This is a genomic window from Streptomyces toxytricini (genome assembly GCF_014649915.1).
Classification (GTDB): Bacteria; Actinomycetota; Actinomycetes; order Streptomycetales; family Streptomycetaceae; genus Streptomyces; species Streptomyces toxytricini.
Map to the genome: position 1 here is coordinate 319 of NZ_BMTY01000031.1, position 57671 is coordinate 57989.

At 74.4% G+C, this 57671-nt stretch carries 44 protein-coding genes, 1 tRNA gene and 1 other RNA gene; 14 read left to right on the top strand and 32 right to left on the bottom strand.

All coding sequences use genetic code 11. The features are described 5' to 3' along the window. Positions 1-1043: 1043 nt before the first annotated feature. Genes IE170_RS29920 through IE170_RS29930 form a run of 3 tightly spaced genes read right to left on the bottom strand, consistent with a single transcriptional unit; the run spans position 1044 to position 3197 of the window. Positions 1044-1475, bottom strand: a complete 432-nt coding sequence (locus tag IE170_RS29920; protein ID WP_229885285.1) for a type II toxin-antitoxin system death-on-curing family toxin — start codon at positions 1473-1475, stop codon at positions 1044-1046. Next, positions 1472-1672 (bottom strand): hypothetical protein, encoded by a 201-nt coding sequence (locus IE170_RS29925; RefSeq protein ID WP_189812615.1) that lies wholly within the window; start codon positions 1670-1672, stop codon positions 1472-1474. Before IE170_RS29925 ends, IE170_RS29920 begins: the two co-directional genes overlap by 4 nt. Before the next feature lie 31 nt (positions 1673-1703). After that, positions 1704-3197: an MFS transporter gene (locus IE170_RS29930; RefSeq protein ID WP_189812616.1), complete on the bottom strand. Its 1494-nt coding sequence runs from the start codon at positions 3195-3197 to the stop codon at positions 1704-1706. A 201-nt stretch (positions 3198-3398) separates the two neighbouring features. On the opposite strand from IE170_RS29930, the gene IE170_RS29935 reads away from it, so the two are divergent. After that, a tRNA-Cys gene (locus IE170_RS29935) sits at positions 3399-3470 on the top strand. 72 nt (positions 3471-3542) lie between these two features. On the opposite strand, the gene mycP is transcribed toward IE170_RS29935, so the two are convergent. The 9 genes from mycP to IE170_RS29980 form a co-directional block, all read right to left on the bottom strand. Then, positions 3543-4709, bottom strand: a complete 1167-nt coding sequence (gene mycP / locus IE170_RS29940) for a type VII secretion-associated serine protease mycosin (protein ID WP_223857056.1) — start codon at positions 4707-4709, stop codon at positions 3543-3545. A gap of 20 nt (positions 4710-4729) precedes the next feature. Beyond that, on the bottom strand, positions 4730-6193 hold the full coding sequence (locus IE170_RS29945) for a WXG100 family type VII secretion target (protein WP_189812618.1): 1464 nt from the start codon (positions 6191-6193) through the stop codon (positions 4730-4732). Next, positions 6193-6711 (bottom strand): DUF2563 family protein, encoded by a 519-nt coding sequence (locus tag IE170_RS29950; protein WP_229885286.1) that lies wholly within the window; start codon positions 6709-6711, stop codon positions 6193-6195. The genes IE170_RS29945 and IE170_RS29950 overlap by 1 nt, the downstream gene beginning before the upstream one ends. Positions 6712-6890: 179 nt before the next feature. Further along, complete coding sequence (locus tag IE170_RS29955) at positions 6891-9275, bottom strand: xanthine dehydrogenase family protein molybdopterin-binding subunit (protein ID WP_189812619.1); 2385 nt, start codon at positions 9273-9275, stop codon at positions 6891-6893. Continuing rightward, positions 9272-11707, bottom strand: coding sequence for a (2Fe-2S)-binding protein (locus IE170_RS33025; RefSeq protein ID WP_229885288.1), 2436 nt, complete (start codon positions 11705-11707; stop codon positions 9272-9274). Before IE170_RS33025 ends, IE170_RS29955 begins: the two co-directional genes overlap by 4 nt. A 14-nt stretch (positions 11708-11721) precedes the next feature. After that, positions 11722-12606, bottom strand: a complete 885-nt coding sequence (locus tag IE170_RS29965; RefSeq protein ID WP_189812620.1) for an FAD binding domain-containing protein — start codon at positions 12604-12606, stop codon at positions 11722-11724. Between the two features lie 418 nt (positions 12607-13024). After that, positions 13025-14671 carry a beta-N-acetylhexosaminidase gene (locus IE170_RS29970; RefSeq protein WP_189812621.1) on the bottom strand — a complete coding sequence of 549 codons (1647 nt, stop codon included), beginning with the start codon at positions 14669-14671 and terminating at the stop codon, positions 13025-13027. A 734-nt stretch (positions 14672-15405) separates the two neighbouring features. After that, positions 15406-15690, bottom strand: a complete 285-nt coding sequence (locus IE170_RS29975) for a DUF3039 domain-containing protein (RefSeq protein WP_189812622.1) — start codon at positions 15688-15690, stop codon at positions 15406-15408. 28 nt (positions 15691-15718) lie between these two features. After that, the gene (locus IE170_RS29980) at positions 15719-16279 is read right to left on the bottom strand and encodes a YqgE/AlgH family protein (protein ID WP_189812623.1); all 561 of its coding nucleotides are present in this window, start codon (positions 16277-16279) and stop codon (positions 15719-15721) included. A gap of 318 nt (positions 16280-16597) precedes the next feature. On the opposite strand from IE170_RS29980, the gene murA reads away from it, so the two are divergent. Then, positions 16598-17938, top strand: a complete 1341-nt coding sequence (murA, locus tag IE170_RS29985) for a UDP-N-acetylglucosamine 1-carboxyvinyltransferase (protein WP_114057733.1) — start codon at positions 16598-16600, stop codon at positions 17936-17938. Between the two features lie 168 nt (positions 17939-18106). Here murA and IE170_RS29990 read toward each other — a convergent pair whose 3' ends face one another. The 8 genes from IE170_RS29990 to IE170_RS30025 form a co-directional block, all read right to left on the bottom strand. Continuing rightward, positions 18107-18388, bottom strand: a complete 282-nt coding sequence (locus IE170_RS29990; protein WP_007264399.1) for an HU family DNA-binding protein — start codon at positions 18386-18388, stop codon at positions 18107-18109. A gap of 307 nt (positions 18389-18695) precedes the next feature. Beyond that, positions 18696-20129, bottom strand: a complete 1434-nt coding sequence (locus tag IE170_RS29995; protein WP_189812624.1) for an NAD-dependent malic enzyme — start codon at positions 20127-20129, stop codon at positions 18696-18698. A gap of 437 nt (positions 20130-20566) precedes the next feature. Further along, positions 20567-22903 carry a HelD family protein gene (locus IE170_RS30000; protein ID WP_189812625.1) on the bottom strand — a complete coding sequence of 779 codons (2337 nt, stop codon included), beginning with the start codon at positions 22901-22903 and terminating at the stop codon, positions 20567-20569. 90 nt (positions 22904-22993) lie between these two features. Then, positions 22994-23566, bottom strand: a complete 573-nt coding sequence (locus IE170_RS30005) for a CGNR zinc finger domain-containing protein (protein WP_189812626.1) — start codon at positions 23564-23566, stop codon at positions 22994-22996. Between the two features lie 95 nt (positions 23567-23661). Continuing rightward, positions 23662-24207: a GNAT family N-acetyltransferase gene (locus IE170_RS30010; RefSeq protein WP_189812627.1), complete on the bottom strand. Its 546-nt coding sequence runs from the start codon at positions 24205-24207 to the stop codon at positions 23662-23664. 59 nt (positions 24208-24266) lie between these two features. Next, complete coding sequence (locus IE170_RS30015) at positions 24267-25499, bottom strand: uroporphyrinogen-III synthase (RefSeq protein WP_189812628.1); 1233 nt, start codon at positions 25497-25499, stop codon at positions 24267-24269. Positions 25500-25623: 124 nt separating this feature from the next. Beyond that, on the bottom strand, positions 25624-26994 hold the full coding sequence (locus IE170_RS30020; RefSeq protein ID WP_189812629.1) for a nitrate/nitrite transporter: 1371 nt from the start codon (positions 26992-26994) through the stop codon (positions 25624-25626). Between the two features lie 94 nt (positions 26995-27088). Further along, positions 27089-28063, bottom strand: a complete 975-nt coding sequence (locus IE170_RS30025) for a LysR family transcriptional regulator (RefSeq protein ID WP_189812630.1) — start codon at positions 28061-28063, stop codon at positions 27089-27091. Positions 28064-28147: 84 nt separating this feature from the next. Here IE170_RS30025 and IE170_RS30030 point away from each other — a divergent pair, with 84 nt between their 5' ends. The 4 genes from IE170_RS30030 to IE170_RS30045 all read left to right on the top strand — a co-directional run bounded on the left by IE170_RS30030 (position 28148) and on the right by IE170_RS30045 (position 30628). Further along, positions 28148-29500 (top strand): MFS transporter, encoded by a 1353-nt coding sequence (locus tag IE170_RS30030; RefSeq protein WP_373299075.1) that lies wholly within the window; start codon positions 28148-28150, stop codon positions 29498-29500. Positions 29501-29563: 63 nt separating this feature from the next. After that, on the top strand, positions 29564-29812 hold the full coding sequence (locus IE170_RS30035) for a type II toxin-antitoxin system Phd/YefM family antitoxin (protein ID WP_189812631.1): 249 nt from the start codon (positions 29564-29566) through the stop codon (positions 29810-29812). A 157-nt stretch (positions 29813-29969) separates the two neighbouring features. After that, on the top strand, positions 29970-30200 hold the full coding sequence (locus IE170_RS30040) for a FitA-like ribbon-helix-helix domain-containing protein (protein WP_189812632.1): 231 nt from the start codon (positions 29970-29972) through the stop codon (positions 30198-30200). A gap of 5 nt (positions 30201-30205) precedes the next feature. Continuing rightward, entirely contained in the window at positions 30206-30628 is a 423-nt protein-coding gene (locus tag IE170_RS30045) for a type II toxin-antitoxin system VapC family toxin (protein WP_229885289.1), read from the top strand. A 121-nt stretch (positions 30629-30749) separates the two neighbouring features. On the opposite strand, the gene ssrA is transcribed toward IE170_RS30045, so the two are convergent. The 5 genes from ssrA to ftsE all read right to left on the bottom strand — a co-directional run bounded on the left by ssrA (position 30750) and on the right by ftsE (position 34649). Next, positions 30750-31139: a transfer-messenger RNA gene (gene ssrA, locus IE170_RS30050) on the bottom strand. 84 nt (positions 31140-31223) lie between these two features. Next, the gene (gene smpB, locus IE170_RS30055; RefSeq protein WP_189812634.1) at positions 31224-31709 is read right to left on the bottom strand and encodes an SsrA-binding protein SmpB; all 486 of its coding nucleotides are present in this window, start codon (positions 31707-31709) and stop codon (positions 31224-31226) included. Positions 31710-31728: 19 nt separating this feature from the next. After that, entirely contained in the window at positions 31729-32940 is a 1212-nt protein-coding gene (locus IE170_RS30060; RefSeq protein WP_189812635.1) for a S41 family peptidase, read from the bottom strand. Between the two features lie 67 nt (positions 32941-33007). Further along, positions 33008-33940 carry a permease-like cell division protein FtsX gene (ftsX, locus tag IE170_RS30065; RefSeq protein WP_189812636.1) on the bottom strand — a complete coding sequence of 311 codons (933 nt, stop codon included), beginning with the start codon at positions 33938-33940 and terminating at the stop codon, positions 33008-33010. Between the two features lie 19 nt (positions 33941-33959). Continuing rightward, on the bottom strand, positions 33960-34649 hold the full coding sequence (gene ftsE, locus IE170_RS30070) for a cell division ATP-binding protein FtsE (RefSeq protein WP_114057746.1): 690 nt from the start codon (positions 34647-34649) through the stop codon (positions 33960-33962). A gap of 224 nt (positions 34650-34873) precedes the next feature. Here ftsE and IE170_RS30075 point away from each other — a divergent pair, with 224 nt between their 5' ends. Continuing rightward, the gene (locus IE170_RS30075) at positions 34874-35065 is read left to right on the top strand and encodes a hypothetical protein (RefSeq protein WP_114057747.1); all 192 of its coding nucleotides are present in this window, start codon (positions 34874-34876) and stop codon (positions 35063-35065) included. Between the two features lie 173 nt (positions 35066-35238). Here IE170_RS30075 and prfB read toward each other — a convergent pair whose 3' ends face one another. After that, a complete protein-coding gene (prfB, locus tag IE170_RS30080; protein WP_114057748.1) occupies positions 35239-36354 on the bottom strand; it encodes a peptide chain release factor 2 in 1116 nt (371 codons plus the stop codon). A 313-nt stretch (positions 36355-36667) separates the two neighbouring features. Between prfB and IE170_RS30085 the strand changes: the two genes are divergently transcribed. Further along, the gene (locus IE170_RS30085) at positions 36668-37669 is read left to right on the top strand and encodes an isopenicillin N synthase family dioxygenase (RefSeq protein WP_189812637.1); all 1002 of its coding nucleotides are present in this window, start codon (positions 36668-36670) and stop codon (positions 37667-37669) included. Between the two features lie 83 nt (positions 37670-37752). Here the strand turns inward: IE170_RS30085 and IE170_RS30090 are convergent, their stop codons facing one another. Both IE170_RS30090 and IE170_RS30095 read right to left on the bottom strand, forming a co-directional pair. Continuing rightward, positions 37753-39018 carry a serine/threonine-protein kinase gene (locus IE170_RS30090; protein WP_189812638.1) on the bottom strand — a complete coding sequence of 422 codons (1266 nt, stop codon included), beginning with the start codon at positions 39016-39018 and terminating at the stop codon, positions 37753-37755. A 150-nt stretch (positions 39019-39168) separates the two neighbouring features. Further along, entirely contained in the window at positions 39169-40977 is a 1809-nt protein-coding gene (locus IE170_RS30095; protein ID WP_189812639.1) for a serine/threonine-protein kinase, read from the bottom strand. 447 nt (positions 40978-41424) lie between these two features. On the opposite strand from IE170_RS30095, the gene IE170_RS30100 reads away from it, so the two are divergent. From IE170_RS30100 to IE170_RS30115, 4 genes are all read left to right on the top strand, one after another. After that, positions 41425-44325 carry an FHA domain-containing protein gene (locus IE170_RS30100; RefSeq protein WP_189812640.1) on the top strand — a complete coding sequence of 967 codons (2901 nt, stop codon included), beginning with the start codon at positions 41425-41427 and terminating at the stop codon, positions 44323-44325. Between the two features lie 167 nt (positions 44326-44492). After that, positions 44493-45842, top strand: coding sequence for an ABC transporter substrate-binding protein (locus IE170_RS30105; protein WP_189812641.1), 1350 nt, complete (start codon positions 44493-44495; stop codon positions 45840-45842). 4 nt (positions 45843-45846) lie between these two features. After that, the gene (locus IE170_RS30110; RefSeq protein WP_373299076.1) at positions 45847-47262 is read left to right on the top strand and encodes a carbohydrate ABC transporter permease; all 1416 of its coding nucleotides are present in this window, start codon (positions 45847-45849) and stop codon (positions 47260-47262) included. Beyond that, the gene (locus IE170_RS30115; protein ID WP_189812642.1) at positions 47259-48107 is read left to right on the top strand and encodes a carbohydrate ABC transporter permease; all 849 of its coding nucleotides are present in this window, start codon (positions 47259-47261) and stop codon (positions 48105-48107) included. Before IE170_RS30110 ends, IE170_RS30115 begins: the two co-directional genes overlap by 4 nt. A 211-nt stretch (positions 48108-48318) precedes the next feature. Here the strand turns inward: IE170_RS30115 and IE170_RS30120 are convergent, their stop codons facing one another. Then, a complete protein-coding gene (locus IE170_RS30120) occupies positions 48319-48948 on the bottom strand; it encodes a TetR/AcrR family transcriptional regulator (protein WP_189812643.1) in 630 nt (209 codons plus the stop codon). Positions 48949-49132: 184 nt separating this feature from the next. Here IE170_RS30120 and IE170_RS30125 point away from each other — a divergent pair, with 184 nt between their 5' ends. After that, positions 49133-50032 (top strand): ABC transporter permease, encoded by a 900-nt coding sequence (locus IE170_RS30125; RefSeq protein WP_189812644.1) that lies wholly within the window; start codon positions 49133-49135, stop codon positions 50030-50032. Next, on the top strand, positions 50025-50819 hold the full coding sequence (locus IE170_RS30130) for an ABC transporter ATP-binding protein (protein ID WP_229885291.1): 795 nt from the start codon (positions 50025-50027) through the stop codon (positions 50817-50819). The genes IE170_RS30125 and IE170_RS30130 overlap by 8 nt, the downstream gene beginning before the upstream one ends. 81 nt (positions 50820-50900) lie before the next feature. Here the strand turns inward: IE170_RS30130 and IE170_RS30135 are convergent, their stop codons facing one another. The 3 genes from IE170_RS30135 to IE170_RS30145 form a co-directional block, all read right to left on the bottom strand. Next, positions 50901-55865, bottom strand: coding sequence for an NAD-glutamate dehydrogenase (locus IE170_RS30135; protein ID WP_189812645.1), 4965 nt, complete (start codon positions 55863-55865; stop codon positions 50901-50903). 356 nt (positions 55866-56221) lie between these two features. Beyond that, positions 56222-56902, bottom strand: a complete 681-nt coding sequence (locus tag IE170_RS30140) for an HAD family hydrolase (RefSeq protein WP_189812646.1) — start codon at positions 56900-56902, stop codon at positions 56222-56224. Beyond that, positions 56899-57399, bottom strand: a complete 501-nt coding sequence (locus tag IE170_RS30145) for a DUF6912 family protein (protein WP_189812647.1) — start codon at positions 57397-57399, stop codon at positions 56899-56901. The genes IE170_RS30140 and IE170_RS30145 overlap by 4 nt, the downstream gene beginning before the upstream one ends. Positions 57400-57671: the final 272 nt, after the last annotated feature.

The following is a 57671-nucleotide window of genomic DNA, read 5'->3' on the forward strand; positions in this document are numbered from 1 at the left end:
AGGCGGGCTGGGGACGCCCCCGATCGCTACGTGCACACCCGACGACGGCGACTGCGGGTGCAGGCGGGCTGGGGACGCCATCGATCGCCACGAACGCACCCGACGACGGCGAGTGCGGTGTGGATGGGCTGGGAAGGGGGCGCCCTCGATCGCCACGTACGCACCCAACGACGGTGCGGGTGCAGGCCGGCTGGGGCACACGCGCGATCCTTACCCGCGCACCCCATGACGGCGACTGCGGGCAGACAGGTGGCAAGCAAGCAGGAAATGATGCGTAGCCCGTCTTTTCGTGCGCACTCGACGACGGCGAGCGGCGGCCGGTCGACCACCGCGCCTGACACGCCCACATGGTGAGCAACTGCCTCCCCGCAAAAACGGGCGGCCGCCAGCCTCCGGAAGCACGCAGCGAACCGCGGCGCCCCGGCGCCCGGACGGCGGGGAACCGCCACGCAGCGGAAGCACGCAGCGAACGCGGCGCCCCGGGGCCCAGACGACGGGGAGCCGCCACGTAGCGGAAGCACGCAGCGAACGCGGCGCCCCGGGGCCCGGACAGCGGGCGGACGCCACATGGCCGGGACCACGTAGCGATCGACTGCGGCACCCAGCCGCCCAGACGGCAGGCGGACGCCACCCACCCGAAACCACGTAGCGATCGGCTGCGGCACCCAGCCGCCCAGACGGCGGGCGGACGCCACCCGCCGGGACCACGTGGCGATCCGCGGCGGCCGGGCGGCGGGCTTGCGGTCCTTGATGCGGGTGGGTGGTGGAGGTCCCTCCAGGCCGCTCCCCCTCCTGGGGGCTTCCCGGCAGCTCTTTGGCATCCCGGGGCGGGTCGGCCGGTCAAGGGTGGCCGTAGGCCATCGCGAAGCGACGCGACCGCAGGGAGCGCCCTTGAGGGGACGGCCCGACCCGGGAGGACAATGGGCAGCCGGGAAGCCCCCACCCCGCCTCCGATCCCGCCCCGGGAAACCTCCGCCCCGCCTCGGCGGGATACCGCGTCACCGTCCGCGTACCGCGTCGCCGTCGACGTACCGCCCGGAAGGTCACGCCGGCGGGACCGGGCGCAGCTTCCGGAGCCGTGCCGCGATCGCCGCGACGTCGCCGACCGTCCCGCTCGCCGTGTCCACGACGAGTTCGTACGCGGCGTCCTGGTCGGCGTCGGCGAGGTCGATCCCGTTCACGGCGAGGAAGACGGCCGCCGCGAGCCAGGCCGTCCGCTTGTTCCCGTCGACCAGCGGGTGGTTCTTCGCGAGGCCGTGCAGCAGCGCGGCGGCCTGCTCGAACGGGTCCTCGTACGCCGGCGTCGCGAACATCCGGGCCCGCGGCCGGTGCACCGCCGACTCCAGCAACCGGGGGCTGCGCAGCGCGACGGGCTGGTCGTGGGCCAGGCAGGCGTGCCGGGCCAGGTCGAGCACCTCGGCGACGGTGAGGTGGCGGGTGCCGCGCACGCCCTCCCCCGCGCGGGGCGCGCTCACTCGCCGAGCCGTACCAGCAGCGGCGCGTGCCGCTCGGCGAGCCGGGCCGCCGCTTCGCCGACCCGCTGCCGCTCCCGGTGCAGGTGCTCCCGTACGGCGGTGAGGGCGTGCTCCTCGGGCGTGGAGCCGGTGGCGTCGGCGAGGTCGGCGAGCTGCGCGTACTCGGCGGCGGAGAGCCGGATGGTCAGGTCGTCCATGCGGCGAGGCTAGCGACCTGAGGCCTGCCGGTCAGGCGGTTTTCAGGTCGCGGTCGGTACGGTCGTGCAGGCGGGTGGCGACCCAGGCGCCGACCAGGGCGACGGCCGCCATCGGCAGGAAGACGACCACGAACGCGGCGGGATGCGAGGCCCCGGCGGCCCCCGCGGCCGCCGCACCGCCGGCCGCGTGTGCGCCCGCACCGACCGAGCCGCCGCCCAGCGCGGCGAACGCCGCACCGCCCGCGGCCAGCAGCACCACGTTCGCGAGGGCGTCCGAAATCTGCAGGGCGGCCGAGTTCGCCCCGGCCTCCTCCGGCGCCGACAGCTTCAGCAGCAGCACGCTCGTCGAGCCGAGGACCAGACCCATCCCCAGGCAGCCCACGCCCCACGCCACGGCCAGGGACCACACCGGCACCCACGGCACCAGCACGGCCGGCACGGCCGCGATCGCCGACGCCACCAGCAGCATGCCGAGCACCATCAGCCGCTCCCGGTGCGGCTCGGCCCAGCTGCGGGCCTGCAGCCACGATCCGCCCGCCCAGGTGAGACCGCCCAGCGCCAGCGAGAACCCGGCCAGCGTCGGGCTCAGCCCCCGCTGCGTGACCAGCATCAGCGGAACGAAGCTCTCCGCCGCGATGAACGAGCCTGCCGCGAGCCCGCGCAGCAGCACCACCGACGGCAGTCCGCGCCGCGCCCGGTACGTACCTCGCGGCAGCAGCCCCAGCACGGCCGGCACCAGCAGCGCAGCCCCCGCCACACCCGGCAGCAGCGACAGCCACCGCAGGTCCTGGGCGGCGTACTGGAGCAGCCCCGCCCCGACCGAGATCGCGAGCGCCAGCCGGATCCGCCGCCGGTCGAACGCCGCGGGCGGCGCCTGCGGATCGACGGGCCCCGAGGCGCTCCGCCGGATCGCCGGCAGCGCCACGGCGAGCGGGACGACCACCAGCACGGGGATCCCGAGGAACACCCACCGCCAGCCGAGGTGCTCCGTCACCGTCCCTGCGGCGAGCGGGCCCACGATCGACGGGACGACCCAGCTCGCGGCGAACGCCGCCATGATCGCGGGCCGGAGCCGCTCCTCGTAGGCCCGGCTCACCACCACGTACAGGGCGACGATGACGAGCCCGCCGCCGAAGCCCTGCACGGCCCGGCCCAGCACGAACACCCACATCGCGCCCGCCGTCCCGGCCAGCACCAGCCCGGCCGCGAACGCCCCGATGCCGAGGCCGAGCGGGCGCAGCGGACCCTGCCGGTCGGACCACTGGCCGGCGAGGACCATTCCGAACAGGCTGGTGGTGAAGTAGGCGGAGAACGCGAACGCGTAGAGCCCGATCCCGTCGAGGTCGCGGGCGGCGACCGGCATGGCGGTACCGACGGCGGTCGCCTCGAAGGCGATGAGGAAGATGACGGACACCATGCCGATGCTGAGCGTCCGGTACGCCGACGAGAGGATCCCGCCCTCGGGCGGGGGCGGGATCACGGCGGTGGGCTGCGGCTGCGACAGGCCGGGTTCGAGGGCGCTCATCGCCCCAGCGTAAGCCGCGAAGCGGGGTTTCGCCCCTGTCCGGAGGACGGATCCCTGCTCGTCCGGTGGACCTACGCCGGGGGGGGCGGGGCGGGCGCGTGCGAACGGCGCGTGACAGTCGTATGGCAGCCCCCGCCGGGGCCTTCCGGGAGCGCCGGGCCCGCCCGTACGGTCGCCGGTGTCAGCACATCCCGACATCACGGCCGTGTGCCCGAGTGGTTCAGGGACCCGCCTGCAAAGCGGGTTACACCGGTTCGAATCCGGTCACGGCTTCTCCCGGGTCCCCGGGGCCAGGCGCAACCCCGCCGGCCCCGGGCCCCGCACTACCGCCGCACGCGGACCCGATCAGCCGTTCCGACGGCGAACGACCACCGCAGTGACCGCACCGCCGACCAGCACACACGCACCGAGCCCCAGCGCGATCCACGTCGTACCGCTGACGCTGTCGGACTTCGCCTCGGCCTGCGGTGCGGCGGACTCGGGCGCCTTCGCCGTGGTCGACGGTGCAGGCGAGTTCTTCGCGTCGGCCGCGGCCAGGTCGGGCAGCGGGAACACGTCGGCGGGCCCGGGGTCCCCGGGCGCTGGCAGAGCCACCTTGGGCCGCACGACGCCGTAACCGATGTAGTCGTTGCGCTGCACACCATCGGTCGGCTTACCGGCCGTGTTCAGCAGCACCCGCAGTACCTGGTTGTTCGTCCATTCGGGATGCGCGGACCACAGCAGCGCGGCCGAGGCGGAGGAGAGGGCCGTTGCGTCGCTCGTGCCGTGGCTATTGCACAGTCCCGACTTCCCGGTGCATGCGCTGATGATGTCCACGCCGGGAGCCGACATGTCGACGGATGCGTTGCGCACCGACTCCTTGGTTGCCACGCCATCGGGTCCCACCGCGCCCACACCGACAACACCGGGAATTCCGGCGGGATACTGCACAGCAGTGTCGCCGTCGTTTCCGACACCGGCGAAGATGAGCTTGTTCTTCGACACGGCGTACTTCACCGCTTCCCGCAAGCTCTCGCTATCCCGCCATCCGATGATTGAAAGATTCAGAACCTTCGCTTCTGAATCAGCGGCGTGTCGGATCGCTTCAACCAGTGACGTGTCGTTAGAAAACCCATTACCCTTCAGGTTGACCCTGAGCGGCATGATTTTGGCGTCCGGCGCCAAGCCGAACGCACTCTCTACGCCACCTGGGCCCTTGCCGTTGCCGGCAATGATGGAAGCCATGGAAGTTCCATGGCTGTCGTAGTCAGTGTGCTCGTCTCCAGCAATGCTGTCCGGCGCGAAGTCCCGACCCGGAACGAGTCTCCCATCGAGCTCCGGGATCTTCGCGACGCCACTGTCGATGACGGCAACCGTGACTCCCTTGCCGGTGCTGACCTTCCAGATGTCGTCCGCCTTCATGGCGTCGAGATGCCACTGCTGCTCGCGGATGGTTTTCGCGTGAGCCGGGGTCGCGGCGACCCCGGCCAGCAGGAGGCCCACCAGGACCGAGGTCGCCTTGCGCATGCGCATCTCGTGCAACGTCCGTTCTGTCAGTCGATCACTCGCGGAACGACACGGTCGTTGCTCCGCCAGGTCTCTTCGTCCTCGGCCAGGTAGTCGGGGCGCTCGCCACCCTGGCGCTCGTTCCGATTGCCCGGCGCGTGGGCACCCGCACCGGCGTGTCCCATCGCACCGCGGCCCGACTCACCCGCGGGCGTGTTCCGCACGAGGCCGGAGCCTCCGTGCGTGAACGGCTGCCCGGTCGTCGGGACGGCGCGGCCGACAACGCCGGGCGGCATGGCGCCCGGCTGGCGGGCGCCGCCGATCACGCCGCCCGGCTCCATGGCGAGTCGGCGGCCGACAGGAGTGCCGCCAGGACCGCTCGGGTGCGCTCCACCCATGCCGGGGTGCATCCCCGGGCCGACGGGCGGACGGGCGCCGGGGTGCGCCCCCTCGGAGCCGACCACGAGGCCACGGGGGAGCCCCGCGGTGGGACCCGTCGTGCTGGGCACCTGGCGGCCGCCGATGATGCCTGTGTCACGCGGCATCACGGGCGGTATACCGAGCTTGCCGCCGCCGGGCGGGCCCGCCACGGGCGGGACCTTGTTGAACGTACCGCCGCCGAGCGTCGGACCGGTGCCTGGCGGAAGGGGCGCCACCGGCGGCATTGGCACGACGGGCCCCGGCGCGACCGGCCCGGGACCCGGGGCCGGCGGCATGCTGGTGACCGGCGGCAGCGTCTTGTCCGGCAGCACGGCGACGCTGTCCAGGTCGGTGCCGACATCCCGGTCGGGGAGGACAGGGGAAGGTCCGGTCACGGGAGGCAGCGTGGCATCCGGCAGCCGACCAGACACCGGCCCCGAATCGCCGTACGATCCGCCGCCTCGCGACGATGCGGAGGGAGCGTAACCGCCGCTGTAACCACCATCGCCCGTTCCCCCACTGGGACGCTCGATGTATGTCGATCCGTGAGTGCCTTCAGCTGGCTGGAACGGACCAGGCGGCGGCGGGAAGGTGGGGATCTCGACCTTACCGATCTGGGTCTTCGATTGTTCGTACGATCCGGCCAGTTTCGCTAGGGCATCGATTGCCTTCTGGTGCTCACCGGTGAGCTTGGCGTGGGCTTCCCGGCCCAGCTGCTGCGCGTCCGGGTCGTTGCGGAACTTTCTGGAAACCTCGAGATTCTTGGCCGCCTCAGCCGGGTAGTCCGGAATGTTGTCCCGGACCTCGATCATGGTCTGAGCGGCGTGTTGCATCCACTCTCCGGCTACCGCGCTGAACTTGCTCAGGCGGAGCGTCGCACTGCCAGCCTGGCTGGCCCAGTCGTCGAAGGCGCGGGCAGCCTCGCCCTCCCACCCCTGCACCCGATACTTCTTGAGCGCTTCACCGATCTGCTCAATCGTCTTTGCAGCATTGGTCAGTTGGGTGCTACGCGTCTTGACGATGTCAGGGTTCAGAGACTTGACCATCGCGAGCAACTGCTGATGCGTGAAGCCTTCGAAGTTCGTGGCCATCAGATGTTACCTCCAGCCGTGCTGCCGTTGTCTTCCGCACCCTGCGGCCTGGCTGCATCCTGGGCCTGCTTCTCCTCGCGAGCCCGCGGGTCACGGTCGCGCACGTAGTTTTCCTTCGTCTGCTTGACGATGGCTTGCATTCGCGCCCGCGTGTCTTCGTCGACCTCTTCGAATCCCTTACCCCCGGTCTGGATAGCAATGCCCATTCCTTCGATCTGGTTGGCCAGACCCTTCGAGAGGTTGCGCAGCTCGGTCTGCACCTTCTCGTACGCCTTGAACAGATCCGTCGCCTCAGCGAACCCCGTCCCCAAGGTGCCCTCGGGGAGGGTCGTGTGGGCCAGTTTCTTGTCGGACGCTTCCGAGTTGCCGAGCTTCGTCAGGAGGTCGTCGACGACCTTCTTGTAGCCGCTGATCGTCTCGTAGTCGACCGCAAGGGCCTTGGCCTGCGCCCGGATGGCCGCCGCTTGGCTCTTCGCCATCTCGGGCCCAAAGACGCTGAACACCGATTCCTCTGCCACGAAGGCCTCCCCGTTTAACCCGTTCCCCGTGGGAGGGCGGCGTTGCCGCCGCTTCTCCAACCCCGTTCGCTCCTGTGAGCTGCCGTTCGCGCAGGCGTGTCACAGGGCTTGCCGATCACTCTAGCGACCGGCGGCGACAGCCCCAACCTCGGGTTGCACGTGCAATGCGGGTCACACGGTCAGGAGTTGGCCGCCGCGACCGCCGCCGACGGGCGGATCGGCAGGCGGTTGACCGGTCGGCCCGTGGCTGCGCGGACCGCCGACGCCACGGCTGCCGGGGTCGTCACCACCGGTACCGCGCTCGCCGCCTTCGCGCCGAACGGGGCGACCACGTCCCGCTCCTCCACCAGCTTGACGATCCGCACCGTCGGCGCGTCCAGCGACGTCGGCAGGGCATAGCCCGTCAGGTCGGGGTGGCGGACCAGGCCGCCGACCGAGCGGAGGTTCTCCGTCAGGGCCGCGCCCACGCCCTGCGTGACGCCCGCCTCGATACGGGCCTCCAGCTGGCGGGGGTTGAGGACGCAGCCGACGTCCTGCGCGACCGCCAGCTCCACCACCCGCACCGTGCCCAGCTCGATGTCGACGTCCACGACCGCGCGGATCGCGCAGAAGGCGAGGCCGACGAACGCGTCGCCCTGCCCGTCGCCGTCCAGCGGCTCCGTGGGGTGGGGGCGGCACTGGGCCGTCGCCCACAGTTCCTTGCCGGCCATCGCCTCCGCGACCGTCGTCGAGAACGCGCCGTCGTACGACGTGATCCGGCCGTCCTTGACCTGGAGGAGCTCTGTGGACATGCCGAGCTTGTGGGCCATCGGCTGGAGCAGCTGGGTGCGGACCATCTTCGCGGCCCGCTCCACCGCGCCGCCCGACACCCACGTGTGGCGGCCGTGCGCGGCGGGGCCGGCCGGCGGCTGGTCGGTGTCGACGGGGGCCGTCGCCACCTCCTCCACGCCGAGGACCTCCTGGACGATCTGCCGGGCCAGGGTCGCGAAGCCCTGGCCGGTGTCGACGGCCGCGCAGATCACGGTGGCCGCGCCGTCGACGACCTTCACCGTCGCCGTCGAGACCTCGTCGGTTCCTTCCGCGCCGAGCATGTGCACCATGCCGACGCCGTACCCGACGCCGCGCCGCACCGCGCCCGGCTCGCCCGCGCCCTCCGGCCCGCCGGGCAGCAGCCACTCCTCCTCCGGCGTGTCCTTCGGCAGGGGCGGCAGCTCGGAGTCCCGTACGGCGCGCAGCAGTTCGGCGACCGGCGCCGGGCAGGTGACGGTCTGCCCGGTGGGCAGCAGGTCGCCGGTGGCGAGGACGTTGCGCAGCCGCAGCTCGGCGCCGTCCATGCCGAGGGCGGCGGCGAGCTTGTCCATCTGGCCCTCGTACGCGGCGCACACCTGCATGGCGCCTTCGCCGCGGACGTGGCCCGACGGCGGGTTGTTGGTGCGTACGGCCCAGCCTTCGACGAAGGCGTGCGGGACGACGTACGGGCCGCAGGCGAACGCCACGGCTGCGGCGAGCGATTCGGCGGAGGAGTCGGCGTAGGCGCCGGCGTCCATGAGGATCTGCGCCTCGACCTTGACGAGGCGGCCCTCCGCGTCGGCGTGGTGGCGGTAGCGCAGCAGCGTGGGGTGGCGGTGGGTGTGGCCGAGGAAGGACTCCTCGCGGGTGGCGGCGAGTTTGACGGGGCAACCGGTCCGCAGGGCGAGCAGGCCGAGCGGGAGCTGGAAGGCGGCGTCCTCGCGGTCGGCGGTCGCGCCGGGCACGCCGGTGACGACGATGCGGACGCGGTCGGGTTCGAGGCCGAAGCAGGCGGCGGCGAGGTCGCGGTCGAGGTGGGGGTCGGTGGAGGCGGTGTAGATCTCGACGCCGCCGTCGGGGCGCGGCACGGCAAGCCCGGCCTCGGCGCCGATGGGCGCGGGGTCCTGGCGGCCGATGCGGTAGAGGCCTTCGACGACGACCTCGCCGGTGGCCTCCGGGTCGCCGTAGCGGAGCGGGATGTGCCGGATCAGGTTGCCGTCGGGGTGGAGCGGCGGCGCGGCGAACGCCTGCTCGGGGTCGGTGACCGCTTCGAGGAGCTCGTACTCGACGGTGATCGCGGCGGCAGCGAGGCGGGCCGTGTCGGGGTGGTCGGCGGCGACGGCGGCGATGGGCTCGCCGTGGTGGCGTACGACGTCGTGGGCGAAGACGGGCCGGTCGGCGATGCGCCGCCCGTGGGTGGTGGCGCCGGGGACGTCGGCGTGGGTGACGACGGCGCGGACTCCGGGCATCCGCTCGGCGGCGGAGGTGTCGACGGACAGGATGCGGGCGTGGGCGTGCGGGGAGCGCAGCACGGCCGCCCACAGGAGGCCCTCGGCCCACAGGTCGGCGGCGTAGGGGAAGGTGCCCTCGGTCTTGGCGCGCGCGTCGGCGGCGGGCACGGACGCGCCGATGCCGCGCGGCACCGCCGGGGCGGCCTGCTCGGCGCCCGGGCCGGGTGCGGCTCCGGGGGTGCCGGCGGCGCCGCCCGCCGCGGTGGTCGTGGTGAACGTCACGGTCGTCGTCGACGTCGCCGTGGCCGCGTCCTGCCCGCTCACGCCATGCCTCCGTTGTGGATGCCGCCCTCGCCCGGCTGGGCCTGGTGCGGGATGTACGGATCCCCGGGCCCGGCGGCGTACGCCTGCCCCTGCACCTGTCCCTGTGCCTGCGCGGCGGCCGCCTCGGCCTCCGCCGCCGCCCCCCGCTCGGCGACGACCTCGCGGACCGCCTCCAGGACGCCCTTGTAGCCGGAGCAGCGGCACAGGTTCCCGCACAGCGCCTGGCGGGTCTCCAGGTCGCTGGGGGCGTGGTTGCCCTCCAGCAGGTCATGGATGGTCATGGCCATGCCGGGCACGCAGAATCCGCACTGCACCGCACCCGAACGGCACAACGCCTGCTGTACGTCGGAGAGTTCCCCGCCCGCGGCGAGCCCCTCGACGGTGCGGACCTCGCTCCCGGCGGCCGTCGCGGCCGGGACCAGGCAGGACGCGACGAGCCGGCCGTCGACCTGCACGGCGCAGGCCCCGCACTCGCCCTGGGAGCAGCCGTCCTTGGCGCCGGCGAGGCCGAGGCGCTCGCGCAGGACGTACAGCAGGGACTCGCCGATCCAGGCGCCGGTGACGGGCCGGTCGGCGCCGTTGACCCGCAGCACGTACGAGGACAGCGGGTGCTCGTGGTGGGCGACGGCCGGAGCCGCTTCCTCCGCGTACGGGGCCTCCCCGCCCGGGATCCCTTCCCCGGTGTCCGCACCCGGCGGTGCCGCGGCAGGGTCGGCGGTGTCCGCACCCGGCACGGGCTCACTGCCCGCTTCGGCCGCGGCGGCTGCGGCGAACCCGCGGCCGTCCGTGCCGGCGGGATCCGCCGCCGGGTCGTGGGCGGCTCCGGCGAAGCCGTGGTCTTGCGCCGCCGGCCCGGATTCCGCGGCGGCCTGCGGGCCCGGCTCCTGCCCGGCGGCGGCTGCGGCGTGCGCGTCCGGGTCGGGCGCGGCCGGCGGCACCGCGGCAGCGGCGGCCGTCTCCGGCTCCCGCTCCGGCGCGGGCGCCGGACCCGGCTCGGGCTCGGGCGCCGGGCCCGGCTCCGGCTCGGGGGCGGGGGCCGGGGCGGGCTGCGCCGCGGCTGCTTCGGGGCGGCCGTGGCCGTGGCCGTCCTGCCCGGCGTGCCCGGCGGGAGCGCCCGCGGAGGCGTACTGCGCGGCGGAGTGCTCCCCGGCGTGCGCCTCGCCGCGGCCGTGGCCGCCGTGAGACGCGGGGCCGCCCTGCGGGGCGTGGCCGTCGTACTGCCCGTGGCCGTCGTGCACGTCCTGCGGGGCGTGCACGTCGTACGGGGCGTGCGCGTCGTGGCCGTCGCGCCCGTCGTGCGGGGCGTGGCCGCCGTCGTGAGGGGCGTGCACCTCGTGCCCGGGGTAGCCGTCGTGGCCGTCGTACTGCCCGTGGCCCTCGTACTGCCCGAGCCCCTCGTACTGCCCCGTCCCGTCCTGCTGCGGCGCCTCGCCGTGGCCGTACGGCACGCCGTGCGCGGGCGTGTGGTGGGGCTCCTGGGGCGCATGCGGGTGGCCGGGCAGGTCGGGGCCGTAGGGGTGTGCGTGGCCGCCGTCGTGGCCGGGTGCGTACGCGGCCGCGTGCGGCATGGCGATGCCGGCCGCGGGGGTGTCGGTGGGGCCGCCCGCCTGCGCCGCCGCGTGGCCCGCCCCGTGGGGCTCGCCCTCGGGGTGGGTGCCGACGCCGGGGCCGCCGAGGACGCGCGGGGCGCCGGCGGGGCCGCCGACTCCGGGTCCGCCGAGCCGGCGGCGTCCGCTGCCGGAGCCGTCGGCCCGGTCGTCCGGCAGGACGCCCGAGCTGAGCGGGGCGTCCGCGGGCGCGGCCGCCTCGTGGTGGGGCTGGGCCGCCCACGGGGCGGGGGCGCCGCCCGGCAGGGTCGCCGGGGCGCCGCGGAAGTCGGTGTCGAGCCCGCCGGTGTGGAACTCGCCGGTCCCGTCGTGCAGTTCGGGCAGGGTCCACTGGCCGGTCGTGACCGGCTCGGCGGCGCGCACCGCGTCGGGGAAGTGCCACTCCGCGGTCGCGGACGGGTCCTCGCCCTCCGCGCCGTCCGCCTCCGCCTCGGCGGGGGCGTGGCCCGCGCCGGCGTCCGCGAACGCCGCGGCGACCGACGCCGGGATCGGGACCGACGCCGGGATCGGCGCGCCGACGGGAGTCCCGCCGCCCGGGCCGCCCGCGGCCGGGTCCGCGTCGGCGTCCGGCCACTGCACCGGCATCGACCAGGTGCCCGTCGCCGCCGGGTCGGCGGTGCCGGTGCCCAGCGGGACGATCATCGGCGGGGGCACGTAGCCGTGTCCGGGCGCGGCCAGCGGCTCCCCGGAGCCGAGGCCCTCCAGCATGTCCGGGGGCAGGCTCACGAAGGCCGTGGCGTCCGAGTCGTACTCGCCGCCCTGCGGCACCGGCTCCCAGCCCCAGCCGGGCCCGGCCGCGCCCGGGTCGCCCGTCGTTCCGCTCACGTTCTCGTTCCCACTCATGAGGTCAGCGCCCTCCCCAGGGCCCTCCGTGCCAGCACGGCCACCGTCCGCCGCAGGTGAAGTACGCCGGGGGCGACCGGTTCCCCCTGGTCGGGGACGCAGGCGGCGGCGACGTAGTCGCCGAAGGCCTCCAGCGCCTCGGGGGCCAGCTGCCGCTCCCCGTCCCAGTCGATCAGCGACGCCACCCACTGCTCGGCGTCCAGCGGCCGCAGCGGCATCGGGGCGACCGCGCCGACCGCGATGCGCACGCCCCGGCGCGCGGGGTCCAGTACGAGACCCACGGACGCCACGGCGCGCCCCGGGCCCGTACGCCCGGTCGCCTTCAGGAACACCTGCGGGGCGTGCAGCAGCGGCACGCGGACGAAGCCGATCAACTCGCCGGGCCGCAGCATCTCGCGCCCGGCCAGCAGGTACGAGACCGGGATCTCCCGGCTGCCGTCCGGGCCGACGACGACGAGGGCGGCCTCCAGCGCGGCCAGCACGGGCAGCGTGTCGCCCGTCGGCGCGGCGCCGGCGATGTTGCCGCCGAGGGTGCCGGCGTTGCGGATCTGCGGCGGCCCGGCGGCGCGCGCGGCCGCGGCCAGCGCGGGCATCAGCGCGGCGAAGTCGGGGCGGCCCATGCGGGCGTGGGTGAGGCCGGCGCCGAGGAGGGCGTGGCCGTCCTCCTGGTACTGCCAGCCGCGGATCTCGTTGATCCGGCCGAGGCTCACCAGGCCGGCCGGCCTGAGCAGTCCCGCATTGACGGCGGCCATGAGGTCGGTGCCCCCGGCGACCGGCACGGCGGCGGGCATGGCGGCGAGAGCCGCCACGGCCTCGTCGAGCGAGGCCGGCAGCATCACGGACTGCGCCGCCTGAGGTGTGTGCGGTGCGTGCGTGGTCAACCCGCTGCCCCTTCCCGATGTCCCGGTCCCGGCGCTCACGCCTGTCCGCCGTACGGTACGTGCTCACCGCCGGGACGTGGCAACTCTGGCACATCATCCGCCCCGCCCGGCGCGAGGGTCGGCCGGGTGCCCCCTCGACCCCGAGCCGTCCGTTTTCCCCTGTATCACCCGATAGGGACCGAAGACCTGAGGAAAAGGCGAATTCACCGTCAAGCAACGAAAGTTCCCGACAGCGCCCAAGGTGGTAGGACGCCCCGGAATCCCCTGCGGTTCCCCACACGTCCCCCAGATCACGAGAGTCCCGACCCTCCCGTGACCGCCCGGATCCGCGGCGGCCGGCACGCGCGCCCGGGGTGCCGCGCACACCCCCGGCGCGGGCCGCCCGCTGCACCCCGTACGGCGCCCCGGGCCACCCCCCTCACACGTTCGGGGGTTCCCCGTCGAGCGGCCGTCCCAGTACGCCGGGGCGCCGCTGCCACGGCAACGGGCCGCCGGGCGGCCGGTGTCGGACGCCCATCGCGTCCAACCGCCGCCGGTGCACGGCCATCCGCTCCTCGAAGCCGCCGTAGTCCCGCTCGGCCGGGCCCGGCAGCGGCGACCACACGACCTCGGCGAACGCCGCGAGCCGCGGGAACACCTGGTAGTCGACCCGGCTCTGGTCCTCCATCACCTCGGTCCACACGTTGGCCTGCGCCCCGAGGACGCGCGCCGCCGCCTCCCCCGACAGCCCGGCAGGAACCGGCTCGAACCGGTACACGTCCTCCAGGGTCCGCACGTACCCGATCGGCACCGGTTCGTCGGGGCCGGGCGCCTGACGGTGGTCCAGGTACACGTGCTGCTCGGGGCACATCACCACGTCGTGGCCGGCTCGGGCGGCGGCGATCCCGCCCGCGTAGCCGCGCCACGACGACACGGCGGCTCCCGGGGCGAGCCCGCCCTCCAGGATCTCGTCCCAGCCGATGAGCCGCCGGCCGCGCTCGGCGAGCCAGCGGTCGAAGTGCCGGACGAACCAGGCCTGGAGGCCGTCCTCGCCGTCCACGCCGAGTTCGCGGATCCGCCGCCGGGCCGTCGGGGAAGCCCGCCACTGGTTCTTGGGGCACTCGTCGCCGCCCACGTGGACGAACGGCGACACCTCGGCCGGGAAGAGTTCCAGGACCTCCTCGAACACGCCCTCGTAGAACCGCAGGACGGCCTCGGTGGGCGCGAGCACGTTCTCGCTGACGCCCCAGTCGTCCCACACGCCCAGCGCGGCCGTGTCGACGACGTCGGCGTTGCCGAGTTCCGGATAGGCGGCGATGGCCGCCTGGGAGTGGCCCGGCAGGTCGATCTCCGGGACGACCGTGACGTGCCGCTCGGCCGCGTAGGCGACGATCTCGCGGATGTCGTCCTGCGTGTAGAAGCCGCCGTGCGGGGTCTCGTCCCACAGCGGCGAGGCCCGGTGGCCCCGGCGGCTGCGCGGCCGCCAGGCGCCGACCTCCGTCAGCCGCGGGTGGCGGGTGATCTCGATGCGCCAGCCCTGGTCGTCCGTCAGGTGCAGGTGCAGCACGTTGAGCTTGTGCGCGGCGAGCAGGTCCAGGTGGCGCAGTACGCCCTCCTTCGGCGTGAAGTGCCGGGCCACGTCCAGCATCATGCCGCGCCACGCGAAGCGGGGGCCGTCCTCGACGGTGCCGCGCGGCAGGATCCAGCTGCGGCCGCGGCCGAGGGGCGCGGAGCGGCGGTGGGCGTGGGGGCCGAGGAGCTGCCGCAGGGTCTGCGCGGCCCAGAACAGCCCGGCGGGCGAGGCCCCGGCGAGGTCGGCGCCGGCGTCGCCGGCGGTGAGGGCGTACCCCTCGGGGCCGAGGCGGACGGCGAGGCCGGGGTCGAGGCGCAGCCGGATGCCGGCGCCGCCGTCGGCGGGGTCCGGCGGAGGCAGGTCCCAGCCGGTGGCGGCGCCCAGCTCCCGGCGCAGCCAGCGCGCCGTCCCGGCGGTGCCGGGGCCGGCGTCGAGCCACGGCCTCGGCCCGAGGGGGCAGGGCGGCGCGTCCGGGCGGAAGGAGTGCGTGCGGGGTGCGGGGATCAGGTCCATGCGGCGGCCCTTCGCAGCGGCGCGTTGCGCCCGGCGGGGCAGGCGGGTCCCCGGGGCGCTCGTAGCGGCCGACCCTAGTGCGACGGCCGCGAAAGGTCACCGGGCCGCGGCCCTCCCGGCCCGGCCCCGCGACACCTCCGGCCCCGCGCCCGCACCGCCGATACGGGGCCCCACGGCGCTTCCCGGCCCGCACCCGCACGCCCCATACGGGTTGCGCGGCGCTTCCGGCGCCCGAACGGACCCCCGATACGGCACCACGGGCTGCCCGGCCCGCACCCCCACTCCCGGGACGGGCGCCGCGACCCCTCCGGCCCGCGCACGCACCCCCGGTACGGGCCCCGCGGCGCTTCCCGGCCCGCACCCGCACGCCCGGGACAGGCCCCGCGGCGCTTCAGGCCCGCGCACACGCCACCGGTACGGGCCCCGTGGCGCTTCAGGCCCGCGCACACGCCACCGGTATCGGCCCCGCGGCCCCCCAGGCCCGCGGCACGCACCCCCCGGTGGTCCCGCGCCCGCGCCTCCGCCGTACGGGGCAACGGCCGGGGCCGCCGCGCCCGGCGGCACGTCCCGGCCGCCGGCCGCCGGTACGGCGAAGGCCCCCGCGGTGCGCGCGAGCGCACCTCGGGGGCCTCGGCCCCGCGGGGCGGGGCAGGTCCGAACGGGCGGCGGGCGGCCCTGCCCACCCGGCGGGCCCGCGCGCCGGGGGCGTCCGCGCCGCCGCGCGGACGGGCCGGCTACTTGTCCTTGTCGCCCTTGCCCTTGTCGCCGCCGGGGCCCATGGAGTCGTAGATCTCCTTGCACATGGGGCAGACCGGGTACTTCTTCGGGTCGCGGCCCGGCACCCACACCTTGCCGCAGAGCGCCACGACGGGAGTCCCGTCGAGGGCGCTCGCCATGATCTTGTCCTTCTGGACGTAGTGGGCGAAGCGCTCGTGGTCGCCGTCGCCGTGGGACACCTGCGGCGTCGGCTCTACGAGGGTTCCCGTACCAGTCCCGCGATCGGGCTCAAGAGTGCTCATGCAGCCAGGGTACCGATCCGGGCCCGGCTCAGTTGAGCGACGGGTCGTCGGCGTACGTGGCGACCATGGCGAGCTCGCTGCGCTGCCGCCGCAGCACCGCCCGCCAGAGCCGCTCGGGGTCGGGGAAGGAGACGTCGCCGGGCTCGGAGTCGACCACGTACCAGGCGCCCTCGCCGAGCTCGGCCTCCAGCTGGCCCGGGCCCCAGCCCGAGTAGCCGGCGAAGATCCGCAGCGAGCCGAGCGCGGCGGCGAGGAGCTCCGGCGGGGTCTCCAGGTCGACGAGGCCGATCGCCCCGTGCACGCGGCGCCAGCCCAGGGGGCCCTCCTCGCCGGGGATGACGGCGATGCCGAGTGCCGAGTCCAGGCCGACGGGGCCGCCCTGGAAGACGACGCCGGGGTCGCCGGCCAGCTCCGCCCACGGCAGCAGGACGTCGCCGACGCCGACTGGGGTGGGGCGGTTGAGGACGACGCCGAGCGAGCCCTGCTCGTCGTGGTCGAGCAGCAGGACGACCGCGCGGTCGAAGTTCGGATCCGCGAGCGCGGGGGTGGCCACGAGCAGCCGCCCCGTGAGGGAGGACACCTCGGTCATGCCGACATGATCCCGCACATTCGCCTTCCGGGGGGAGCGGGCGCGGGCATCGGATCGCGGTCGGGGCGGGCGCACGGCGGCAGCGCCGAGCGCGTGTTCCGGTTCCGCCGGGCGCACACCGGTGCCGCGGCGCGCCGACCCGGCGGAATGCAACACTCCGCCATGGGGTGGACACGGTGGGTGTTGTGGCCAATTCATGACAGTCCCACGGCCGCGTCGGCCTTACGAACAGGCCCCCCGCGCCCCTTACCCTTTTCCCTGGCCCCTGCCCGTCTCCCCCGGCCCCGCCGGGTGGACCCCCTCCGGAACGCGAGATTCATGACCGGCACAGACGATGTCCTGCTTGTCCACGGCGGTACCCCGCTGGAGGGCGAGATCCGTGTCCGCGGTGCGAAGAACCTCGTGCCGAAGGCCATGGTCGCCGCTCTGCTCGGCAGCGAACCCAGCCGGCTCCGCAACGTTCCCGACATCCGCGACGTGCGGGTGGTGCGCGGGCTGCTCCAGCTGCACGGCGTGACCGTGCGCCCCGGCGAGGAGCCGGGCGAGCTGGTGCTCGACCCGACGCACGTCGAGAGCGCGAACGTCGCCGACATCGACGCCCACGCGGGATCGTCCCGCATCCCGATCCTCTTCTGCGGCCCGCTGCTGCACCGCCTCGGCCACGCCTTCATCCCCGGCCTGGGCGGCTGTGACATCGGCGGCCGGCCGATCGACTTCCACTTCGACGTGCTCCGCCAGTTCGGCGCGACGATCGAGAAGCGCGAGGGCGGCCAGTACCTGGAAGCCCCGCAGCGCCTGCGCGGCTGCAAGATCCGCCTGCCGTACCCGTCCGTCGGCTCGACCGAGCAGGTGCTGCTGACGGCCGTGCTGGCCGAGGGCGTCACCGAGCTCAGCAACGCCGCGGTGGAGCCCGAGATCGAGGACCTGATCTGCGTCCTGCAGAAGATGGGCGCCATCATCTCGATGGACACCGACCGGACCATCCGGATCACCGGCGTGGACCGCCTCGGCGGCTACAACCACAAGGCGCTCCCGGACCGCCTGGAGGCCGCCTCGTGGGCCTCCGCGGCCCTGGCGACCGGCGGCAACATCTACGTGCGCGGCGCCCAGCAGCGCTCGATGATGACCTTCCTGAACACCTACCGCAAGGTGGGCGGCGCCTTCGAGATCGACGACGAGGGCATCCGCTTCTGGCACCCCGGCGGCCCGCTGAACGCCATCGCGCTGGAGACGGACGTGCACCCCGGCTTCCAGACCGACTGGCAGCAGCCGCTCGTCGTGGCGCTGACGCAGGCCGCGGGCCTGTCCATCGTCCACGAGACGGTGTACGAGTCCCGGCTCGGCTTCACCTCGGCGCTGAACCAGATGGGCGCGCACATCCAGCTGTACCGCGAGTGCCTGGGCGGCTCCGCGTGCCGCTTCGGCCAGCGCAACTTCCTGCACTCGGCGGTCGTCTCCGGCCCGACCCGGCTGCAGGGCGCCGACCTCGTCATCCCCGACCTGCGCGGCGGGTTCTCGTACCTGATCGCGGCGCTGGCGGCCGAGGGCACCTCCCGGGTGCACGGCATCGACCTGATCAACCGCGGCTACGAGAACTTCATGGAGAAGCTCGTCGAGCTCGGCGCGAAGGTCGAGCTCCCCGGCGGCGACCTCGTCTGAGGCGGCCAGGGCCCCTGCGGGGGCCCTGGCGGCCCGGACCCGGGCAGCAGCGCCGGACCGGGCAGCAGACAGGCCGAAGGGCGGCCACCCCGCGGGGTGGCCGCCCTTCGGCGTTTCCGTACCACTGCCGTCCCGAGCGCCTGTGCGGCCCTCGGCACAAGGGCGGACTTACTTGCCCTTGGCGGCTTCCTTGAGCTTGGAGCCCGCGGAGACCTTCACGCTGTAGCCGGCCGGGATCTGGATCGGGTCGCCGGTCTGCGGGTTGCGCGCGGTGCGAGCGGCACGGTGGGTGCGCTCGAAGGTCAGGAAGCCGGGGATGGTGACCTTCTCGTCGCCCTTGGCGACGATCTCGCCGACGGTCTCGGCGAGCGCGGCCAGAACGGCGTCGGCGTCCTTGCGGGTCACCTCGGCGCGCTCGGACAGAGCGGCCACCAGCTCACTGCGGTTCATGTTGTACTCCCGTGTTCAACTTGCCTTGGAGGCGTGAGATCGAAGCCGATGCTGCCAGGGCCCTCGGACAGTGCCCGGACCCGGGTCTGAACGTCAGACCCTCGCGCCCGGTTACGCATCCTGCCCCCACCAGCGGCGGGAACGCCAATCCGGCACCCGCCAGGGTCACACGAAAAGCGCCACAGTCACGCCCCGGTGACGCTCCGTCCGCACTGGTGGGGATTGCGCGTCCCGGTCCTCGTGGGCATCCCCGCAACACTAGAGGGGGCCCGCCCGGCCCGCATCCCGCGACGCGCCGGGACGCGCCTCAGGCGGACGTGGGCGTCGTCACAGCGGCGGCCGCGGCCTGGGCGGCCTTGCGGACGGCGCCGGCGACCGCGCCCGCGACCTTGTCGTTGAAGACGGACGGGATGATGTAGTTCGCGTTCAGCTCGTCCTCGCCGACGACGTCGGCGAGGGCGGTCGCGGCGGCGAGCATCATGTCGGTGTTCACGGTGCGGGACTGGGCGTCCAGCAGGCCGCGGAAGACGCCGGGGAAGACCAGCACGTTGTTGATCTGGTTCGGGAAGTCGGAGCGGCCGGTGGCGACGACGGCGGCCGTCTGGCGGGCGACCGCCGGGTCGACTTCCGGGTCGGGGTTCGCGAGCGCGAACACGATCGCGCCGTCGGCCATCGCGGCGACGTCCTCCCCGTTCAGCACGTTGGGGGCGGAGACGCCGATGAACACGTCGGCTCCGACGACGGCCTCCTTCAACGTGCCCGTGTAGCCCTCGGGGTTGGTGTTCGCGGCGATCCAGCACAGCGGCGAGTCCTCGGCGGCGTCGACCAGGTCGGGGCGGCCCGCGTGCACGACGCCGTGGATGTCGGCGCTGACGACGTTCTTCACGCCGGCGGCCAGGAGCAGCTTCAGGATGGCCGTACCGGCTGCGCCGGCGCCCGACATGACGACCTTCACGTCCCCAACTGCCTTGCCCACGACGCGCAGTGCGTTGGTGAGGGCGGCGAGGACGACGATCGCGGTGCCGTGCTGGTCGTCGTGGAAGACGGGGATGTCGAGGGCCTCGCGCAGGCGGGCCTCGATCTCGAAGCAGCGCGGCGCGGAGATGTCCTCCAGGTTGATGCCGGCGAAGCCGGGGGCGATCGCCTTGACGATGGAGACGATCTCGTCGGTGTCCTGGGTGTCCAGGCAGATCGGCCAGGCGTCGATGCCGGCGAACCGCTTGAAGAGGGCGGCCTTGCCCTCCATGACCGGCAGGGCGGCCTTCGGGCCGATGTTGCCGAGGCCGAGCACGGCGGAGCCGTCCGTCACGACTGCGACGGAGTTGCGCTTGATGGTGAGGCGGCGGGCGTCCTCGGGGTTCTCGGCGATCGCCATGCAGACGCGGGCCACGCCGGGGGTGTAGATCATCGACAGGTCGTCGCGGTTGCGGATGGGGTGCTTGGACGCCATCTCGATCTTGCCGCCGAGGTGCATCAGGAAGGTGCGGTCGGAGACCTTGCCGAGGCTGACGCCCTCGATGCCGCGCAGCTTGTCGACGATCTCGTCGGCGTGGGCGGTGGAGGTCGCGGCGATGGTGACGTCGATGCGGAGCTTCTCGTGGCCGGACGCGGTGACGTCGAGGCCGGTGACCGACCCGCCGGACGACTCCACGGCCGTGGTGAGCTGGGAGACCGCGGTTCCGCTCGCGGGCACCTCCAGGCGGACCGTCATCGAGTACGAGACGCTGGGCGCCGTTGCCATGGCCGTGTTTCCTCTTCTGTCCCTGTTTTTACGTCTGTGGACGGGCCCGCTGCATTTGGGCGCGGCGGGGCCTGTTGTCCGATCGTCCCACCTACCGACCGGTAGCCGGTAACCAGCTACGAAATTCGGAAGAACTCTTCCACCATACGAGATAAGTGGAGGTCGCGGAACCCGTCCCGGACGCGAAAAAGGGCCCGCGCCCCTCGTGGTGAGGGGCGCGGGCCCGGAAGCTGCGACACCGACCCGCCATGCTCGCCTCGCGGCAAGTGGTCGCTCGAAGCGACGAAGGTTGGGCCCGGGGGCTTGGATCGAGCCGGTGTCGTACCCAGGCTAACAAAGGATCCGCCGGGGCGGTCCCCCTCCGGTCGAGTCCCGCTCGCGCCGCCACGCGTGTGGCCTACGCCCGTGGAGCCGCAGCCCGGCGGGCCGGCCGCCCCCTACGGGCGCAGCAGCGAGGGCAGGCCCGACGCGTCCGGGGCGTCGCGCTCGGTGGAGACCACCGTCAGCTGCTGCGTCGCCCGGGTGAGCGCCACGTACAGCACGCGCAGGCCCGCCGGGAACTCTCCCGCCTCGACCTCCTCGCGGCTGTTGCCGCCGGCGATCTCCGCCGGGGAGACCACCACCGTCGCGTCGTACTCCAGGCCCTTGGCCTCCAGGCTGCCCAGCGCCACCGCCCGCCCGCCGAGGTCGGCGAGCCAGCCCGCCGCCTCCTCGCGCCGCTCCATGGAGACGACCACGCCGACCGTGCCGTCCACCTGCTCCAGCAGCCGCCGGGTCTCCTCCCGCACCGCCGCCCCCAGGTCGTCCCCGGCGACGGTGAACCGCGGCCGCAGCCCCGTCGAGCGCACCGCGGACGGCGGCTCCATCCCCGGCATGGCCAGCTTCAGCACGCGGGCCGCGATCTCGGCGACCTCGGCCGGATTGCGGTAGTTCACCGTCAGGGTGAACCGGCGGCGCGGCCGGGTGCCCAGCGCCTCGTCGCGGGCCGCGGCCGCCTCCTCCGGGTCGATCCAGGAGGACTGCGCCGGGTCGCCGACCACCGTCCAGGTGCCGTGCCGCCCGCGCCGGCCCACCATCCGCCACTGCATCGGCGTCAGGTCCTGCGCCTCGTCCACGATGACGTGCGCGTACTCGGTGCGCTCGGCGGCGATCCGCTCCGCCCGCTCCCACTGGCTCTCCTCGCGCACCGGCATCAGCTCCTGCAGGCCGGTGAGCTGGTCCAGCGGGTCCGCCTCACGCTTCCGCTTCGGCCGCGCCGGGGCGCCGAGCAGCTGCTGCAGCTCGTCCAGCAGCGCCACGTCGTGCACGGACAGCGGGCCCTGCCCGGCCGGTCCGACCCGCCGCAGCGACCGGGCCAGGCGGCGGACCTCGCGCGGAGCGAGGACGCGGCGCGCCCAGCGGCCCAGGCGCCGCTCGTCGGCCATCGCGGCGAGCACGGCGCGCGGCGTGAGCTCGGGCCACCAGGCGTTCAGGAAGTCGATGAAGGCGTCCTCGGTGGAGACGTCCTCGTCGAAGGCCTGCCGCAGCTCGGCGGCCAGCTCCGGGTCGCCGTGCCGGCCGGCCGCGCCCGTCTTCGCGTACAGGGCGTCCAGCAGCAGCTTGCGGGCGCGCGGACGCAGCAGGTTGACGGGGGCGGTGCCGCCGAGGGCGTTCTGCCGGATCCGGTCGAGCTCCTCCGCCTCCAGCTCGACGCGGCGGGAGAAGGCGACGACGCGCAGCCGGTCGGGGGCGCCGCCGAGTTCGAGCGCGCCGCGGACGGCCTTGCGGAGCACCTTGAGCATCCGGGAGGAGCCCTTGACGCGGGCCACGGCGTGCTCGTCGTACGCGGTCGCCTCGGCGCCGTCGACGAGCGAGCCCAAGGCGCGGATGGCGACCTGGCCCTCCTCGCCGAGGGAGGGCAGGACCCCTTCGGTGTACGCGACGAGCAGCGGGGTCGGCGAGACGATCAGGATGCCGCCGGAGTAGCGGCGCCGGTCCTGGTAGAGCAGGTAGGCGGCGCGGTGCAGGGCGACGGCGGTCTTGCCGGTGCCGGGGCCGCCCGCGACCTCGGCGACGGACGCGGCGGGCGCGCGGATGACGAGGTCCTGCTCCGCCTGGATGGAGGAGACGATGTCGCGCATGGAGTGGGTGCGGGCCCGTCCGAGCGCGGCCATCAGCGCGCCGTCGCCGATCGCGGGCAGCTCGCGCCCGTCGAGGAAGGCGGTGACCTCGGGGCGCATCAGGTCGTCCTCGACGCCGAGGACGCGGCGCCCCTTGGACCGGATGACGCGGCGGCGGACGACCCGGCCCGGCTCCTTGGGCGTGGACCGGTAGAACGGGGCCGCGGCCGGCGCCCGCCAGTCGATGACCAGCGGCGAGTAGTCGGCGTCGAGGACGCCGATGCGGCCGATGTGCAGGGTCTCTGCGATGTCGGCGGTGAGGTCGTCGCGGATCGCGTCGTCGGCCGGCTCGACGGAGGTGTAGGCGCCGTCGGGGCCTCGCTCGCCGTCCTTGCCGAGCAGCAGGTCGATGCGGCCGAAGAGGAAGTCCTCGAACTCGTTGTTCAGCCGGTTGAGGTGGATCCCGGCCCGGAAGACCTGGGCGTCGCGCTCGGCGAGCGCGCCGGGCGTGCCGACCTGGCCCCGCTTGGCCGCGTCGTTCATGAGGAACTCGGCCTCGTCGATCTTCTCCTCGAGGCGCCGGTACACCTGGTCCAGGTGCGTCTGCTCGATCGCGATCTCCCGATCGCGGACGGAATCCGCCGTGTTGTCGACAGCGGCATCCTGCGCGGCCACCAAGGCCCCCTTCTGACGTGCATGGGCGACCGTCAACCGTACGCGAAGCCGCACCCTGTCCGCACGCCCGTTCCGGTCGCCGGGGGAAGATCACCGCCCCGGGCGGGAAGCGGTGGTGCGGCGGCGGTGGCGGGCGACGCGCTCCCGGTTCCCGCACAGCTCGCTGGAGCACCAGCGGCGCCGGTGCCCGCGGGAAGTGTCCAGGTAGATGCGGGTGCAGCCGGCCGAGGAGCAGCACCGCAGCAGGGCCCGGTCACCGGGGTCCGTCAGCAGTTCCACCGCGTCGCGGGCGACCGCGGCGAGCAGCGCCCCGCACTCGACGCCCCCGCACAGCTCCCGTACGAGGTGCCCCTCGCGGTCCGGGACGGCGCACAGACCCGGGGGTGGGCCGGCGGCCAGCGCGTTGACCCGGGCCAGGGCGCCCCCGTCGGGGGAGCCTCCGGTGAGCGCGGCGCGCACGAGGCAGGCCACGTCGGCGCGCAGCGCCCGGAAGGCCGCGACCCAGTCGGGGCCGACCCGGGCGAGCGGCGTCCGGTCGGGCACGAGCCCGGCTCCGGCGAGCCACAGCCGCAGCTCGTCGCCGTCGTACAGCTCCTCGGCGCCCGCGGGGGCGGAGGAGGTGGCCACCAGGTCCAGGCACACGCGCCCGGAGTCGAACCACATGCCCGTCACCGCCTCGTGTCGAGGGACGCGCCTTCAGAGTGCCGCGCCCGCGGTGGATGCGGAACCCCCCGTACGGGCGGCGGGGCGCCGCCGGTCTACAGCGGCGGGTCGTCGTTCAGGAGGCGCTGGTAGAGGACGTGGTCGCGCCAGGCGCCGTTGATGTGGAGGTAGCCGGGGGCGAGGCCGATGCGGTCGAAGCCCGCTTTGGCGAGGACCCGCCGGGAGGCGGCGTTGTCGACGAGGGTCGACGCCTCGACCCGGTGCAGGCGCAGGTCGTCGCGGGCGATCCGGCAGACCTCGTGCAGGGCCGCGGTGGCGACGCCGCGGCCGGTGTGCGCCTGGTCGAGCCAGTAGCCGACGCCTCCGCTGCGGAAGGGGCCGAGGGAGACGTTCCCCAGGTTGATCATGCCGATGGGCGCGTCGGTGGCGGCGTCGGTGATGACGTACGGGTGGAGGCGCCCCGCGTGGCATTCGGCGAGGAGTCCCTCGATGCGGGCGCGCTGGCCTGCCTCGGTGTAGAACACCTCGGACCGCCAGGGCTCGAACGGCGCCATGTACGCCCGGTTGCGCGCGAGTACGTCGGCCAGCGCGGCGGCGTCGCCCGGCTCGGCGTACCGCATCCCCACCCCGTCGATGATCATCGGGGCACGGTAGCCGGACCCGGCCGGTGTGTCCAAGGGACGGGCACGGGTCGGCGCGGTCAGCCGGCCGGCGTGCACTCGCCGGCGTCGAGGGCCAGCCGGTAGCCGCGTTTGACGACGGTCTGGATGAGGTTCGGGGTGCCGAGGGCGCCGCGCAGGCGGGCCATGGCCGTCTCGACGGCGTGCTCGTCCCGGCCGGCCCCGGGCAGGGCGCGCAGCAGCTCGGCGCGGGCGACGACCCAGCCGGGCTGCCGGGCGAGGGCCCGCAGCAGGGCCATGCCGGCCGGGGGCACGGGCCGCAGCCCGCCGTCGACGAGGGCGGCGTGGCCGCGGATCTCCAGGCGGTGGCCGGCTACGGGCAGGGTCTTGGCGCGGCCGGGCAGTTCGCGGCACAGCAGCTGCACGAGGGGGCCGAGGCGGTACCGGTCGGGCTGCACGGTGTCGATGCCGCGGGCCTGGAGCGGTACGGCGGTGACGGGGCCGACGCAGGCGGGCAGGACGGGGCCGCGCAGGGCGTCGAGCACCTGCTCGTACAGGCCGCGCTCCTCGGCGCGGGCCAGCAGGGAGGCGGCGGCGGGGGCGGAGGTGAAGCTGACGGCGTCGACGCCGCCGGCGGCGACCGCGTCCAGCAGCCGGTCCAGCGGCGCCGGGTCCTCGGGGGCCATCCAGCGGTAGACGGGGACGACGACGACGTCGGCGCCGCCGGCCCGCAGCGCCTCGACGAACCCGGGGAGGGGTTCGCCGTGCAGCTGGATCGCGATGCGGCGGCCGGCGACGCCGGCGGCGAGGAGCCGGTCGAGGACCTCGGCGAGGGATTCGGACTGCGGGGACCAGGCCTCGACGAGCCCGGCGGCCCGGATGGCGCCCTTGACCTTGGGCCCGCGGGCGAGGAGTTCGGCGGCCCGGAGCCGGCGCAGCAGCTCCTCGCCGATGCCCCAGCCGTCCGCGGCTTCGATCCAGCCGCGGAAGCCGATCGCGGTGGTGGCGACGACGGCGTCGGGGGCCCGGTCCAGCAGCTGCTCGGTGGCGGCGAGGAGTTCGCTGTCGTCGGCGAGCGGGACGATCCGCAGGGCGGGGGCGTGCAGGACGGCGGCCCCGCGGCGGCGCAGCAGGGCGATCAGCTCGTCGGCGCGGCGGGCCGCGGTGACCCCGACGGTGAACCCGGCGAGCGGCCCCGGCCCGGCTCCGGGCCCCGCGGGCGGCGCGTCGGCGGGCGCGGGGCCGGCCTGGGCGGCGGGGCCCTCCGGAGCGTCGGCGGGGGCGGGAGCGGCGGGGTGCGTGTCGTCGTCCATGGTGACCTGCCTCGGCGGTGGCTCTGTAGCACGTGCGCGGCGCGGGTGCCGCGTGACGGAACCGAGCCTGTCAACTCTGCGTGTCAGGGCCGGTTCCGCCGTATTTCCGGGCCGTTAACCGCCGTTACACGGAGGTGAGCTGCGGCTCCGCCCCGACCTCGGGCTCCGGGCGGGCCGGTCCCGCGGGCCGGCGAAGGTATACCGCCCACGTGACCGCGCAGCACACGGCGTAGCAGGCGAGGAAGGCGGCGAAGGCCCCGGTGCCGGACCCGGTGGTGCGGAACGCCTCGCGGAAGGCGAGGTTGATGCCGAGTCCGCCGAGTGCGCCCACCGCCCCGATCAGGCCCATGGCCGCGCCGGAGAGCCTGCGCCCGTACGCGGCGGCGGCCTCGCCGGACATGCCGCGGGCCAGGGCCTGCGCCTGGAAGATGCCGGGGATCATCTTGTAGGTGGAGCCGTTGCCGACGCCGCTGAGGGCGAACAGGGCGGTGAACCCGACGAGGAAGAGCGGCAGCGACTCCCGCAGCGAGGCGTGGATGACGACGCCGGTCGCGGCGGCCATCGCGACGAAGCTGCCGAGGGTGATGCGGGCCCCGCCGAACCGGTCGGCGAGCGCCCCGCCGACGGGCCTGACCAGCGAGCCGAGGAGCGGCCCGACGAAGGTGATCGAGGCGGCCTGGAGGGGGGTCCGGCCGAACTGCGTCTGCAGCACCAGCCCGAAGGCGAAGCTGTAGCCGATGAAGGAGCCGAAGCTGCCGACGTACAGGAGCGCCATCAGCCAGGTGTGGCGCTGGCGGGCGGCCTCGCGGAGCGCGCCGCCGTCGTTGCGGAGCGGCGCGAGGTTGTCCATCCGCAGCAGGGCGAGGACGGCCGCCAGCACGATCAGCGGCAGGTAGCAGGCGAGGAGCACCCGCGGGTGGCCGGCGCCCGCGGTCCCGATGACGAGGAGCGCGGCGAGCTGCACGACGGGCACGCCGATGTTGCCGCCGCCGGCGTTCAGGCCGAGCGCCCAGCCCTTCTTCCGCAGCGGGAAGAAGGCGTTGATGTTCGTCATGGAGGAGGCGAAGTTGCCGCCGCCGACACCGGTCAGGGCGGCCACGGCGAGGAACACGCCGTACGGGGTCCCGGGCTCCATGACGACGAGCGCGGCCGTGGTCGGCGCGAGGAGCAGCAGGGCGCTGGCGACGGTCCAGTTCCGGCCGCCGAACCGGCCGACGGCGAAGGTGTACGGGATGCGGACGAGGGCGCCGACGCAGGTGGCGGTGGCGATCAGGAAGAACTTCCCGGCGGGGTCGATCCCGTACTCGGGCCCCATGAACAGCACCATCACCGACCACAGGGACCAGATGGAGAAGCCGATGTGCTCGCTGACGACCGACCACAGCAGGTTGCGCCGGGCGGTCCGTTCGCCGGTCTCCTTCCAGAACGCCTCGTCCTCGGGGTCCCACCGCTCGATCCAGCGGCCTCCCCTGCGCGGTGCGGTCGTACGGGTCATCACGCCTCCACTGCCGTCGGTCCGTGCGGACGACGTTAGGAACGGCGCGTTTCGGCCCCGGTCCCCGCCGGATGACCGGCGGGAAACCTTGCTCTCACCCGCTGCCGGGCGCCCCTGTGAGCGCTGCGGCGGGCAGCCAGGCGCCGGGGGGCACCTCCAGCCAGCCGCGTTCGGCGGCGAGGCCGCGGACGGCGCGGCGCAGCGCGTCCAGGCCCGGGTGGGCAAAGCCCCTGCGCCACACCATCGACAGGGGGGAGAGGGGCAGCGGTTCGGCCAGGGGGCGCTTGGTGCAGGCGGGCAGATCGGTGAAGTCGACGGTGACGAGGACGGGCGTGCGGGTCTTGGCCATCACCCGGCGGAACTCCTCCTTGCCGATGGCGACGGGCGCGGGCGGTGCGAGGGCGATGCCGCGGCCTTCGAAGAGCTCGCGGGCGAGGCGGGTCCACTCCAGGGTCCGCGGGTTGCCGGCGCCCGCGTACACGTGCTCCCCGGCGAGGGCGCGGACCGGCAGGGGGGCGCCGGGACGGTCGGCCAGCGGGTGCCCGTCGGGCAGGAGCGCGGCGAGCGGCTCGTAGCGTACGGGCATGTGGTCGAGGCGGCGGCGCAGCGCGGGTTCCAGGCCGTGGACGTAGCCGAACGCGACGTCCAGCCGGCCGGCGGCGACCTCTGCGGCGGCGTGCGTGAGGCCGCTCTCGAAGCGGGCCATCAGCTCGCAGTCCGGGGCGAGTTCGCGGGCCCGGTCGAGGACGGTGCGGGCGCTGCTGGGGCCGTCGGTGTTGACGTCGACGAGGAGCGGGCTCGGGCCGGCGAACGCGGCGGCGAGCTCCTCGTGGGCGGCAAGCACCCGGCGGGCCAGCGGCAGCAGCCGCTCGCCGTCGGCGGTCAGCTCGACGGCGCGGGTGGTCCGGGTGAACAGGGCGGCGCCGAGGCCTTGTTCGAGGCGGCGCACGTCGCGGCTGAGGGCCTGCTGGGCGGTGTAGAGGCGGGCGGCGGCGCGAGTGAAGTGCAGCTCCTCGGCGACCGCGAGGAAGCCGCGCAGCAGCCGGGGGTCGACGTCACGGGGATTCACGCGCCGAGACTAACAACAGGATGCGGTCAATGGTCGGCCAAGAGGTGTTGGACCGAACACCCCGCCCCCACAGAACCTGGGTGCATGCCGCACACGACCGCCGCCCCCGACAGCGCCCTGCCCGCTTCCCTCCGCCTGCCCTCCCCCGGCCGCACGGCCTCCCCCGCGCCCTTCCGCGCGGCCCGCGCCCGCCGCCCCGCCGCGGCGGACGCCCCGCGCCTGGCGGTCACCGGCTCGACGCTGGTCATCGCCCGCACCGCCCAGGCCCCCGCCCGGCGCCGCAAGGCGCCCGGCCCGTACGCGCGGCTGTTCGCCCTGCCCGGCACCCGCGCCTTCACCGCGGGGAACCTCCTGGCAAGGCTGCCGATGGGGATGTTCGCGGTGAGCGCGATCATGATGATCGCCGGGCAGCGCGGCTCGTACGCCCTGGCCGGCGCGGTCACCGCGACGGGCCTCGGCGCGACGGCGCTGGTCGCACCGTGGACCGCCCGCATGGTCGACCGGTACGGGCAGGCGCGCGTCGCCGTCCCCGCGACGCTGGTCGCGGTGCTCGGCTCGCTCGCGCTCGTCGCGTGCGTCCGCACCGGGGCCCCGGCGTGGACCCTGTTCGCGAGCTACGCGGCCACCGCGACGACCCCGAACATCGGCGGCATGTCGCGGGCCCGCTGGACCCACCTGCTGAAGGACTCCCCCGCCGCGCACCACACCGCGATGTCCTTCGAGCAGGCCGCGGACGAGCTGTGCTTCATGCTGGGCCCGGTCGTGGCGGCGCTCCTGTGCTCGGCGGTCTTCCCCGAGGCGGGCACGCTGGCCGGGGCCGTCCTCCTCCTGGCCGGGATGCTGCTGTTCACCGCGCAGCGCGCGACCGAACCGCCCGCCTCCCCGGCCGTCCGCGCATCCTCCCCCCTGCGCGCACTCCGCCCCCTCCTGCTGCTGTTCCTCCCGCTGGGCGCGGTGTTCGGCGCGATGGAGGTCGCCTCCATCGCCTACCTCGACGGCCACGGCCTGGGCGCAGCGGTCGGCCCCATCCTGGCCCTGCAGGCCGCCGGATCCTGCGCCGCAGGCCTCCTGTACGGCACCCGCAGGCCCCTGGACCTGCGGGTGTGCCTGGCGGCGACGGCCGCGGCGATGTCCCTGCCCTGGGCGGCCGCCGCCGCGGACTCGGTGGCCCTGACCGGCCTCGCCCTCCTCCTGGCCGGCATGTCGACGGCCCCGACGATGGTCACGGCGATGTCCCGCATCCACGCGGCGGTCCCGCGGGAGCGCCTGAACGAGGGCATGACCCTCGCGGTCACGGCAACCCTGGCCGGCATAGCGGCGGGCTCCGCCACGGCGGGCACCCTGATCGACCGCTTCGGCACGACCGTCCCGTACGCCCTCCCGGCAGCAGCCGCCGCCACGGCCCTCCTCCTGTCCACCACCTTGCGCCGCCGCTGAGCAGCCTGCTCCGGTGCCGATCCGGCACTGTGGTCCTGTACCGAACCGAAGGAGGTGCGCCGCATGCCCATCAGCGCCGGCGAAGCCCGCAGGAACCTGCTCTCGCTCATCGAGCGCGTCACCGACGACCACACGCCGGTCCGGATCAGCTCCGCGGCGGGGGACGCGGTCCTGATGTCCGCGGACGACTTCGATGCCTGGCAGGAGACGGTGTACCTCCTCGGCTCCCCGGCGAACGCCCGCAGGCTGGCGGAGGCCGTGGCCCGGGACCGGGCGGACGCCCGCCCGGTCCCGGACGGCGGGGCGGCATGACGAAGGCCCCGCGGCCGGAACGGCTGCGGGGCCTTGCACGCATGGGATCCCCGGTGCGACACGTCAGCCGGCACCGGCCGCGGACAGGCGACCGGAGGCTCGGCCGTCGAGCGAGGGATTGACTGCAAAATGACTGCACCGACGATAAAATGCAGTCATGACTGCATTCACGATCCGTGAAGTCCCCGATGACGTCGCCCGCCGCATAAAGGTCCGGGCCGCCGAGGCCGGACAGTCCCTCCAGAGCTACCTGCTCAGCCTCGTCACCCGAGACGCCACCCAGCCCACGCTCGCCGAAATGGCCGACCGGGCCGAGCGCTACGCCACGGAGGACATCGACCTCCAGGACGTCCTCGACGCCATCGATGCGGGCAGGACGGGCCGTTGATCGTCGTGGACTCCTCTGCCCTGGTCCTGTTCCTCACGGACAGGGGCTCCCGGGGCGCCGCTGCCCGCCGACGCATCAGCGAGGAGGACACTCTCGCCGCTCCCTACCTCCTGGACACCGAGGTCGCGTCCGCCCTCCTGGGCATGGCACGCGGCGCCAAGATCGACCCCTCGAGCCTCGACGAGCACTTCGAGACCTACCAGGGGCTGCGCGTACAGCGTCACGAGACGGGCCCTCTGCTCCCCCGGATCCGAAAGCTGTACGCCAACCTCTCCGCCTGCGACGCGACGTACGTCGCCCTCGCCGAAGCGCGGGGCGTCCCCCTGCTGACGGCGGACGTGCGCATCAAACGAGGCGTTCAGAAGCCGCGTTGCGTCATCGAGGTCATCACCGCCAACGGCGATCACCCCCCGCACCCGGGCACCTGACACACCCCGGTCTCCGCCACGCTCCCCGAAGGGTGGTGCATCCGTCGTGCTCCCACATGACGAAGGCCCCTCGACCTCGCGAAAATTTTCGCAGGTCAAGGGGCCTTCGCCCACATGGGATGAGTGGAGATGGCGGGAATCGAACCCGCGTCCAACGGTGCAGAAGGAGGGCTTCTCCGAGCGCAGTCCGCTGCGATTTTCTCGGCCCCGGAGATCACACGGACAAGTCTCCGACGGGCTCAGTCACTGTTTGATTTCCCTCCAACCCCCGTGACCGGGGCTAGAGGTTTAGATCCCTAGTCGACGCCAGGATCCGGACCGGGACCACTTCCGGGCTGACGCTCCTCACAGAGGCTTCAGCTCACTGCTATCAGGCAGCGAGGGCGAAGCGGGAGTTATCGCTCTTGGAGTTGGCGATTATTTTTTTGCGACATGTGGTTAGCGAGATCATTGCCGCTTCCTCGGCTCGCTTCCCCTACATCGACATCCGCTGTCGAAACCGATCATCCCCATGTTGATTTTTCAAGGTGCGCCCGCCCCGCGGGGTGGGTGCGCAGCCCATGGTACGCGAAGTGGACCACCGCGTGCCAGGTGATTAACGCTCGCCGCGCTGGCGCCGCCGTGCCGCCGCGATCGCGCGGTTCGTCTCCCGCGTGTCCTGCTTCTCGCGCAGCGCCTGCCGCTTGTCGTACTCCTTCTTGCCCTTCGCCAGCGCGATCTCGACCTTGGCCCGGCCGTCCTTGAAGTACAGCGACAGCGGCACCACGGTGTGGCCGCTCTCCTGCGCCTTCGACTCCAGCTTGTCGATCTCCTCCCGGTGCAGCAGCAGCTTCCGCTTGCGCCGGGCGCTGTGGTTCGTCCACGTGCCCTGGCTGTACTCCGGCACGTGCACGTTGTACATCCAGGCCTCGCGGCCCTCCACCGACACGTAGCCGTCGACGAGCGAGGCCCGTCCCTGGCGCAGGGACTTCACCTCGGTGCCGGTGAGCACGATGCCGCACTCGTAGGTGTCGAGGATGGCGTAGTCGTGCCGCGCCTTCTTGTTCTGGGCGATCAGCTTGCGCCCTTTTTCCTTAGCCATAGTGGTGGTCATTTTTGCACTACGGACCCACCCCGAGGCCACCCAATACCGTGCGGGCGCGCTCCTCGGCCCGGTCGCGGGCGGGCAGGTCGGGGGTGATGCCGGTGCCGTCGAGGCTGCGGCCGCCCGGGGTGCGGTACGTGCCGACCGTCAGCTCGGCGACCGAGCCGTCGGGCAGCTGCGTCGGCATCTGGACGGACCCCTTGCCGAAGGTGCGGGTGCCGACGGCCACGGCCCGGCCGCGGTCCTGCAGGGCGCCGGCGACGAGCTCGGCGGCGCTCATGGTCCCGGCGTTGACGAGGGCGACCAGCGGGCGGGCGGTGTCGCCGCCGCGCTCGGCGTACAGGGCGCGCTCCTCGCCGCGGACGTCGTAGGTGGCGACGAGCCCGCCGTCGAGGAAGGCGGAGGCGGCGGCGACGGCCTCGGTGACGAGCCCGCCGGGGTTGCCGCGCAGGTCGAGCATGACGCCGCCGCCGGGCGGGGCGGCCCGTACGGCGTCCCGGACGCGGGCGCCGGAGCCGCGGGTGAAGGCGGCGACCTTGATGACGGTGATCCCGCCGGGCAGCGTGCGGACGGTGACGGGCTCTGCCCGCAGCAGCTCGCGGTGCACGGTGCGGGAGGCCTCGGCGCCCTCGCGGGCGGTGCGCAGGGCGACGGGGGTGCCGGCCTCGCCGCGCAGGAGGGCGACGACCTCGGCGGTCTTCAGGCCGGTCACGGAGCGGTCGTCGACGGCGACGAGGCGGTCCCCGGCGGCGATGCCGGCGCGGGCGGCGGGCCCGCCGGGCTGGACGCGGGCGATCCCGATGGCGCCGTCGGCACGGCGTTCGGGCCAGAGGCCGACGCCGGTCCAGCGGCCGTCGAGGTCTTCGGCGAAGGCCTGGAACTCGCCGCGGTCGTAGACGACGCCCCACCGGTCGCCGCTGCGGCTGACGACCTCCTGGGCGGCCTTCTTGCCGGACTTGCCCTCGGCGACGGCTTCGGCGGCGGCGCGGGCGACGGCCTCCCGGTCGGCGGTTCCGGCTCCGGGGGCGGCACCGCCAGGCCCGGGACCGGCCCCTCCGGGCGGCGCCGCGGCGGTCGTTAAGCCGCTGCCGGAAGCGCCGGCGGCGCCGGCCCCGTCCCAGCAGCCCATGGCGGCTGCGGCGGTGACGGCCGTGGCGAAGGCCAACGTGAGGACGGCCCCGCGACGCAGGTCGCGGGGCCGCGGACAGAAGCTGGGCAGACCCTGCATGCGCCCGAGTCTAGGACAAGGCCCCTTCCGCCACGGCGGGTTGGACCGGGCTCACAGGGGGCGCTCGTCACACCCTGAGGTACTTGCGGAGCGCGAGGAACGCCGCAAGTGACGGCATCAGCACGCCGATTGCCAGCACGAGCGGCAGCTTGGTCAGGACCTCGTCCCAGCCGATGAAGTTGATCAGTTCCATCTTGGTGCGGAGCGAGGCGCCGTGGTCGATGACGAAGTACTGGCCCGCGCCGAGCATCAGGCAGGCGAACACGGCGCCGATCAGGCCGGCGAACGCGGCCTCCATGATGAACGGCACCTGGATGTAGAAGCTGGAGGCGCCGACCAGCCGCATGATCCCGGTCTCGCGGCGGCGGCTGAAGGCGGACACCCGCACCGTGTTGACGATCAGCAGCAGCGCCACCACCAGCATGATCAGCATGATGCCGAGGGCGGCCCAGTTGAGGTAGCCGAGCATCTGGAAGAGGTTGTCCAGCTCGGTGTGCTGGTCGGCCACCGACTGGACGCCGTCGCGGCCCGCGAACGCCGTCGTGATGACCTTGTACTTCTCGGGTTCCGTGAGCTTCACGCGGAAGGAGTCGGGCATCTGGTCGGGGGTGATCACCGAGGCGAGCGCGGTGTGCCCGAAGCGCTCCTTGTAGTGCTTGTAGGCCTCGTCGGAGGACTCGTAGTGGACGGTCTGGACGAGCTCCATCTTCTCCAGGTCGGTCTGGATCAGCTGCTTCTGCTCGGGTGTCGCCGCACCCTTGGCGCAGGCCCGGCTGCCGAGCTCGCTGCTGTCCTCCGCGTCGCTCTTGTTGCAGAGGTAGATGGAGACGTTGACCTTGTCGTACCAGTAGCCCTTCATCTTGCTCACCTGGTCGCGCATGAGCAGGGAGCCGCCGAACAGGGCGAGCGAGAGGGCCACGGAGATGACGACCGCGAAGGTCATGGTCAGGTTGCGGCGGAGACCGACCCCGATCTCCGACATGACGAACTGGGCGCGCATGACGTCTGGGTGGGCCCTTTCAGTGCTGGTAGCCGTAGACGCCGCGCGACTGGTCGCGGACGAGGCGGCCCTGTTCGAGTTCGATGACGCGCTTGCGCATCTGGTCGACGATCTGCTGGTCGTGCGTCGCCATGATCACGGTGGTGCCGGTGCGGTTGATGCGGTCCAGCAGCTTCATGATGCCGACGGACGTCTGCGGGTCGAGGTTGCCGGTGGGCTCGTCCGCGATGAGCAGGGCGGGGCGGTTGACGAAGGCGCGGGCGATGGCGACGCGCTGCTGCTCGCCGCCGGAGAGCTCGCCCGGCATGCGGTCCTCCTTGCCGCCGAGGCCGACGAGCTCCAGCACCTGCGGGACGGCCTTGCGGATCTCGCCGCGCGGTTTGCCGATGACCTCCTGCGCGAAGGCGACGTTCTGCGCCACCGTCTTGTTGGGCAGGAGCCGGAAGTCCTGGAAGACGGTGCCCAGCTGGCGCCGCATCTGCGGGACCTTCCAGTTCGAGAGCTTGCCGAGGTCCTTGCCGAGGACGTGGACCTGGCCGTGGGTGGCCCGCTCCTCGCGCAGGACGAGCCGCAGGAAGGTGGACTTGCCGGAGCCGGAGGAGCCGACCAGGAAGACGAACTCGCCCTTCGCGATCTCCAGGGAGACATCTCTGAGTGCGGGGCGGTTCTGCTTCGGGTAGGACTTGGAGACGTTGTCGAATCGGATCACGGGTGCACCACGGTCGCCGGGAGTAGGTGTGCGTGACCATACGCGAACGGGCCCCGGGTGGGGACCCGGCGCCCGCAGTTGCCCGATATGTCCCGCGGGACGGGGGAGGCGGCGGGTGATTGCCCGGACGGGCCGCGCCGAAAGCCTGCGGAGCTGGCACAGTGGTAGGGGGAACGGTCTCGTTCCCGCACGCGTTGTACAAGGGGACGAGAGGAGGAGAGCGCATGACATATGACCGGCTCGTGTGCGCGAACTGCGCCGCGCCCGTCAGTCAGGGCCGCTGCCCGGTGTGCCGGGCGAACCGGGAGCGCCTCCAGCAGGAGGGCCCCTTCGCAGGCCTGAACCCCATGGCGCTCATCGCGCTCCTGGTGGTCCTCGTGGCGGCTCTGGCCCTGGTGGCGCAGCACACCGCGTAGGGCCGGCGGGCGCCGGCGGCTCCGCCGCACGTCCCGATCATGCGTCGCCCCGCCCCCCTGGGAGGGACGGGAGGAGAACGACGGCGGGGCCCGGACACCCTTCGGTGTCCGGGCCCCGCCCTCTGTTCGCGTGCCGCGCGCCCCGCCCGGGGCGCGCGGTCCGGCGGCCCGGTTCAGGCCGTCGTCTGCTCCTGCTGCTTGCGCCAGCGGATGCCGGCCTCGAGGAAGCCGTCGATGTCACCGTCGAGCACCGACTGCGGGTTGCCGACCTCGAACTCCGTCCGCAGGTCCTTGACCATCTGGTACGGGTGCAGGACGTAGGAGCGCATCTGGTTGCCCCACGAGTTGCCGCCGTCGCCCTTGAGGGCGTCCATCCTGGCCTGCTCCTCCTGGCGGCGCCGCTCCAGCAGCTTCGCCTGGAGGACGTTCATGGCGCTGGCCTTGTTCTGGATCTGGCTGCGCTCGTTCTGGCAGGACACCACGATGCCGGTCGGGATGTGCGTGATGCGCACGGCCGAGTCGGTGGTGTTGACGCCCTGGCCGCCGGGGCCCGAGGCCCGGTAGACGTCGATGCGCAGCTCGGTCTCGTCGATCTCGACGTGGTCGGACTGCTCGACGACCGGGAGCACCTCGACGCCCGCGAAGGACGTCTGGCGGCGGCCCTGGTTGTCGAAGGGCGAGATGCGGACCAGGCGGTGCGTGCCCTGCTCCACCGAGAGGGTGCCGTAGGCGTACGGCGCCTTGACGACGAAGGTCGTCGACTTGATGCCGGCCTCTTCCGCGTACGAGGTCTCGTACACCTCGGTGGAGTAGCCGTGCCGCTCGGCCCAGCGCAGGTACATGCGCTGGAGGCGCTCGGCGAAGTCGGAGGCGTCGACGCCGCCCGCCTCGGCGCGGATGTTGACCAGCGCCTCGCGCTCGTCGTACTCGCCGGACAGGAGGGTGCGGACCTCCATCTCGTCCAGCGCCTTGCGGACCGCGGCGAGCTCCGCCTCGGCCTCGGCGCGGGTGTCCGCGTCGTCCATCTCCTCGGCCAGCTCGAAGAGGACCGCGAGGTCGTCGATGCGGCCGCGCAGCGCCTCGGTCTTGCGGACCTCGGCCTGGAGGTGGGAAAGCCGGCTCGTGATCTTCTGGGCAGCCTCGGGGTCGTCCCACAGGGACGGGGCCGCGGCCTGCTCCTCGAGCACGGCAATGTCTGCCCTCAGCTTGTCGAGGTCCAGGACGGCCTCGATCGACCCCATGGTCGAGGAGAGGGACTTCAGCTCTTCGGAAACATCGACGACTGCCACGGGTCCAGCGTAGCCGGTCTCCGGGCGCCCCCGTCCGGCCAGTCCGGTTCACCCGTTCTGATGGACGCCGGTACGGGCGTACGCTCACGGTATGACTCTCCTCCTCGTCAAGCGCCGCCATGTGGACCACATGCGTGTCACGACGACGAGCTGTCAGCCGCCGGACCGAACACAAGCCTGATCCACCCGATCCGACTTGGTCCTGTACGCGGCCCATGCGGCTCCGGCGCCACCCCTGCCGGCAGGCCCTCCCCCTCCGCTGCCCCGCCACCACCGGGGAACAGGACCCCGTGACATCCGAAACGGAGCCGTCATGCCGTCCGCGCACTCCCTCCCCGTCATCGATCTCTCCCAGGCCGACGACCCCGCCCTGCGGCCGGGGTTCCTGAAGGAACTCCACGCCGCCGCCCGGGACACCGGCTTCCTCCACCTCACCGGGCACGGGATCTCCGAGGCGGAGAGCGCCCGCATACTGGACGTGACCAGGGCTTTCTTCGCCCTGCCCGAGGCTGACCGGCTCGCCGTCAGCAATCTGAACTCGCCGCACTTCCGCGGCTACACACGCATCGGGCACGAGCTGACGGGCGGCGCCTCCGACTGGCGCGACCAGCTCGACGTGGGCGCCGAGCGCCCCGCCCCGCGGCTCGGCCCGGACGACCCGGCCTACCTGTGGCTGGAGGGGCCCAACCAGTGGCCGGCCGCCCTGCCCGAGCTGCGGACCGTCGTCCTGGACTGGCAGACCCGGCTCGCCGCGGTGGCGCACCGGCTGCTGCAGGAGCTGCTGACCTCCATCGGCGCCCCGCACGACTTCTTCGACGCCGCCTTCGCGGACCGCCCGCACCTGCACACCAAGCTGATCCGCTACCCCGGATCGGCCCCGTCGGGCGCCGACCAGGGCGTCGGCGCGCACAAGGACTACGGGTTCCTGACGCTGCTGCTGCAGGACTCGGTCGGCGGGCTGCAGGTCGTCAGGGACGGCGGGTACGTGGACGTGCCGCCGATGCCGGGGGCGTTCGTCGTCAACCTGGGCGAGCTGCTGGAGATCGCGACGGAGGGGTACCTGACGGCGACCGACCACCGGGTGGTGAGCCCGCCGGGCGCGGTGGAGCGGTTCTCGGTGCCGTTCTTCTACAACCCGCGGCTCGACGCGGTCGTGGAGACGGTGCCGGGCGACTACCTGCGGTCGGCGCCGGGCCTCACGCACGACGCGTCGAACCCGCTGCACGCGGAGTACGGGCGCAACGAGCTCAAGGGGTGGGTGCGGGCGCACCCGGAGGTGGCCCGCCGCTGGCATCCGGAGCTGGTCGGCGCCTGAGCGGCGGGCCGACTGCGGCCCCGGGTCCCGGTGCGGCCAAAACGGCGAGGCGCCCGCCGGGGCCGGAAACCCCGCCGGGCGCGTCAGGGCTTCGGCGGGGCCGAGTTCTTCGACGCCGGCGGCTGGGGGCGGTCGTCGCCGTCCGAGGAGGCCAGCCAGCCGCCGACCCCGACGGCGGCGGCGAGGGCTACCGCCCCCGCGGACAGCACGAGGCGCCTCCGGCGCACGGTGTCCGCCCGGTGCCTGGCCGACCCCGGCCGGTGGCCGCCCGCGGGCCGCGGCACCCGGGCGGTGCCGAGCGCACCCCCGGCCAGCTCCTCGGGCCCCGGCACGCGCATCGAGGTGTGGGTGTCCCGGTTCGAGTCCGTCGCCGAGCCGGGCACCAGCGGGACGGCCCCGCGCCGCCGGACGGGCGCCGCGGGTGCCTCCCCGGCCAGCTCCGGCTCGGGCTCGGCGTCGTCGGGCTCGTCCACGTCCAGCGGGGGTATGCCCGCCAGCATCGGCAGCAGGTCCCGCAGCCGGGCGGACAGCTCGGAGGCGCGCAGCCGGGAGGCCGGCCCCTTGGCCAGGCACTGCACGATCAGCTGCCACAGCTCCTCCGGGATGCCGGGCAGCGGCACCACGGTCTCGGTCACGTGGCGGCGCAGCACGGCGCCGGGATGTCCGCCGCCGAACGGCGTGAACCCGGCGAGCAGCTCGTACAGGACGGTCGCCAGGGCGTAGATGTCCACGGCCGCGCGCGGCGGCAGCCCCTCGACGATCTCCGGCGCCAGGTAGTCGGGGGTGCCGATGATCCGGGTCGCGGTGGCGGAGGCCCGCCCGCTCCCGCCCGCGGCGGCCCCGATCCGCTTCGGGGTGTCGATCAGCTTGGCGACGCCGAAGTCGGTGAGCAGGGCCGGGTGGGCGCCGCCGGGTCCGAGGGGGCCCTGCATGTCGAGGAGGACGTTCTCGGGCTTCACGTCGCGGTGGACGACACCGGCGGCGTGGGCGGCGGCGAGCGCGTCCGCCACGTCGGCGGTGATCGCGACGGCCGCCTCGGGCGCGAGGCGGCGCTCCCGGTCGAGCCGGGTGCGCAGGTCCGTGCCGCGCACCAGGTCCATGACCAGGGCGAGGTCGTTGCCGTCGACGACGAGGTCGCGGACCGAGACGATGTGCGGGTGGTCCAGGCCGAGCAGCGCGCTGCGCTCTTGGACGAAGCGTCCGACCAGTTCCTGGTCGGACGCGAGGTCCTCGCGCAGCAGCTTGACGGCGACGGGGCCGTCGGGCCCCTCGCCGAGCCACACCGTGCCCGCGCTTCCGCGCCCCAGGATCTGGTGCGCGGTGTACCGGCTGCCGATTTTCCGTGCCACGACTGCTCCCTCAGCGGCTGGCGTACGGCACCAAAGCTATGCGGTCGCGCGGGCGCCCGGCGCCGCGGAACACGGTGACCTTCACTTCTGCGGGCGAAATCACGTCCCGGATGTCGACAAATCCACGAAGTCGGGGCTCCGCGGGCCCGTTCAGGGGGTGCCCGCGCCCGTTCCGCCGCCCGTGCCCGCGGTGTCGCCGAGGGAGGTGACCCAGTCGACGATGCCCGTGCCCCAGCTCCAGAGCTGGTCGAACCAGCCCTTGCCGGTGCCGATCCACGACTGGAGCGGGGTGAGCTCCCAGACCAGCCAGCCCGCGACGAAGAAGACCAGGATCATCACCAGGCAGCCCTTGAGGCAGCCGAGGCCGGGGATCCGGATCGGGTTCGCGCTGCGGCGGCGCGGCTCGCGCGGCTCTCGGGCGGGCCGCTGCGGCGGCGGGGCCTGCTGCGGCTGCTGGGGGGCCTGGGGCTGCCGGTACGGCTGGGCCTGCGGCGCCGGCTGCTGCTGCCGATACGGCTGCGGCGGCGGGGGCGCCTGCTGCGGCTGCGGGTAGTAGGGCTGCTGCGGCGGCTGCTGGTACTGGGGCGCCTGGGGGTGCTGCTGCGGCGGGTACTGCGGCGGCGGCGCCTGCCGGTACTGCGGGGGCTGCTGCGGCCGCTGGGGCCGCTGCTGCGGAGGCGGCGGCGGGGGCGCCTGCCGCTGGGGCCGGCGGCGCAGCGGGTCCTCGCTGGGGTCGAGGTAGTGCACCTGCGTCTGCTCGTTGCGGTCCCGCGCGGCGCGCATCTGCGTCTGCCACGGGTGCGGCGTGTCCGGCCGCTCCACGGGCGGCATGACCGAGGTGGCGGCCGCCTCCGGGACGCCGTCGCCGGGGCCGCCCGTCGCGGGCAGCACGGAGGTGGCGTCGGCGGCGCCGACCGGCGGCAGCACGCTCGTCATCGCGTTGGGGTCGTACGCGCCATCCTGGCCGGCGGCGGCGCGGCCGGGCAGCACCTGCGTGGCGTCCGCGGCCCCGGGCGCGGCCGCGGGGGTCTGCGGGACGGGCGCGGGCGAGGGGTCGGGGGCGAGCAGCGCGCCGACGCCGAGGGCGGCCTCGACCTCGGCGGGAGCGCTGTGCACGCCGATGCCGGAGGCGACGACGCGCAGGCCGCGGGCCAGGTTCTCGGCGCTGGGGCGCTCGCCGGGCTCCTTGCGCAGGCAGCGCTCGATGACGATCCACAGCGGCTCGGGCAGGCTCGGCGGGCGCTGGGGGTCCTCGCTGAGGTGGCGGTGGAGGACTTCGAGTGCGGTCGCGCCGGCGAACGGCGGGCGCCCGGTGACGAGTTCGTAGAGCAGGATGCCGGCGCCGTAGATGTCGACGGCGGAGGTCTGCGGGCGGCCCTCGGCGGATTCGGGGGCGACGTAGGCGGGGGTGCCGACGAACTCGTGGGTGCGGGTCAGGCCCGGGGAGTCGGCGAGGCGGGCGATGCCGAAGTCGGTGAGCATCGGCTTCATGCGTCCGTCGCTCTCGTCGAGCAGGACGTTCGCGGGCTTGAGGTCGCGGTGGACGACGCCGTCGGCGTGGCTGGCGGCGAGCGCGTCGGCGATCTGGGCGGTCAGCAGGGCCGCCGCGACCGGGGTGAAGGGGCCGTTCTCCCGGATGTAGCGGTGCAGGTCCGGGCCCTCGATCAGGTCCATGACGAGGGCGAGGAGGTCGCCCTCGACGACGAGGTCGCGGGTGCGGACGATGTTCGGGTGGGTCAGGCGCAGCAGGACGGAGCGCTCCCGCAGGAAGCGCATGACGATGTCCGGGTCCTGGGCCAGCTCCTCCTTGAGGACCTTGATGGCCAGGGTCTCGCCCGGCTGTCCGGCCACGGCGGCCTCGGCGCCGGCGGTCTCGCGCTGGCGGGCTCGCCAGACGGTGCCCGTGGCGCCGCGCCCGAGCGGCTCCTCGAGCAAGTACTTGCTGCCGACTGGCCGCACGTCTCGCGCTCCCTGCTGTCGTGGTGGGTGGTGCATGTCGTTCGGTTTTGCGGCCCACTCTAGGGGGTGTCCTCCGCAAAGACGCCGGGTGGCGGCGGTTGGTTGCCGCACATATGTGCGGACTGTGATGTTCGCGGCGTATGCCGGAGGCGTTTTTCCGCGGCGGAGGGCCGCTCTCCTCGGGTTTCCCCGGGGAGCCTGTCCGCATGTGCGCGCCCCTTGCACCGGACCCCGGCCATTCAAGATCATTTATCGGCGGGTGCCGGGCGTGTCGTCCGCAACAGGTGCGAGGATGCACCCGTGCGGAAGCGGGGGCGGGGAGCCCGCGCTCCCGCGCAGACCTGACCGGACGACGCGCCGTGCCGGGTGGGGGGCCGGGCGGGCTCGTCCGCCGTCCCCGCCGGGCCGCGCGCACCGCGCACCGCGCAGAAGGGACCGCTGACGGCGATGCAGATCCGGCTGACCGTCCTCGGGTCGCGCAGCGGCCACCAGACCGTGCCCGCCGGCTGTGACGTCCTCGTCACCGCGCCCGCCGGAACCCCGCTCTCCGCGGTCGCCTCCGGGCTCGCCGCGACCGTCGGCGGCCCCGACACGGGCGGTACGGCGGCCCTGTACGCGGGCGAGCGCCGCCTCGACCCGCAGCGCCACGTCCTCGGCGAGCCGCCGCTGGTCGACGGCGCCGTGCTGGGCCTGCACGGCCCCGTCCCGGACCACGCCCCCGACGGGGCGGAGGGCGCCCAGCTGCACGTCGTGGCCGGGCCCGACGCGGGCGGGGTGCACCTGCTGCACCCGGGCATGATCCGGATCGGCCGCTCGGCCGACGCCGACGTCCCCCTCGACGACCCGGACGTCTCGCGGCTGCACTGCACGGTGACGGTCCTGCCGGACGGCCGCGTCGCCGTCGCGGACCTGGACTCGACGAACGGGACGACCCTCGACGGCGCCGAGGTCGGGCGCCGGCCCGTGCCGCTGGCCCCGGGCGCCCTGCTGCGGATCGGGGAGTCCACGCTGCGGCTGGTGGAGGGGGCCGCGCCCCCGCTGCCCCTGGTCCCCGACCTGGAGGGCCACCTCCGCCCGGCCGGACCCGCGCCCTCCGCAGGGCCCGCCGGGCCTGCCCCGGCCGGCCACCACCCCGCCGCGCCCGCACAGCCCGCCGCCCCGCCCGTCCCGGCCGCCGCCCCGGCCCCTCCCGCAGCGCCGCCCGCCGCCGGCCCCGCCCCGGCCGCCCCCGGCGCCGCGGGCCCCCGGCGCCCCCTCGGCGGCCTCGGCGCCTGGGCCCGCAAATGGGTGCGCGGTGAGGAGGAGCCCGCAGAGCACACCACGGCCGGGCCGCCGGCCCCCGCCGTGCCCGACGCCGACGACCCCGCCACCCTCCTGCTGGCCGCCCTCGGGCCCACCGCCCGGCTGTGGTCCCGTCCGCCCGGCCGCCTCGACGTCGGCCTCGGCGCCGGGAGCCGCGTCGCCCTCCAGGACTGCGGCTCCCTCGCCCTCGCCGGGCCGCGGGCCCGCCTCGCGGGCGTCGCCCGCTCCGTCGTGGCCCAGCTGGCCGCGCTGCACGCGCCCGCGCAGCTGGAGATCGTCCTGATCAGCGCCGACCGGGCCCGTACGGTCGCGCAGCGGCGGGAGGAGTGGGGCTGGCTGGGCTGGCTCCCCCACGTCCGCCCCGCGCACGGCCAGGACTGCCGGCTGCTCCTGGCCTACGACCGCGACCAGGCCGCCGCGCGCACCGGCGAGCTGACCCGCCGCCTCGACGCCGGGCCGCTCGGCGCCGACTGGGCCGCCGCCGACCCCTCCCGCGTCCGGGAGGCCGCGGCCGCGCACACCGGCCCCCGCACCCTGCTCGTCGTCGACGGCGACCCCGGCACCGCCGCCCTGCGCGACCTCACCGGCCGCCTGGCCTCCCACGGCCCGGCCGCCGGGATCCACGTCCTCGTCCTGGCGGAGACTCCCGCCGCGACGCCCGCCTCCCCGCTCGCCGAGACGTACGAGGCGGCCTGCGCGGCCGCCCCGGCCTTCCGCGACTGCGGCGCCGCCGCCCTGCTCAGCGGCGACGTGGCCACGGCCGTGCGGGCCTTCGCCGTCGCCGGCGGCCGGCCGTGCCCGCCCGGCACGACCGCGACCGCGGACGCCGTGTCCGCCGCCTGGGCCGAGCGGTTCGCCCGCGCGCTCGCCCCGCTGAAGGCGGAGCCGGCCGGCGGCAGGCCGCAGCGGCCGGCCGCGGCCGCGCTCCCGGCCGCCGCGCGGCTGCTCGACGAGCTGGGGCTCGCCCGGGCCACCCCGGCGTCCCTGATGGCCCGCTGGGCCGAGGCCACCGAGCAGGGGCAGGGCGTCGGCGGGCTGGTCGAGCTCGTCCTCGGCAGCGGGCAGGCCGGGCCGGTCGGGGCCGAGCTGGTCCAGGACGGGCCGCACCTGCTCGTCACGGGCCCCGCCGGCAGCGGCCGTACGGAGCTGCTGCGCTCGGTGGCCGCCTCGCTGGCCGCGGCCGCCCGACCGGACCGGCTCGGCCTGGTCCTGGTCGACGGGGCCGGCGGCGAACGCGGCGACGGCCTCGCCCCGGCCGCCGAACTCCCGCACGCCTCCGCCCACCTGGTGGCCTCCGACCCGGGCCGGATGCGGGAGTTCGCCCAGGCTCTCGGTGCCGAGCTGAAGCGGCGCGCCGAGCTGCTGGAGGGCGTCCCGTTCGCCGAGTGGCACGCCCGCCGCGAGGTGTCCGACCGGATGGTCGCCCCGCGCCGGCCCGCCCCGGGCGAGCAGCTCGGCGGCGACGCCGACCAGCCGCGGACCGGGACGCTCCGGCTGCGCGCCTCGGCCGTGCGCACCGGGCCCGTCCCCGGCCCCGGCCCGCTGCCCCGCCTGGTGGTCCTGGTCGACGACTACGACGCCCTGGTCGCCCCGGCCCTGGGCAGCGCGGGCCGCCCCGCCGCCGGCTCGGTGGTGCGCGCGCTGGAGGCGGTGGCCCGCGACGGGGCGGCCCTCGGCGTGCACCTGGTCGCCTCCACCGCCCGCCCGGACCTCACGGCCGACACGGAGCTCGTACGGGGCAACCCGCTGCGGGTCGAGCTGGAGCCGCCCGACCGGCCGGGGCCGGGCCGCGGCCGGCTGCACGGCGCCGACGGGCGGCCGGTGCCGTTCCAGGGCGGCCGGGTGACCGGGCGGATCCCGCGGACGGCGACGCAGCGGCCGACCGTCGTCCCCCTGGAGTGGGACCGGATGGGTGATCCGCCCGCCCGCCGTCCGGTGCGCGAGCTCGGCAACGGCCCCACCGACCTCGCGCTGCTGGCCAGCGCCCTCGACCGGGCCTCGCACCTGGTCTCGGCGGTGCCCGTGCTCTTCCCTGCCGCGCCCTGACCCCCGGCCGGGCCGCGCCCCCCGGCGCGGCCCGGGCCCCGTACGGCCGCATGCGCGCGCGGAGGCGGTATTGCGGGGTGCGCGGCTCGGGCGTAGACCTGTGGGTCAGGTCACACCACGGGAATCGGGGGCAGGCCATGGACGGGCAGGGATCGAGCCGTACGCAGATGCGCAGGAGGAGCGCCCCGGCCGCCTGGACGGCGCTGGCCGCGGCGGGAGCCCTCCTGCTGGCCGGCTGCGGCGAGGGCGGAGCGGGCAAGTCCGATCCGCCGGGCGGGCCGTCGGCCGCGCCGCGGGTGCAGTTACCGCGGCTGGACGGGGAGAAGCTGGAGGTCTCGGCGGTCTGGACGGGCCCCGAGCAGGCGAACTTCACGAAGGTCCTGGAGGAGTTCGAGAAGCGGACGGGCGCGTCGGTGGCGTTCGTCCCGGCCCAGGACCCGATCGTCACCTTCCTCGGCACGAAGATCGCGGGCGGGCAGCCGCCGGACGTGGCGCTGCTCCCCCAGGTGGGGGCGCTGACGGCGGCGGTGCAGAACAAGTGGGTGCAGCCGGTCGGCCCGGAGGCGAAGGCGCAGCTCGACAAGAACTACTCGCCGGGCTGGAAGGAGCTGGGCGCCGTCGGGGGCACCCAGTACGGCGTCTACTACAAGGCGGCGAACAAGTCGCTGGTCTGGTACAACGCGAAGGCCTTCGAGGCGGCGGGGGTGCAGCCGCCGAAGACGTGGAAGGAGCTGATCGCCGCGGCGGACACGCTGTCGGCGTCCGGCACTCCGGCGGTGTCGGTGGCGGGCGCGGACGGCTGGACGCTGACGGACTGGTTCGAGAACGTCTACCTCTCGCAGGCGGGCCCGGAGAAGTACGACAGGCTCGCCAAGCACGAGATCAAGTGGACGGACGACAGCGTCCGGCAGGCCCTGACGACGCTCGCGGAGCTGTTCGGCCGGAAGGACTTCCTGGCGGGCGGGACGAGCGGGGCGCTGGCGACGGAGTTCCCGAAGTCGGTGACGCAGACGTTCACCGGCGGGGACCGGCCGGCGGCGGCGATGGTCTTCGAGGGCGACTTCGTGGCGGTGAACATCGCCCAGACCGAGGCGAAGATCGGCGAGGACGCCCTCGTCTTCCCGTTCCCGGCGGTCGGCGCGAAGGCGCCCGTGGTGTCGGGCGGGGACGTGGCGGTCGCGCTGAAGCCGTCGAAGGGCGCGCAGGCGCTGCTGACGTTCCTGGCGTCGCCGGACGCGGCGGAGATCCAGGCCCGGCAGGGCGGCTTCGTCTCGCCGAACAAGGCGGTGGACCCGGCGGCCTACCCGAACGCCATCCAGCGGCGCATCGCGGAGGCGCTGATCGCGGCGGGCGACGACTTCCGCTTCGACATGTCGGACCAGGCGCCGGCGGCGTTCGGCGGGACGCCGGGCGCGGGCGAGTGGAAGGCCCTCCAGGACTTCCTGGCGAACCCGTCGGACGTGGCGGGCACCCAGGCCAGACTGGAGGCGGACGCGGCCAAGGCCTACGGGAACTGACCCGGTGGCGGCCTCGGACGGCACGGCGGCACCGGCCGCCGTGCCCGCGCAGCCGGCGCGGTCCGGGCGGGGCGGGGACCGGCGGCGGGGGCGGCCCGGGGGCACCGGGCGCACCCCGCGGTCCCGGCAGGCCCGGCGCCGGCGCCTGGTCGCGGCGGCGTTCCTCCTGCCGTCGCTGGTGCTGCTCGGCGCGCTCGTCGTGCAGCCCATCGGCTACTCGGTGTGGCGCAGCCTCTTCGACCGCTCGGGGGAGGTGTTCGTCGGCGGCGACAACTACGCGGAGCTCCTGCGGGACGACGCCGTCCGCACGGCCGTGGAGAACACGGCGGTGTGGGTGGTGTTCGCGCCGGCCGTGGCGACGGCGCTCGGCCTGGTCTTCGCGGTCCTGACGGAGCGGGTCCGCTGGGGCACCGCGTTCAAGCTGCTGGTCTTCATGCCGATGGCGATCTCGATGCTGGCCGCCGGGATCATCTTCCGGCTGGTCTACGACCACGACCCCGACCGGGGCGTCGCGAACGCGGTGTGGGTCGGGGTGCACGACACGTTCGCCCCGGCCTCTGCGTTCCCGCGGGCCCGCCCCGGCCGCGACTCGCCGCTGGTCCCGGAGGGGGGCGCGGCCGCGGGCGGCTTCGCCACGCGGGAGCCGGTACGGGCGGGCACGCCGGTGCTGCTCCCGCTGGTCGGGGTCGCCCCGGACGCCCTGCCCGAGGGGACCCGCCCGGCCCGTCCGGCGCCGGCCGAGCCCGGGAAGGTGACCGGGACGGCCTGGCAGGACTTCACGCGGGGCGGCGGCGGCCGGCCGAACGCCGTCGACGCCGCCGAGTCGGGCTTCGCCGGGATGCGCGTGGAGGCGGTCCGCGACGGGCGGGTGGTCGACTCGGCGACGACCCGCGCGGACGGCACGTTCACCCTGTCGGCGAAGGCGGACGGGGCGCTGCTGCGGCTGCCCGCCTCGAACTTCCGCGAGGCGTACGCGGGGGTGGAGTGGCTGGGCCCGGCGCTGGTCACGCCGGCGGTCATCGGGGCGTACGTGTGGATGTGGGCCGGGTTCGCGATGGTGCTGATCGCGGCGGGGCTGGCGGCCGTGCCGCGGGAGCTGCTGGAGGCGGCCCGGGTGGACGGGGCGGGCGAGTGGCAGGTGTTCCGCCGGATCACGGTGCCGCTGCTGGCGCCGGTCCTGGTGGTCGTCCTCGTCACCCTCGTCATCAACGTGATGAAGATCTTCGACCTGGTCTTCGTGATCGCCCCGGGCTCGGTCCAGGACGACGCGAACGTGCTGGCGCTCCAGCTGTACCGCACGTCCTTCGGCACGGACGCGGACGCGGGCCTCGGCAGTGCCATCGCGGTGCTGCTGCTGGTGCTTGTGGTGCCCGTGATGCTCTACAACATCCGCCGGATGCGCCGGGAGGCCCGCCGATGAGCTTCGTGCACGCTGCGGCGTCCAAGGCGGCCGGCGGGGCGGTGCGCGTCTTCCTGGTCCTCGCCGGCCTGTTCTGGTTGCTGCCGACGATCGGCCTGCTGGTGTCCTCGTTCCTGGACGCCGGCGAGCTCGACCGGGGCGGCTGGTGGCGGGGGCTGACCGCCCCGGCCCGCCTGACCACCGCGAACTACGAGCGGCTCCTCGCGGACGGGGCGATCACCGGCTCGCTGCTGAGCACCGTCGCGATCGCGGTCCCGGCGACCCTGCTGGTCCTCGTGCTGGGCTCCTGCGCCGGGTACGCGTTCGCCTGGCTGGAGTTCCCGGGCCGGGACGCGCTGTTCCTCGCCGTCGTCGCCCTGCTGGTGGTGCCGGTGCAGGTGGCCCTGATCCCGGTCTCCGAACTCTTCGGCGCCATCGGTCTGTTCGAGACCACCGCCGGGGTGGTGCTGTTCCACACCGCCTTCGGGCTGCCGTTCGCCGTGTTCCTGCTGCGGAACTTCTTCGCGCAGATCCCGCGGGAGCTGCTGGAGGCGGCCCGGCTCGACGGGGCGGGCGAACTGCGGCTGTTCGCGCAGGTGGTGCTGCCGCTGGGCGGCCCGGCGATCGCCTCGCTCGGCATCTTCCAGTTCCTGTGGGTGTGGAACGACATGCTGGTCGCGCTGGTCTTCGCGGACTCCGCGAACCCGCCGATCACGGTCGCCCTCCAGCAGCAGGTCCGCCAGTTCGGCAACAACATCGACGTGCTCGCCCCGGGGGCGTTCCTGTCGATGGCCGTCCCGCTGGCGGTGTTCTTCGCGTTCCAGCGCCAGTTCACGACGGGGGTGATGGCCGGCGCCGTGAAGTGACGCAATCACCCGCTCGGTGTACACCCCGTATCCTGCTCCCGCGGCGGGTTCCGGGCCACACGCCCGCGCCGACCCCTGGATGCCGTGCCCGGGTCGTCAGACGTGCCCCCCGCTTGCCGGACGGGGGTTCCGGCCGGGGCCGTCCGGCCTTTCCGGGCGGGCGGCGGGCCGGCGGCGCCGTCGCCGGGCCCGTGGCGCCGGCGGCTGCTGCTCAGCCGGCCACGGGGGCCGCTTTCAGGCCCGCCACCACCTGGCGGGCCAGCACGTCGAGTTCGGGGCCGTCGAGCGGCTGCCCGATGACCGTCTGGCGCCAGTAGAGCGGCCCGGCCACCAGGTCCATGGCGGCCGCGGGGTCCACGCCGGCGGGCAGTTCGCCGCGCTCCTGCGCCGCCGCGACGACCGCCTGGGCCATGCGCCGGCGGCCCTCCAGCAGGGCTCCGCGCACGGCGTCCGCGAGCTCCGGGTGGCGCGCCGCCTCCACGAGCAGGTCGGGGATGACGGCCGAGGCCACGGGGTGGCGCAGGAGGTTCGCGAAGACCTCCAAGAGGGCGCGGACGTCCCCGTGGAGGGAGCCGGTGGAGGGCGCGGGCAGGCCGTCCGCCGCGAAGGCGCCGATCAGGTCGAGGACCAGGGGGAGCTTGGACTTCCACCGCCGGTAGACGGCCGTCTTGCCGACACCGGCCCGGCGGGCGACGCCCTCGATGGACATCCGGGCGAACCCGGCGGCGGCGAGCTCGGCGAGCACCGCCTCCCGGATCGCCGCGGTGACGTCCTCGCGCAGGACGGCGGCGCCGGCCGGGGCGCGGCGGGCCGGGGCAGGGGGGGCGGGGTCCGTGGCCATGGACAGAGCATAGCCGCGCCGGCCACCCCTCTCACGTCGCGACGATACGGTTGCGTCCCGATGTCGACGGCCGTAACCTCCCCGTAGCGACGATACGGAACCGTTCCGTCGTCTGTGCCGCGCGGCGCCCCGCGCACGACCCCGCCCGAAGCCCCGCGAAGGACCCCGTCGAAAGCGACCACCCGTGACCCCAGCGACCACCGCCCCGGCCGCCGCCCCCACCCCGGCGGAACGTGCCGCCGCCCACGGCCTCACCCTCAGCGGCGCGCGCCCGCCCCTGCCGCGGTACGTCCGGCTCCTGTGGGAGCGCCGCCACTTCGTCACCGCGTACGGCACCGCCCGGACCCGCGCCACCTACAGCACCGCCCGGCTCGGCGGGCTCTGGCAGCTCGCGACCCCGCTGCTGAACGCCGCCGTCTACTACGCCGTCTTCGGCGTCGTCATGCGCCAGAGCCACGGCGTCCCCGACTACCTGCCGTTCCTGCTGACCGGTGTCTTCGTGTGGGACTTCATCGGCAGCACCGTGAACGCCGGCACCCGCGCCGTCCACGCCAACCTCGGCCTCGTCCGCGCCCTGCACTTCCCCCGCGCGAGCCTGCCCCTGGCCGCGGTCGTCCAGCACTTCCAGCAGCTCCTCGTCAGCTTGGGCGCCCTCCTGGCCCTGCTCACCGCGCTCGGCCGGCCCCCGCGGGCCCGCTGGCTGCTGGCCGTGCCCGCCCTGCTCCTCGCGGCCCTCTTCTGCACCGGCTGCGCCCTGGCCATGGCCCGTATCGGCAGCCGTATCCCCGACACCGCCCAGCTCATGCCGTTCGTACTGCGCACCTGGATGTACGCCTCGGGGGTCATGTGGTCCATCGGCCACGTCGTCGGACAGGGCCACCTGCCGCACTGGGCCGGCGCCGCGCTCGCCGCCAACCCGGCCGCCGTCTACATCGACCTCGTCCGCCACGCCCTCGTCGACGGCTCCGCCGCGCAGCCGCTGCCGCCGCACGCGTGGGCGCTCGCCGCCGCCTGGGCGGTGGCCGCCGCGGCCGGCGGGTTCGTCTGGTTCTGGCGCGCGGAGGAGGAGTACGGCCGTGGCTGACATCCCCGCCCGGGCACGCGGCGACGCCCGTGTCCCCACCGTCATCGCCGACGGCGTCCACGTCGTCCACACCGTCCGCACCGGCGCCCGCCGGGGCGGCGCGGCCGCCGCCCTGAGCCGCCTCCTCCGGGGCGGCGGACCGGCACCCGGCGCGCACCGGGTGCACGCCGTCAAGGGCGTCACCTTCACCGCGTACCGGGGGGAGGCGATCGGGCTGATCGGCTCCAACGGCTCGGGCAAGTCCACCCTGCTGCGGGCGGTCGCCGGCCTCCAGCCCCTCACCCGGGGCACCGTCCACGCCCTGGGCCGGCCCTCCCTGCTCGGCGTCAACGCCGCCCTGATGAACGACCTGACCGGCGAGCGGAACGTCGTCCTCGGCGGCCTCGCCATGGGCATGTCCCGGGAGGAGGTCCGCCGCCGCTACCAGGACATCGTCGACTTCTCCGGCATCGACGAGCGGGGCGACTTCACCTCCCTGCCGATGCGGACCTACTCCTCCGGCATGGCCGCCCGGCTGCGCTTCTCCATCGCCGCCGCCGTGGACCACGAGGTGCTGATGATCGACGAGGCGCTCGCCACCGGCGACGCCGCCTTCCAGCGCCGCAGCCAGGCCCGCATCGAGGAGCTGCGCGAGCGGGCCGGGACGGTCTTCCTCGTCAGCCACGCGATCGGCACCGTCCGCGACACCTGCGACCGGGCGCTCTGGCTGGAGGCGGGCACCCTGCGCATGGACGGCCCCGCCGCCGAGGTCTGCGAGGCGTACGAGCGCTCCGTCCGCGGCGGCTGAAACGCCGCGCGGCACGAAACGGGGCCGGGCCCGGAACCCCCTGCGGGGTCCGGGCCCGGCCCTTCGGCTTCGGCGGCGCGGTTACGCGTGCGCCCGCAGCAGCGAGCGCATCGTCCGCATCGCCACGGACAGGTTGGCCAGGTCGAAGTCGTCCGAGCCGCGGATCTCGTCCAGGGTCGTCCGCGCACGGCTGATGATCGCCGCGTTGGTCTCCTCCCACGCCTTGAAGCGCTCCTCGGGCGTGGCGTCCCCGTCGCCCGCGGCCAGCACGTCGGCGGTCAGGGCGGCGTGCGCCGCGAAGAGGTCCTCGCGGATCGAGGCGCGGGCCATCGACTGCCAGCGGTCGCCCCGCGGGAGCTCGATGATCCGGTCCATCAGCTGCGTGATCTCCAGGCGGTCGGCGAGGTCGTAGTAGACCTCGGCGACGCCCAGCGGGTCCACGCCGGTGCGGTCCGAGATGGCGACGATGTCCAGCGTCGGGAAGGCCGAGGAGAAGCCGGCGACCTTCGCCGCCAGCTCCGCCGGCACGCCCTCGCCGGTCAGCTCGTCCATGACCAGCTGGTACCACTCCAGGTCCGCGCCGCGCACCAGCTTCGGCAGCTCGGCCCAGACGCGGGTGACCCGCTCGTGGAACAGCTCGATCGTCTCGGTGATCTGCAGCGGCTGCGGCCGGTTGTTCAGCAGCCAGCGCGTACCGCGCTCGACCAGGCGCCGCGAGTGCAGGCGCACCCGGGTTTGGACGTCCGCCGCGACCACGTTGTCCAGGGCCTCGACCGCGTCCCACACCTCGGCCAGGCCGAAGATCTCGCGGGCCGCGAGCTGCGCCCGCACGATCTCCTCCGTGGAGGCGCCGGTCTCCTCCCGCAGGCGGTGCAGGAAGGTCGAACCGCCGGTGTTGACGGTGTCGTTGACCAGGAGCGTGGTGATGATCTCCCGGCGCAGGGCGTGGGAGGCGATCTGCTCCGGGAACCGGGCGCGCAGCGGGGCCGGGAAGTAGGCGTCCAGCAGGCGGCGCAGGTACGGGTCGTCCGGCAGCTGCGTGTGGATCAGCTCGTCCGCCACCGTGATCTTGGTGTAGGCGAGCAGGACGGCCAGCTCCGGCTGGGTCAGGCCGCTGCCGCTGCCCAGCAGCTCGCGGATCTGCCGGTCGCTCGGCAGGAACTCCAGGTTCCGGTCGAGCTGTCCGGCCTGCTCCAGGCGGCGCATGAAGCGCTGCTGGGCGTGGAGCAGGCTGTGCGCCTGGGCGCTGCCGTTGGCCAGGGCGGTGTTCTGCGCGTAGTTGTTGCGCAGGACCAGCGTGCCGACCTCGTCGGTCATCTCCGCCAGCAGGGCGTTGCGCTGCTTGACGGTCATGTCGCCGTCCGCGACGACCGCGTTGAGCAGGATCTTGATGTTCACCTCGTGGTCGGAGGTGTCGACGCCCGCGCTGTTGTCGATGGCGTCGGTGTTGACCTTGCCGCCCCCGCCGCCGGCGCCGTGGCGGGCGAACTCGATGCGGCCCAGCTGGGTCAGGCCGAGGTTGCCGCCCTCGCCGATGACCTTCGCGCGGACGTCGGCGCCGTTGACGCGGATCGCGTCGTTGGCCTTGTCGCCGACCTCGGCGTGCGTCTCCGAGGTCGCCTTGACGTACGTGCCGATGCCGCCGTTCCACAGCAGGTCGACCGGGGCGTGCAGGACGGCCTGCATCAGCTCGGCCGGGGTCATCTTGGTGACGCCCGCCTCGATGCCGAGGGCCTCGCGCATCTGCGCGTTGACCGGGATGGACTTCGCCGAGCGCGGGTGGACGCCGCCGCCGGGCGACAGCAGCGCGGTGTCGTAGTCGGCCCACGAGGAGCGCGGCAGCTCGAACAGGCGCCGGCGCTCGGCGTAGGAGACCGCCGCGTCCGGGTTCGGGTCGATGAAGATGTGCCGGTGGTCGAACGCGGCGACCAGGCGGATGTGCTCGGAGAGCAGCATGCCGTTGCCGAAGACGTCGCCGGACATGTCGCCGACGCCGACGACGGTGAAGTCCTGCGTCTGGGTGTCGTGGCCCAGCTCGCGGAAGTGCCGCTTGACGGACTCCCACGCGCCGCGGGCGGTGATGCCCATGCCCTTGTGGTCGTAGCCGGCGGAGCCGCCGGAGGCGAAGGCGTCGCCCAGCCAGAAGCCGTACTCCTGCGCGACGCCGTTGGCGATGTCGGAGAAGGTGGCGGTGCCCTTGTCGGCGGCGACGACGAGGTAGGTGTCGTCCTCGTCGTGGCGGACGACGCCCTTCGGCGGGACGACCTCCCCGCCGACCATGTTGTCGGTGATGTCGAGCAGCGCCGAGATGAAGATCTTGTACGCGGCGACGCCCTCGGCGAGCCAGGCGTCGCGGTCCACGGACGGGTCCGGCAGGTTCTTCGCGACGAAGCCGCCCTTGGCGCCGACGGGCACGATGACGGTGTTCTTCACCATCTGCGCCTTGACCAGGCCGAGGATCTCGGTGCGGAAGTCCTCGCGGCGGTCGGACCAGCGCAGACCGCCTCGGGCGACCTTGCCGAAGCGCAGGTGGACGCCCTCGACGCGCGGCGAGTACACCCAGATCTCGAAGGCCGGGCGCGGGGCCGGCAGCTCCGGGATGGCCTGCGGGTCGAACTTCATCGACACGTAGGAGTGCTGCTCGCCGGCCGCGTTGAGCTGGAAGAAGTTCGTCCGCAGCGTCGCCTTGATCAGGGTGAGGAACGAGCGCAGGATGCGGTCCTCGTCGAGCGAGGCGACCTGGTCCAGGGCCCCGTCGAGCTCTTCGAGCATGGCGTCGATGAGCTCGGTGCCGGCGGCCTGGCGGCCGGGCGACATCCGGGCCTCGAACAGCGAGACCAGCAGCCGGGTGGTGTGGACGTTGTTGCGGAGGGTGTCCTCCATGTAGTCCTGGCTGAAGGTGGAGCCGGCCTGGCGCAGGTACTTGGCGTACGCGCGCAGGACGACGGCCTGCCGCCAGGTCAGGCCGGCGCCGAGGACCAGGGTGTTGAAGTTGTCGTTCTCGGCGTCGCCGCGCCAGACCGCCGCGAAGGCGTCCTGGAAGCGCTCGCGGGCGTCGTCGCCGAGGTAGGCGTCGCCGTTGCCGGAGACGGGCATCCGCAGGCCGAAGTCGTAGATCCAGGCGCTGGTGCGGTCGCTGCGGCGCAGCTCGTACGGGCGCTCGTCGGTGACCTCGACGCCCAGGCGCTGGAGGACCGGCAGCACTGCGGACAGCGACACCTGCTCGCCGGCGCGGTAGATCTTGAACCGGCGCTCGCCGGGGCCGGCGCCGACCGGCTCGTACAGGGACAGCGCGAAGTCGCGGTCGCTGGCGTCGAGCCGCTCCAGGTGGACCAGGTCGGAGACGGCCATGCGGGCCGTGTGGTCGGCCTTGTAGCCCTCGGGGAAGGAGCCGCCGTACTTGCGCAGCAGCTCGGCGGCGCGCTCCTCGCCCAGCTCGGCGGTCAGGGCCTCGCCGAAGCCGTCGGCCCAGGAGCGGGCGGCCTCGACCAGGCGGCCCTCCAGGCGCTCCACGTCGGAGTCTGTCAGCGCCGGCAGCTCGGTGCCCTGCGGGACGCGGACGACGAAGTGGATGCGGGAGAGGATCGACTCGGTGTTCCAGGCGGTGAAGTCGACGCTGGTGCCGCCGAGCTCCTCGCGCAGGATGTCCATCAGGCGCAGCCGGACGCCGGTGGTGAAGCGGTCGCGCGGCAGGTAGACGAGGGCCGAGTAGTAGCGGCCGTACTCGTCCTGGCGCAGGTACAGCCGCAGCCGGCGGCGCTCCTGCAGGTAGAGGACCGAGGTGACGATCTCGCGGAGCTTGTCGACCGGGGTCTGGAACAGCTCGTCGCGCGGGTAGGTCTCCAGGATCTGGAGCAGGTCGCGGCCGTCGTGGCTGGACGGGGAGAAGCCGGCGCCCTCCAGCACCTCGGCGACCTTGCGGCGGATGACCGGCACGCGGCGCACGGACTCGGTGTAGGCGGCGGAGGAGAACAGGCCGAGGAAGCGGCGCTCGCCGACGACATTGCCCTCGGCGTCGAACTTCTTGACGCCGACGTAGTCGAGGTACGAGGGGCGGTGCACGGTGGCGCGGCTGTTGGCCTTGGTCAGCACCAGCAGGCGGTGCTCGCGGGCCTTGGCGCGGGCGTCGGCCGGCAGCCGGTTGAAGGACGGCGAGACGGGGTGGGAGTCCTCGCGGGAGTCGTGCCGCGGGTCGGAGCGCAGGATGCCGAGGCCGGTGCCGGGCACGGCGGCGAGGGCGTCGCCGTCGACGAGGTTGTACTCGCGGTAGCCGAGGAAGGTGAAGTGGTCGTCGGCGAGCCAGCGGAGCAGCTCGCGGGCCTCTTCGGGCTCGTACTCGTGGAGGTCGGGGGCGGTCGGCTCGTCGGGCAGGCCGTCGGCGATGCGCAGCGCGGCCTCGCGCATCTTCTCCCAGTCCTCGACGGCCTCGCGGACGTCGGACAGGACGCGCAGCAGGTCGGCGGTGATCTGCTTGAGGTCGGCGCGGTCGGTCTCGCGGTCCATCTCGACGTGGATCCACGACTCGACGAGGGCGTCGTGCGGGCGGGCGGTCTTGGGGCCGTGGGCGTCGCAGTCCGGGCCGAGGATCTCGATGAGCCGGCCGGTGACGTCGCGGCGGACGACGACCTGCGGGTGGATCACGACGTGGATGCCGCGGCCCTGCCGGGAGAGCTCGTTGGTGACGGAGTCGACCAGGAAGGGCATGTCGTCGGTGACGACCTCGACGACGGAGTGGCTGGAGGTCCAGCCGTTCTCCTCGACCGTGGGCGTGTGCACGCGGACGTTCGCGGTGCCCTGCGGCCGGTTCTCGGCGAGCCGGTAGTGCGACAGCGCCGCCCCGAACACGTCGACCGGGTCCCGGTCCACGAGGTCCTCTGGAGCGGTGTGCAGGTAGTAGCGCTGGAGATAGGCGAGGGTGGTGTCCGGGTCGGGCCGCTTGCCCTGCTCGGCCCCAGTCGGAAGTACCCCCCCGGCCGGGCTGTGCTCAGCTACCCGGGCCGCCCGCGCGAGCAGCTCGGCCTTTGCTTCGTCCAGCTTGGTCTGCATGTCCTCTGGCTCCTGTCGCGCGCCATTGCGTGACGTAGGTGAAGGAAGGAATGACGTAGCGCCGCGAAGCGGGTGGTCCGTCCGGAGTCGACGCTATGTCGTCGTGAAAGCCGTCCGGGAGGGATTCGGCCAAGATCGGCACGTCGTCCCGGCGGCAGGGACCAGCGAAGGCCCGGGCACGGTCGTGCGCCGGGCGCAGGCCGGGGGCTTCGGCGCCCCCGATGGATATCGCGCTGATCACGGGTACCAGGCTATCTCGCCGCACCCCCACCGCGTCACGGTCCGGATCTGTACAAAAGCAAGTCGGGAAGTTTGACGATGTGCGCAGTGACGCGGCCCGCGTGCCGTGCCAGTGGCTATTCGGCCAGCTCGCGAGCAGTGCGTACGGCCTCTGCCAGGCTGTCCACGACGGGGACACCGGCTGATTCCAGACTGGAGCGGCTGTGCGAGCCACCCGTGTAGAGGACGGCTCGAGCCCCGATGTGGGCGGCGGCCGAGGCGTCGTCGACCGCGTCTCCGATCAGGACCGTGTGCTCGGGCGCGACGCCGCGGGCGGCGAGGGCCTCCATGTGGCGCACGAGGTGGCCGGCCTTGGAGGTGTGGGAGGGCCCGGTGCGGCCGTCGACGCGCAGGAAGTGCCGCTCGATGCCGTACCGGCGCACCAGGGGCACGAGGCGGTCGTGGGGCGCGAGGGACAGCAGGGACTGGGTGAGCCCGTCGGCCTCCCACTCCGCCAGCAGGCCTCGGGCCCCGTCGGTGAGCCCGGCGTCCGCGGCGGCGGCCCAGTAGTGGCGGTGGAAGGCCTCGTCCATGACGGCCCACTCGGCGTCGGTGGGCAGCCGGCCCATGAGGCGCTCGTAGAACTTCGGCACCGGTACGACGTACAGGTCCCGGTAGCGCTCCAGGGTGATCGGCGCGAAGCCGAGCTCGGCGAAGGAGGCGTTCGTCGCGGCGATCACGGCGTGGATGTCGTGCAGGAGCGTGCCGTTCCAGTCCCAGACGATGTGGCGGCGCGCGGACGCCGGACCGCCGGTCATGCCAGCAGTCCCGGGATCTCCTGCACCCCGAACCACAGCAGCTCGTGGTCCTCGGCGCCGTCGAGGGCGGGGCGGGCGGCGTCGTCGCCCGCGTCGGCGGCGCCGACGGCCTCGGCGGCGGCCGCCACGTCGGCGACGGCGTCGTCGGCGTCGACGTGCACGGCGGCGGCAGCGGCGAGCCGCACCGGCCCGGCGAGGGCGACCTGGCCGAGCGCGGGGCCGTCGGAGCCGGGGACGGGCGCGACCGCCCGCTCGGCGACGTCGAAGGCGACGACGACGCGCTTGCGGGGGGCTCCGGCATCCTCGGCGAGCAGCCGCAGCGAGGCCTCGGCGGCCCGGCCGAGGGCCGCGTACTCCAGCTCTTCGAGGTCGTCCGACACGTACCACTCGCGCAGCCCGGGCGTGACCGCGTACGCGCGCAGCGGGTCGCCGCCCAGCTCACCCGCCTGGTGCACCTCGGCGAGCCCGGGGAGGGTCAGGGGGACGTACACGCGCATGGCCGGCCGCTTTCGATAGTCGGAAACCCACCCAGGATACGGCCGCCACACCCCGGCCGTCCGCCCCCCGGGCTCCGCCCCGAGCGGAGAAGCCGCCTGCACCGGGAGACGCCGCGCAACCCGTGGAGGGCCGCAGCGGCGGCCGCCCCGGGCGGAGCCGCAGGCTCCCGGACGGGGGAGGCGGCTGCACGGGGTGACGGCCCGCCCCCCATCCAGGGCCGCGGCAGCACCTGCCCCGGAGGGCGGCCCCAGGCAGAGCCGCAAACTCCCGG

Bases quoted from the DNA above. Each gene is read 5' to 3' on its own strand.
- IE170_RS30115 (WP_189812642.1), top strand. From the start codon at position 47,259: ATGAGCTTCGTGCACGCTGCGGCGTCCAAGGCGGCCGGCGGGGCGGTG.
- IE170_RS29975 (WP_189812622.1), bottom strand. From the start codon at position 15,690: ATGAGCACTCTTGAGCCCGATCGCGGGACTGGTACGGGAACCCTCGTA.
- IE170_RS30015 (WP_189812628.1), bottom strand. From the start codon at position 25,499: ATGGACGACGACACGCACCCCGCCGCTCCCGCCCCCGCCGACGCTCCG.
- IE170_RS29970 (WP_189812621.1), bottom strand. From the start codon at position 14,671: ATGGACCTGATCCCCGCACCCCGCACGCACTCCTTCCGCCCGGACGCG.
- IE170_RS30100 (WP_189812640.1), top strand. From the start codon at position 41,425: ATGCAGATCCGGCTGACCGTCCTCGGGTCGCGCAGCGGCCACCAGACC.
- IE170_RS30145 (WP_189812647.1), bottom strand. From the start codon at position 57,399: ATGCGCGTGTACGTCCCCCTGACCCTCCCCGGGCTCGCCGAGGTGCAC.
- IE170_RS30005 (WP_189812626.1), bottom strand. From the start codon at position 23,566: ATGTGGTTCGACTCCGGGCGCGTGTGCCTGGACCTGGTGGCCACCTCC.
- IE170_RS29925 (WP_189812615.1), bottom strand. From the start codon at position 1,672: ATGGACGACCTGACCATCCGGCTCTCCGCCGCCGAGTACGCGCAGCTC.
- IE170_RS30010 (WP_189812627.1), bottom strand. From the start codon at position 24,207: ATGATCATCGACGGGGTGGGGATGCGGTACGCCGAGCCGGGCGACGCC.
- smpB (WP_189812634.1), bottom strand. From the start codon at position 31,709: ATGGCTAAGGAAAAAGGGCGCAAGCTGATCGCCCAGAACAAGAAGGCG.
- murA (WP_114057733.1), top strand. From the start codon at position 16,598: ATGACCGGCACAGACGATGTCCTGCTTGTCCACGGCGGTACCCCGCTG.
- IE170_RS30140 (WP_189812646.1), bottom strand. From the start codon at position 56,902: ATGACCGGCGGTCCGGCGTCCGCGCGCCGCCACATCGTCTGGGACTGG.
- IE170_RS30105 (WP_189812641.1), top strand. From the start codon at position 44,493: ATGCGCAGGAGGAGCGCCCCGGCCGCCTGGACGGCGCTGGCCGCGGCG.
- IE170_RS30120 (WP_189812643.1), bottom strand. From the start codon at position 48,948: ATGGCCACGGACCCCGCCCCCCCTGCCCCGGCCCGCCGCGCCCCGGCC.
- ftsX (WP_189812636.1), bottom strand. From the start codon at position 33,940: ATGCGCGCCCAGTTCGTCATGTCGGAGATCGGGGTCGGTCTCCGCCGC.
- IE170_RS29945 (WP_189812618.1), bottom strand. From the start codon at position 6,193: ATGGCCACGAACTTCGAAGGCTTCACGCATCAGCAGTTGCTCGCGATG.
- IE170_RS30040 (WP_189812632.1), top strand. From the start codon at position 29,970: ATGACTGCATTCACGATCCGTGAAGTCCCCGATGACGTCGCCCGCCGC.
- mycP (WP_223857056.1), bottom strand. From the start codon at position 4,709: ATGCGCATGCGCAAGGCGACCTCGGTCCTGGTGGGCCTCCTGCTGGCC.
- IE170_RS30085 (WP_189812637.1), top strand. From the start codon at position 36,668: ATGCCGTCCGCGCACTCCCTCCCCGTCATCGATCTCTCCCAGGCCGAC.
- IE170_RS29930 (WP_189812616.1), bottom strand. From the start codon at position 3,197: ATGAGCGCCCTCGAACCCGGCCTGTCGCAGCCGCAGCCCACCGCCGTG.
- IE170_RS30035 (WP_189812631.1), top strand. From the start codon at position 29,564: ATGCCCATCAGCGCCGGCGAAGCCCGCAGGAACCTGCTCTCGCTCATC.
- IE170_RS29990 (WP_007264399.1), bottom strand. From the start codon at position 18,388: ATGAACCGCAGTGAGCTGGTGGCCGCTCTGTCCGAGCGCGCCGAGGTG.
- IE170_RS29995 (WP_189812624.1), bottom strand. From the start codon at position 20,129: ATGGCAACGGCGCCCAGCGTCTCGTACTCGATGACGGTCCGCCTGGAG.
- IE170_RS30135 (WP_189812645.1), bottom strand. From the start codon at position 55,865: ATGCAGACCAAGCTGGACGAAGCAAAGGCCGAGCTGCTCGCGCGGGCG.
- IE170_RS29980 (WP_189812623.1), bottom strand. From the start codon at position 16,279: ATGACCGAGGTGTCCTCCCTCACGGGGCGGCTGCTCGTGGCCACCCCC.
- IE170_RS30075 (WP_114057747.1), top strand. From the start codon at position 34,874: ATGACATATGACCGGCTCGTGTGCGCGAACTGCGCCGCGCCCGTCAGT.
- IE170_RS30020 (WP_189812629.1), bottom strand. From the start codon at position 26,994: ATGACCCGTACGACCGCACCGCGCAGGGGAGGCCGCTGGATCGAGCGG.
- IE170_RS30030 (WP_373299075.1), top strand. From the start codon at position 28,148: ATGCCGCACACGACCGCCGCCCCCGACAGCGCCCTGCCCGCTTCCCTC.
- IE170_RS30060 (WP_189812635.1), bottom strand. From the start codon at position 32,940: ATGCAGGGTCTGCCCAGCTTCTGTCCGCGGCCCCGCGACCTGCGTCGC.